42 protein-coding genes and 2 pseudogenes (1 of these 44 cut by a window edge) are annotated in these 57,671 nt (G+C 62.4%); 28 read left to right on the forward strand and 16 right to left on the reverse strand.

The genetic code is table 11. From position 1 onward, the window contains the following. Window positions 1-702 precede the first annotated feature (702 nt). The 3 genes and pseudogenes from BT173_RS15765 to BT173_RS15770 all read left to right on the forward strand — a co-directional run. Window positions 703-3,015, forward strand: coding sequence for an AAA family ATPase (locus BT173_RS15765; RefSeq protein ID WP_072429634.1), 2,313 nt, complete (start codon window positions 703-705; stop codon window positions 3,013-3,015). A gap of 995 nt (window positions 3,016-4,010) precedes the next feature. Continuing rightward, on the forward strand, window positions 4,011-4,394 hold the full coding sequence (locus tag BT173_RS19425; RefSeq protein ID WP_139256191.1) for a hypothetical protein: 384 nt from the start codon (window positions 4,011-4,013) through the stop codon (window positions 4,392-4,394). 253 nt (window positions 4,395-4,647) lie between these two features. Next, window positions 4,648-4,812 (forward strand): annotated as a pseudogene (locus tag BT173_RS15770) (23S rRNA (uracil(1939)-C(5))-methyltransferase RlmD); the annotation flags it as partial. Between the two features lie 86 nt (window positions 4,813-4,898). On the opposite strand, the gene folB reads toward BT173_RS15770, so the two are convergent. Next, window positions 4,899-5,258 (reverse strand): dihydroneopterin aldolase, encoded by a 360-nt coding sequence (folB, locus tag BT173_RS15775; RefSeq protein WP_072429635.1) that lies wholly within the window; start codon window positions 5,256-5,258, stop codon window positions 4,899-4,901. A gap of 95 nt (window positions 5,259-5,353) precedes the next feature. On the opposite strand from folB, the gene plsY reads away from it, so the two are divergent. Beyond that, complete coding sequence (gene plsY / locus BT173_RS15780; protein ID WP_072429636.1) at window positions 5,354-5,974, forward strand: glycerol-3-phosphate 1-O-acyltransferase PlsY; 621 nt, start codon at window positions 5,354-5,356, stop codon at window positions 5,972-5,974. A gap of 43 nt (window positions 5,975-6,017) precedes the next feature. Here the strand turns inward: plsY and BT173_RS15785 are convergent, their stop codons facing one another. Both BT173_RS15785 and BT173_RS15790 read right to left on the reverse strand, forming a co-directional pair. Further along, window positions 6,018-6,767, reverse strand: coding sequence for a LytR/AlgR family response regulator transcription factor (locus BT173_RS15785; RefSeq protein WP_072429637.1), 750 nt, complete (start codon window positions 6,765-6,767; stop codon window positions 6,018-6,020). 20 nt (window positions 6,768-6,787) lie between these two features. Then, window positions 6,788-8,020, reverse strand: coding sequence for a sensor histidine kinase (locus tag BT173_RS15790; RefSeq protein ID WP_072429638.1), 1,233 nt, complete (start codon window positions 8,018-8,020; stop codon window positions 6,788-6,790). A gap of 268 nt (window positions 8,021-8,288) precedes the next feature. Between BT173_RS15790 and clpB the strand changes: the two genes are divergently transcribed. After that, on the forward strand, window positions 8,289-10,871 hold the full coding sequence (gene clpB / locus BT173_RS15795) for an ATP-dependent chaperone ClpB (protein ID WP_072429639.1): 2,583 nt from the start codon (window positions 8,289-8,291) through the stop codon (window positions 10,869-10,871). Window positions 10,872-10,945: 74 nt separating this feature from the next. Here clpB and BT173_RS15800 read toward each other — a convergent pair whose 3' ends face one another. Then, window positions 10,946-11,836 (reverse strand): LysR family transcriptional regulator ArgP, encoded by an 891-nt coding sequence (locus BT173_RS15800; RefSeq protein ID WP_072429640.1) that lies wholly within the window; start codon window positions 11,834-11,836, stop codon window positions 10,946-10,948. 122 nt (window positions 11,837-11,958) lie between these two features. On the opposite strand from BT173_RS15800, the gene BT173_RS15805 reads away from it, so the two are divergent. The 6 genes from BT173_RS15805 (at window position 11,959) to BT173_RS15830 (ending at window position 18,507) form a co-directional block, all read left to right on the forward strand. Then, on the forward strand, window positions 11,959-12,567 hold the full coding sequence (locus BT173_RS15805; protein WP_072429641.1) for a LysE/ArgO family amino acid transporter: 609 nt from the start codon (window positions 11,959-11,961) through the stop codon (window positions 12,565-12,567). A 108-nt stretch (window positions 12,568-12,675) separates the two neighbouring features. Then, window positions 12,676-13,830, forward strand: coding sequence for a fatty acid desaturase family protein (locus BT173_RS15810; protein WP_084658722.1), 1,155 nt, complete (start codon window positions 12,676-12,678; stop codon window positions 13,828-13,830). Window positions 13,831-13,867: 37 nt separating this feature from the next. After that, window positions 13,868-14,851, forward strand: coding sequence for a proline dehydrogenase family protein (locus tag BT173_RS15815; protein WP_175545626.1), 984 nt, complete (start codon window positions 13,868-13,870; stop codon window positions 14,849-14,851). A 33-nt stretch (window positions 14,852-14,884) separates the two neighbouring features. Further along, entirely contained in the window at window positions 14,885-16,138 is a 1,254-nt protein-coding gene (locus BT173_RS15820) for an ATP-grasp domain-containing protein (RefSeq protein WP_072429643.1), read from the forward strand. Beyond that, a complete protein-coding gene (locus tag BT173_RS15825; RefSeq protein WP_072429644.1) occupies window positions 16,135-17,352 on the forward strand; it encodes an MFS transporter in 1,218 nt (405 codons plus the stop codon). Before BT173_RS15820 ends, BT173_RS15825 begins: the two co-directional genes overlap by 4 nt. Before the next feature lie 24 nt (window positions 17,353-17,376). Next, window positions 17,377-18,507, forward strand: a complete 1,131-nt coding sequence (locus tag BT173_RS15830; protein ID WP_072429645.1) for an aminotransferase class V-fold PLP-dependent enzyme — start codon at window positions 17,377-17,379, stop codon at window positions 18,505-18,507. A 169-nt stretch (window positions 18,508-18,676) separates the two neighbouring features. Here the strand turns inward: BT173_RS15830 and BT173_RS15835 are convergent, their stop codons facing one another. The 4 genes from BT173_RS15835 to BT173_RS15845 all read right to left on the reverse strand — a co-directional run bounded on the left by BT173_RS15835 (window position 18,677) and on the right by BT173_RS15845 (window position 21,468). Further along, window positions 18,677-19,207 (reverse strand): DUF7482 domain-containing protein, encoded by a 531-nt coding sequence (locus BT173_RS15835; protein ID WP_072429646.1) that lies wholly within the window; start codon window positions 19,205-19,207, stop codon window positions 18,677-18,679. Between the two features lie 130 nt (window positions 19,208-19,337). Then, window positions 19,338-19,481, reverse strand: coding sequence for a hypothetical protein (locus BT173_RS19695; RefSeq protein WP_175545627.1), 144 nt, complete (start codon window positions 19,479-19,481; stop codon window positions 19,338-19,340). A 71-nt stretch (window positions 19,482-19,552) separates the two neighbouring features. Beyond that, complete coding sequence (locus BT173_RS15840) at window positions 19,553-20,566, reverse strand: AraC family transcriptional regulator (protein ID WP_072429647.1); 1,014 nt, start codon at window positions 20,564-20,566, stop codon at window positions 19,553-19,555. Further along, a complete protein-coding gene (locus BT173_RS15845; protein WP_072429648.1) occupies window positions 20,566-21,468 on the reverse strand; it encodes a GGDEF domain-containing protein in 903 nt (300 codons plus the stop codon). The genes BT173_RS15840 and BT173_RS15845 overlap by 1 nt, the downstream gene beginning before the upstream one ends. Window positions 21,469-21,853: 385 nt before the next feature. Between BT173_RS15845 and BT173_RS15855 the strand changes: the two genes are divergently transcribed. Together BT173_RS15855 and BT173_RS15860 are read left to right on the forward strand one after the other, a co-directional pair. Continuing rightward, window positions 21,854-24,355 (forward strand): TonB-dependent receptor, encoded by a 2,502-nt coding sequence (locus BT173_RS15855; RefSeq protein ID WP_072429650.1) that lies wholly within the window; start codon window positions 21,854-21,856, stop codon window positions 24,353-24,355. A 53-nt stretch (window positions 24,356-24,408) separates the two neighbouring features. Beyond that, window positions 24,409-26,253 carry a phytase gene (locus BT173_RS15860; protein ID WP_072429651.1) on the forward strand — a complete coding sequence of 615 codons (1,845 nt, stop codon included), beginning with the start codon at window positions 24,409-24,411 and terminating at the stop codon, window positions 26,251-26,253. A 57-nt stretch (window positions 26,254-26,310) separates the two neighbouring features. Here BT173_RS15860 and BT173_RS15865 read toward each other — a convergent pair whose 3' ends face one another. Continuing rightward, the gene (locus BT173_RS15865) at window positions 26,311-26,697 is read right to left on the reverse strand and encodes a hypothetical protein (protein WP_072429652.1); all 387 of its coding nucleotides are present in this window, start codon (window positions 26,695-26,697) and stop codon (window positions 26,311-26,313) included. Between the two features lie 156 nt (window positions 26,698-26,853). Between BT173_RS15865 and BT173_RS15870 the strand changes: the two genes are divergently transcribed. The 9 genes from BT173_RS15870 to BT173_RS15910 all read left to right on the forward strand — a co-directional run bounded on the left by BT173_RS15870 (window position 26,854) and on the right by BT173_RS15910 (window position 37,596). Continuing rightward, a complete protein-coding gene (locus BT173_RS15870; RefSeq protein ID WP_072429653.1) occupies window positions 26,854-27,975 on the forward strand; it encodes a methyl-accepting chemotaxis protein in 1,122 nt (373 codons plus the stop codon). A gap of 103 nt (window positions 27,976-28,078) precedes the next feature. Further along, window positions 28,079-28,441 (forward strand): response regulator, encoded by a 363-nt coding sequence (locus tag BT173_RS15875; RefSeq protein WP_072429654.1) that lies wholly within the window; start codon window positions 28,079-28,081, stop codon window positions 28,439-28,441. A gap of 56 nt (window positions 28,442-28,497) precedes the next feature. Then, complete coding sequence (locus BT173_RS15880; protein ID WP_072429655.1) at window positions 28,498-30,708, forward strand: chemotaxis protein CheW; 2,211 nt, start codon at window positions 28,498-28,500, stop codon at window positions 30,706-30,708. A gap of 29 nt (window positions 30,709-30,737) precedes the next feature. Next, a complete protein-coding gene (locus BT173_RS15885) occupies window positions 30,738-31,223 on the forward strand; it encodes a chemotaxis protein CheW (protein ID WP_072429656.1) in 486 nt (161 codons plus the stop codon). Window positions 31,224-31,252: 29 nt separating this feature from the next. Further along, window positions 31,253-32,947, forward strand: coding sequence for a methyl-accepting chemotaxis protein (locus BT173_RS19965; RefSeq protein WP_072429657.1), 1,695 nt, complete (start codon window positions 31,253-31,255; stop codon window positions 32,945-32,947). A 4-nt stretch (window positions 32,948-32,951) separates the two neighbouring features. Then, window positions 32,952-33,836: a CheR family methyltransferase gene (locus BT173_RS15895; protein ID WP_217651492.1), complete on the forward strand. Its 885-nt coding sequence runs from the start codon at window positions 32,952-32,954 to the stop codon at window positions 33,834-33,836. Further along, entirely contained in the window at window positions 33,833-34,471 is a 639-nt protein-coding gene (gene cheD, locus BT173_RS15900; RefSeq protein WP_072429658.1) for a chemoreceptor glutamine deamidase CheD, read from the forward strand. The genes BT173_RS15895 and cheD overlap by 4 nt, the downstream gene beginning before the upstream one ends. Next, on the forward strand, window positions 34,468-35,532 hold the full coding sequence (locus BT173_RS15905; protein ID WP_072429659.1) for a protein-glutamate methylesterase/protein-glutamine glutaminase: 1,065 nt from the start codon (window positions 34,468-34,470) through the stop codon (window positions 35,530-35,532). The genes cheD and BT173_RS15905 overlap by 4 nt, the downstream gene beginning before the upstream one ends. Before the next feature lie 201 nt (window positions 35,533-35,733). Next, window positions 35,734-37,596: a M3 family oligoendopeptidase gene (locus BT173_RS15910; RefSeq protein WP_175545628.1), complete on the forward strand. Its 1,863-nt coding sequence runs from the start codon at window positions 35,734-35,736 to the stop codon at window positions 37,594-37,596. 70 nt (window positions 37,597-37,666) lie between these two features. Here the strand turns inward: BT173_RS15910 and BT173_RS15915 are convergent, their stop codons facing one another. Beyond that, window positions 37,667-38,914, reverse strand: coding sequence for a sugar MFS transporter (locus BT173_RS15915; RefSeq protein WP_072429660.1), 1,248 nt, complete (start codon window positions 38,912-38,914; stop codon window positions 37,667-37,669). Window positions 38,915-39,161: 247 nt separating this feature from the next. On the opposite strand from BT173_RS15915, the gene BT173_RS15920 reads away from it, so the two are divergent. Together BT173_RS15920 and BT173_RS15925 are read left to right on the forward strand one after the other, a co-directional pair. Continuing rightward, on the forward strand, window positions 39,162-39,617 hold the full coding sequence (locus BT173_RS15920) for a fasciclin domain-containing protein (protein WP_072429661.1): 456 nt from the start codon (window positions 39,162-39,164) through the stop codon (window positions 39,615-39,617). Between the two features lie 140 nt (window positions 39,618-39,757). Beyond that, window positions 39,758-40,615: a lysophospholipid acyltransferase family protein gene (locus BT173_RS15925; protein WP_072429662.1), complete on the forward strand. Its 858-nt coding sequence runs from the start codon at window positions 39,758-39,760 to the stop codon at window positions 40,613-40,615. Between the two features lie 39 nt (window positions 40,616-40,654). Here BT173_RS15925 and BT173_RS15930 read toward each other — a convergent pair whose 3' ends face one another. Continuing rightward, window positions 40,655-41,728 (reverse strand): RNA methyltransferase, encoded by a 1,074-nt coding sequence (locus BT173_RS15930; protein WP_072429663.1) that lies wholly within the window; start codon window positions 41,726-41,728, stop codon window positions 40,655-40,657. A 336-nt stretch (window positions 41,729-42,064) separates the two neighbouring features. Between BT173_RS15930 and BT173_RS15935 the strand changes: the two are divergent. The 4 genes and pseudogenes from BT173_RS15935 (at window position 42,065) to fdhD (ending at window position 46,933) form a co-directional block, all read left to right on the forward strand. Next, a pseudogene (locus BT173_RS15935) lies at window positions 42,065-43,501 on the forward strand (L-lactate MFS transporter). A gap of 125 nt (window positions 43,502-43,626) precedes the next feature. Continuing rightward, entirely contained in the window at window positions 43,627-45,906 is a 2,280-nt protein-coding gene (locus BT173_RS15940) for an FdhF/YdeP family oxidoreductase (protein WP_072429665.1), read from the forward strand. Next, the gene (locus tag BT173_RS15945; RefSeq protein ID WP_072429666.1) at window positions 45,906-46,142 is read left to right on the forward strand and encodes a hypothetical protein; all 237 of its coding nucleotides are present in this window, start codon (window positions 45,906-45,908) and stop codon (window positions 46,140-46,142) included. Before BT173_RS15940 ends, BT173_RS15945 begins: the two co-directional genes overlap by 1 nt. Beyond that, the gene (gene fdhD, locus BT173_RS15950; protein WP_072429667.1) at window positions 46,127-46,933 is read left to right on the forward strand and encodes a formate dehydrogenase accessory sulfurtransferase FdhD; all 807 of its coding nucleotides are present in this window, start codon (window positions 46,127-46,129) and stop codon (window positions 46,931-46,933) included. The genes BT173_RS15945 and fdhD overlap by 16 nt, the downstream gene beginning before the upstream one ends. Window positions 46,934-47,081: 148 nt before the next feature. On the opposite strand, the gene BT173_RS15955 is transcribed toward fdhD, so the two are convergent. The 5 genes from BT173_RS15955 to BT173_RS15975 form a co-directional block, all read right to left on the reverse strand. Beyond that, the gene (locus tag BT173_RS15955) at window positions 47,082-47,801 is read right to left on the reverse strand and encodes a J domain-containing protein (RefSeq protein ID WP_072429668.1); all 720 of its coding nucleotides are present in this window, start codon (window positions 47,799-47,801) and stop codon (window positions 47,082-47,084) included. A 219-nt stretch (window positions 47,802-48,020) separates the two neighbouring features. Beyond that, complete coding sequence (locus BT173_RS15960) at window positions 48,021-50,225, reverse strand: OsmC domain/YcaO domain-containing protein (RefSeq protein WP_072429669.1); 2,205 nt, start codon at window positions 50,223-50,225, stop codon at window positions 48,021-48,023. Window positions 50,226-51,990: 1,765 nt separating this feature from the next. Then, entirely contained in the window at window positions 51,991-53,868 is a 1,878-nt protein-coding gene (locus BT173_RS19435; RefSeq protein WP_072429670.1) for an ATP-binding protein, read from the reverse strand. A 53-nt stretch (window positions 53,869-53,921) separates the two neighbouring features. Beyond that, on the reverse strand, window positions 53,922-55,079 hold the full coding sequence (locus BT173_RS15970; RefSeq protein WP_072429671.1) for a ribonucleotide-diphosphate reductase subunit beta: 1,158 nt from the start codon (window positions 55,077-55,079) through the stop codon (window positions 53,922-53,924). Window positions 55,080-55,742: 663 nt separating this feature from the next. Then, window positions 55,743-57,671 carry the 3' portion of a ribonucleoside-diphosphate reductase subunit alpha gene (locus BT173_RS15975; RefSeq protein ID WP_072429672.1) on the reverse strand. Its footprint extends 981 nt past the window's final position, so 1,929 of the gene's 2,910 nt are visible here — the last part of the coding sequence; the start codon falls outside the window, past its right edge; it ends in the stop codon at window positions 55,743-55,745.

The following is a 57,671-nucleotide window of genomic DNA, read 5'->3' on the forward strand; positions in this document are numbered from 1 at the left end:
CTACTGTGAACACTCAGGAAGCAGGAACCCTTAGGCATTCCATAAACAACCTTATGGGATGCTTACTCTCTCTACGTACCCTGCCAGTGTTCCTTGCCTGTGTGGTTCAGCTTGTTGCTGCTGACGGTGAGGGTGAAGAAGATTGTCTTTTCTCCTACGTTTCCGGCCAGACAGTTTCAGCAGTAGTTGGCGGAGGTAAGACAAACAACCCAATTCCTCTACGTTTTCGGGAAAGGCTGAATCAGAGTGGGAAGGAATCATGGGGGTTCGTTCCATTAAGTAAGCACCCACAGCCAAGCGCCATGCCTTTGACCATTTAGCACCCCTACAACGCTTTAAAAGCACCACTCAGCAACTACCCACCTTCATGTGAGACAACGCGTCTTCCAAGAGCATTTCTGGGAAAAGCAGGGCTGGTCTGCAATCGATATAACGGCACCACTTCCCTACTCGTCTAGCAGCCAGATAGTGAGCTTCGCCGATATGTCAGCTACCGGCCAGAAGCGGGCTTAGCAAACGGCGCCTTTCAAGTCGGCCATTCTGATGAGGATGAAACCGCGGAGGAAATCCGAGACGCTCTTTGACCGGCTGCGACTTGTTCGTTAGCACATCGTTACTTCTGGCATATTGTGATGTCAGTGAAGTGGTCGGAACAGGCCACTCCTGACATCATCCAGATTCAGTCGGGAGGAACAAAGAACCATGCTCGAAAAAGTCATCTGCATCGACAATGTCGGCGTCCTTAAGAAAGGCTTGCAAAAGTCCGTAGACCTCCAAAAGCTCGCACTTATCTATGCCGACAATGCCCGTGGCAAATCGACTTTATCGTCCTTGCTTCTGGCATGCTCGGGTGCGAACGTCCAAGATGTCGTCAGCCGCAAAACAGTTGGTGCAACTACGGCGCAGAAAGTCGTTCTGCGCTTCAATGCACCAGGCGGAGCATTCAACTCAGAGTTCGATGGCGTAGCATGGACAGGGGCCAAGCCGAATCTGCATGTCTTCAACCACGCCTTTGTCGAGCGCAATGTCTTCGCAAGCACAGGTGTATTGCCAGAGCAGCGTGAAGCGCTGTTGACTTTAGCGCTAGGTGATGCGGCTGTCGCTGAGCGAGCCAAGTTTGAGCAACAAGCTGCATTGCAAAAAGAATGTGCAAGCAAAGTAACCGCAGCCGAAGGTGCCCTTGTCGGATTTCGTGGCAACCATACGGTCGACCAGTTCATCGCATTGACACCACTTGAAGATGTTGACCAGCAGCTCGCGGATATCGATAAGCAAATTGGCGAAGCACGTGCCGTCGACCAGATTGCAAACCGCCCAGAGTTCAAGACAGTCGCGGTCCCCACATTCGACTTTGGTGGGCTTACAGAGGTCGTTGCAAGTTCATTTGAGAGTTTGGCCATCAAGGCTGAGGAATTAGCCAAAGCTCACTTCGCGAAGCACAACGGCCAAAGCACCGAGCATTGGGTGGCTGAAGGGTTGAAGCACGAACCCGACCAAGAGTGCCCTTTCTGTGGTCAGAGTACGAGAGACCTGGACCTGCTTAAGGCGTATAAGGCGTACTTTGACAACTCCTACTCCGACCACCTGAATCGAATCTCCGGCCTCCGAGCAGGCGTGCTCAATTGCCTTGAGGATAGGCAGTTGGCTTCTTGGGAAGTCAATTCCGAATTCAACCAAGGTCTGCGCAGTGTGTGGGTAGAGAGCCTCGGAATCAAAGATGTTCCCACCCTCGACGTTGCCAAAGCGGCAGAGGTGCTGAAAGCGGTCAAGGCAGAGTTGCTAATTCTGGTGGAGGCAAAGGAACGTAATCCTCTAGCCGCATTGGACCCCTCACCTTTCTCACATGCCCTGGCTGAGCTCAATGCAGTCGTTTGCATGGCGCAGAACTACAACGCTGAAATAACGAAGCTCAACGTGGAAGCTGCTGCCTACAAGGCAAAATTCGCTAAGTCCGATGTAGCCGCCTTGACCACCAAACGTGGTCAGTTGGTGATTCGCCAGAGTCGCTATGACGCTAAGACCATTTCCCTAATCGATGCGGTCAAGAGCACACGTGCTGCCTACAAGACAGCAGAGACGGCCAAGGATACAGCTCGTGCAGCGCTAGACACGCTTATGGCCGAAACACTGGCAAAATTTCAGCTGGCTATCAACGATTGGTTGGTTAAGTTTGCAGCCCCCTTCCAGATTGACCAACTCGCCCCGACATACAAGGGTGGTGGGTTGCGCTCCGAGTACGTCTTGAAGGTTCGCGGCGCGACGGTAAACGTTGGCCCAGGGGGTGGCGGAGAGCTTTCCTTTCATTCGGCCTTGAGCGAGGGCGACAAACGAACCCTGGCCTTTGCGTTCTTTCTTGCCAAACTGTTCGCGGACCCGAACAAGGCCAACGCTGCCGTGGTTTTGGATGACGTTTTCACTAGCCTGGACAAGCATCGCAGGCACAACACCATTGATGCTGTACTTAAGATGGTAGCTGAGTGCGCACAGGTCATTTGTCTAGGGCATGACGCACACTTCCTTCGCGAGCTGAAGAAACGAGTAAGCAAGAAAAAGCTTGGCACGGCCGTGGAACTGGCGTTGCATCGCGACGCCCATGATTACAGTTTTCTAGGCGACTTCGACTTGGACGAATACTGCTCCTCGGATTACTACAAGCACTACGTTATGGTCGAGCGGTTTGTGAATGCCGAACCGTGCGGTAACCTGCTGGAGGTCGCGAAATCATTGCGGCTTCTTGTTGAAGGGCACTTACATCGATGTTTTCCGAAGAAGTTCAAGGAAGGGCAGACGGTTGGCGACATGCTGGACCTTGTCAAGAATGCAACTGCACCGAACTCTCTGGTAAGGCTACAGCCGCTTCTTGCCGAGCTTGTGAGTTTCAACGACTTTGCCGCAGCGTTTCACCATGACACGTCAGGCGGATACCCGCGTATCGAAGTGAACGAAGCTGAGTTACTTACCTTCGCGAAAGGAGCACTTGGCTTCATACAGATTCGTAACTTCAAGCTGCACTAATAAGTTGTTATGAGAGTCTGCTTCGAGTAGTGCAGAGGTGCTTTCTCGAAGTTCCGTTATGGGTCGATAGCTGACGTTCCAGCCTAGTGCAGCCAAGGTCCGTTTTGGACGAGAAGCTGCCGCGGTCACAACCATGTATACAGGCGGTACAAACGCTTTCACGCCTTAACCAGTCACATCCGGGGAAGGACACCACTTTCATCCTCGATTTCGTGAACGATGTCCTTCACTGTGCAGTGAAACGGGGCTAGTTCCCGTTTCACTCAGCACCACACGCCGCGCAGCACAGTTAGCGGGGAACACTTGGACGTCGCAACCGGATTTTCAGTCAGAGTCATGTCCGCTGGATTCATGGCAGGCATTCATTTACCTCCCACCAATTTACCTCCTACCCACGCCCAGACCACCCTCTATCTACCTGCTGATTAGGTCCTATTTCCCTCCTTTTTACCTCTCTGTTTCCGCACTTTGACGGCCAGCCCAGGACCCGTGACCGCAGAGAGAGCCTCACAGTAACCTCCCCCCACATTCGCCATATTGTCCAAGAGGCGATAGCGTTACGCAGGCGCACTTGCAGCGCCCATTGTCACTCACTGATTATTTACTATGTTATTGATTTTAATGGATTTTTTAGGGTAACACCGGGGTCGCGGTAAGTCAAAATTTGCAATATGTTCGGCACTCTCCGTTGACTCCAGAATGAGGCTAAACGTGTCGAACACTCCTACGCCAGATACACCTTGCAAGCCCCTGAAGGTTCCATTCGACTCGGAGGGGGCGCGTTCATGGCACATCACGTTACGTTGATTGAGTTGGTTGTCCCGCCTGAACACGAAGCACATGCCATCTCGCATGGAGCCATGCGTGTAGAAGGAACACAGGTTTGGTTTGCTCGGATGCCTATTTCACCCGAACTCAACTCGTACGTCGCACCCAGGCATCAATCCCTAACTACGCAAGCTCATAGACCAAGGTGTGTGAACTGCGGAATACCAATGACCAAGCGCATTGGGGGTGCGCGTATGCGACTTTTTTGGGGCTGTCCCAACTACCCAAGATGCAACTTCACAAAGGCATGGGACAAATTTACCGAAAGTATCAACATCAACGGGCTCTCTCCCTCGGATGTAATGAGAAGGCTCCTAGCCAATCCAACAACAGGCCTACAAGTCATCGACTTTTTCATGTATGCCATAGATAAGTTCTCAAATCCGAGCGATGCTTGGCTCTGGCTGACAACTGAAAACCCGCTAACCGGGAATATCCAACCGATAAAGCTGCTTATCGATACGGGAACCTATGAGCAAGTACTTAACATTGTCGTTTGTATGGACTTTGCTTCTTCAACGAAGCTGACTCGTAGCTCCTCTAGGCGATGAGTTCTCATGCAGCGTCTGCTGTTCAGCCGTGCTCATCCGACTTGAACCTAATAACAGGTGCATATTCGACCTCAATATGCACCCGTTATGCACCTAATGAGAATAGCTCCCATCCGTAGACAGCCACGTAAGGTGCATGGACAGTCTGAATCGACTATCCTGATGTACGAGAGAAGGCGGCTACGGCATCTGGTCGCACCGAGATGATTTCTCGGTAACTCATTGAATATGCAAGTCCATCGACCCCGAGCACGGCCCCAAGCGCATCGTCTATGTGAGCTGCAACCCGGCCACGCTGGCGCGCGACGCGAATGTGCTGGTCAATGTGAAGGGCTACAAGATGAAGACGGCTGGCGTGGTGAATATGTTTCCGCACACCGGCCATGTGGAATCGATGGCCTGGTTCGAGAAGGAATAAGCAGGTCCAGGGCTAGCAAGCCCAGCATGAAAAAAGCGACTGTCTGCACAGTCGCTTTTTATCTGTCGCGCCAGGCTTGGCACGGCTTAGCCTCCGCGGTGACCGCGTTCCACCGTCACACCAACGCGCCCCACCTCGTGCAGGATGCCCAGCTTGGTGACCGACACGCGTATCCACGGCGTGGAGAAAGCCCCCATCAGATCCTGGGCGATATACTCGGCCAGCCGCTCCAGGAGCAGGAAGTGCTGCTCGGCCAGCACGGCGCGCAGGCGGTCCACCACGTCGGCATAGTTGATGGTGTCGGCCAGATCGTCGGTCTGGCAGGCGCGTGCGCTGGGAATACCCAGCTCCAAATCAATCTCGACCACCTGGGGGGCGACGCGCTCCCAGTCGTAAACGCCGATCAGCGTTCTGGCCTTCACGCCGTGCAAATAAATAATGTCCATGATGGGTGCGGAGGCTGCTCCAGCGCTTGCTTGCTACCGCTGAGAGCCGCAACCGGCTTAGAATCCGGGGCGCCCATTGTAGAGGAAATCGCTTGATGTCGCCCGCCGTGCCCCCAGTGCTGTTTGTCATCGCCGCCTACCTGATCGGCTCCATCTCATTTGCCATCGTGGTCAGCCGTGCCATGAAGATGTCCGACCCGCGCAGTTATGGCTCGGGCAACCCCGGTGCCACCAATGTGCTGCGCTCGGGCAAGAAGCTGGCCGCCGTGCTGACCCTGCTTGGCGATGCGCTGAAAGGCATGCTGATCGTACTGGCGGCCAAGCTGGCCGGGCTGGACGATACCTGGGTGGCCGCGGTGGCGATTGCGGTCACGGTGGGCCATATGTGGCCGATCTTCTTCCGCTTCCAGGGCGGCAAGGGCGTGGCCACCGCGGCCGGTGTGCTGCTGACCCTGGACTGGCGGCTTGGCCTCGCGGCATTGGCGGTGTGGATAGCGGTGGCGGCGCTGACCAAGCTGTCCTCGCTGGCAGCCATCCTGACCGCCGTGGCGGCCCCACTGCTCTGCCACTGGCTGGTACCGAATCGGCCGGCTATCTTCGGCGCCGTGCTGGCGATTGCCGCACTGCTGGTACAGCGCCATAAGCGCAATCTGCTCAATCTACTGGCTGGCACCGAGGGCAAGATCGGCCAGAAGGCCAAGACCGACGCCAACTAGGCCGGCCAGCGCCAAACAGAAGCCCCGCAGTGCGGGGCTTTTTTCATTCGCGGAACAGATGGGTGAAGCTGCGGCTGACCGGCAGCTTTTCGCTACAGCCCTTGACCAATACCTGCATGCGCTCGGCATCGATACGCTCGGCGGCGGCAATCGCGTGCACATTCACCATGGTGCCGCGGTGAATCTGCCAGAAGCGCTCGGGGTCGAGCCCACCGAGCAGATCCTTCAAGGGGGTGCGGATCAGCGCTTCGGAATCAGCCAGCACCACGCGCGTGTACTTGGTGTCGGACTGGAAAAACAGCACATCGTCCACGTTGATCAGCTTGATCTGTTTGCCCACCGAGGCCTTGATCCATTTCAGCCTTTCCTGCGCCTGTGCAGGCACAGCGGCTTTCAGCTGGCTGAGGATGGCCGCCAGATCGCTCGGTGGCTGGGCAAGCTTGGCGCGGATACGCTCAATCGCCTTGGTCAATCGGCCGGCGTCTACCGGCTTAAGCAGATAATCGACCGCCCCGGCCTCGAAGGCATCCACCGCGTACTGGTCGTAGGCGGTAACGAATACCACATGCGCGGCCATGCCGATGCGCGCGGCCACCTCCAGCCCCGACATACCGGGCATGCGGATATCGAGGAACACCACCTCGGGCTCATGGGCCAGGAAATCATCCCAGGCATCGTTGCCGTTCTCGGCCACGGCCACCAGCTCGGCCTGCGGCCAGTGCTCGTGCAAGAGGCCCTGCAGACGCTCGCGCATCAGTGGCTCGTCCTCGGCAATCAGCACACGTGTTTTCATCGCTTTCCTCCCCGGCTGGCTCAGACCGCTGCCGGCAATTGCAGGCGCGCGGTGGCGCCGCCGCTGTCGTTATTGAATAAGTGCAGCTCGGCCGCTTCACCAAAAGCCAAGCGCAGGCGCTCGCGGATGTTCTGCAGGCCCACGCCGCTTGCGCCGAGCGACTCACCCAGGCCCTGTCCACTATCGGCCACATCGATGCACAGCTGGCCAGCGCTGGTGGCAACCGATACTTGAACACTGCCGCCGCGCAGTGCAGGTTCGATACCGTGCTTGATGGCATTTTCCACCAGGGTCAGCAACATCATGGCCGGCACGCGCTGCTGGGCCAGGTCGGCCGGCAGCTGCAGGGAGAACTGCAGGCGTGCGGCGAGGCGTACCTGCATCACCTGCAGATAGGCCTCGATCAGCTGGAAATCCTCGCCCAGCGTGACGGTTTCCGCGCGCATCTGCGCGAGGCTGCCACGCAGGAACTGGATCAGGTGCGCGGTCAGGGTGGCGGCGCGCGGTGCGCCCTGCTCGGCCAGCTGCTGCACCGCACCCAGGGTGTTGAACAGGAAGTGCGGCTCGATCTGCGCTTCCAACAGACGCAGGCGCGCCTCGCTCAACTGGCGGGCCAGCCGCTCGCGTTCGGCATCGGCCTGGGCCTGGCGTAGCAGTTCGTCGTGCTCGCGCTGGCGGTAGCGTGAAATCACATAGTGGGGCAGCCAGAGCAGCAGAAAGCCGATGCCCAGCGCGGCCAACAGCAGCGGTGCCCGTTCACGGAAATGAAGCAACCAAGGCTCCAGGCCGCGCTCGTACACGGCAAAGGCGCTGGCCAGCAAGGCACCGCAGGCCAGGCCCGCAGCCAGGCTACGCCCCATGCTCAGGCGGCCCAGCCAACCACGCCCGCGCCGCACCGTCTGGCGGCTCTCGTAGCGATAGCCGAACCAGGCACCCAGCACCATCCAGCTCAGGCCCCAGATGATGGCGACACCCAGGTAGATCGAGCTGGCCATACCCCAGCTGGGTGTAAACAGGGTATGGGCAAGTGCACCCAGTAGCATGCCCAGCGGCAAGGGCAGCAGGAAGAGCGCTGCGGCGCGCCAGCCATACCAGCGCGCATAGAAATCCAGCCACTGGCGGCGCTCAACCGGGCTCATATCGCGCGTGTAGCGCAAATACCACTCGGGCAGGCCGGCATCCACGGCCGGATCACGGATCGGTGCATACCAGCGCGCCTCCCAGGCCAGATAGCGTTGATACAGATTGCGCATGCCACTCCCTTCTTGAACCGTGCCGGCCGCCTTGGGCCGACTGGCAAGCACTTGTTTAGATCGACCCAGGCAAATTACCCATTTATGCGCCTGCGGGCAGCGCTGGCGCGACCAAGCCCCAAAGCGGTGGGACCAGCGACGAAAAATGCGCCACTGGGCAAAACTTGTCGTGGATCAAATCCCCTGCTTGGCGCAGGGCTTTTCGCTTGAAAAGCGTGCGGACTCGCCCAACCTGAGGAGCAAGTCAACCACTTCTGGGGAACGCACTATGCGCTACGACAAACTCACCACCAAGTTCCAGCAAGCCCTGGGTGATGCCCAGTCGCTGGCGCTGGCCAATGACAACGCCTTTATCGCGCCCGAGCACACGCTGGCTGCCCTGCTCAATGATGCCGAATCGGGGGCAGGATCGCTGCTGGCGCGCGCCGGCGTGAATGTAAACCGCCTGCGTACCGGCCTGGAGCAAGCCATCAAGCGTCTGCCGCAGGTCAGCGGCACGGGCGGCGAAATCACCATATCGAAGGAACTGGCCAATCTGCTCAACCTGACCGACAAGGCAGCGATGAAGCGCAACGACCAGTTCATTTCGTCCGACCTGTTCCTGTTGGCCCTGATGGACGACAAGGGCGAAACCGGCCGTCTGCTGAAAGAATATGGCGGCAAGAAGGAGGCGATTGCCGCGGCCATCGATGCCGTGCGTGGCGGCGAGAGCGTGAACAGCGCCGATGCCGAGGAAAAACGCGAGGCCTTGAGCAAGTACACGCTGGACCTGACCGAACGCGCCCGCCAGGGCAAGCTCGACCCGGTGATCGGCCGCGACGACGAGATCCGCCGCGCGATCCAGGTGCTGCAGCGCCGCACCAAGAACAACCCGGTACTGATTGGCGAGCCAGGCGTGGGCAAGACCGCCATTGTGGAAGGCCTCGCGCAGCGCATCGTCAACGGTGAGGTGCCGGAATCGCTCAAGCACAAGAAGCTCTTGGTGCTTGACCTCGCCTCGCTCTTGGCCGGGGCCAAGTATCGCGGCGACTTCGAGGAGCGCCTGAAGGCGGTGCTTAACGAGCTGGCCAAGGATGAGGGCAATACCATCATCTTCATCGACGAGCTGCACACCCTGGTCGGGGCCGGCAAGGCCGATGGCGCGATGGATGCCGGCAATATGCTCAAGCCGGCGCTGGCGCGCGGCGAGCTGCATTGCCTGGGCGCCACCACGCTGGACGAATACCGCAAATACATCGAGAAGGATGCCGCACTCGAGCGGCGCTTCCAGAAGGTGCTGGTGGATGAGCCCTCGGTGGAGGCCACCATCGCCATCCTGCGCGGTCTGCAGGAAAAGTACGAAATCCACCACGGCGTGGAGATCACCGACCCGGCCATCGTGGCGGCGGCCGAGCTATCGCACCGCTATATCACCGACCGCTTCCTGCCCGATAAGGCGATCGACCTGATCGACGAGGCGGCCAGCCGCATCAAGATGGAGATCGACTCCAAGCCCGAGGTGATGGACAAGCTTGAGCGACGCACCATCCAGCTCAAGATCGAGCGCGAGGCGGTACGGCGCGAGAAGGACGAAGCCTCGATCAAGCGTTTTGCCCTGATCGAGGAAGAGATCGCGCGTCTGGAAAAGGAATACTCAGACCTCGAGGAAGTGTGGAAGGCCGAGAAGGCTGCCGTGCTCGGCTCGCAACATATCCGCGAGGAAGTCGAGCAGATCAAGCAGGCGATGGAAGAAGCGCGCCGCAAAGGCGACTGGCAGAAGATGAGCGAGCTGCAGTACGGCAAGCTGCCGGAGCTCGAGGCCAAGCTCAAGGTGGCCGAGGCAAGCGAGAGCGGCCCCAAGCAGAACCAGCTTTTGCGCACCCAAGTGGGCGCCGAGGAAATCGCCGAGGTGGTCAGCCGTGCTACCGGCATTCCGGTGTCCAAGATGATGGAGGGCGAGCGCGACAAGCTATTGCAGATGGAAGACGCGCTGCACCGCCGCGTGGTGGGTCAGGACGAGGCCGTCACCCTGGTGGCCGATGCGATCCGCCGCTCGCGCTCTGGCCTTGCCGACCCGAACCGACCCTATGGCTCCTTCCTGTTTCTGGGCCCGACCGGGGTGGGCAAGACCGAGCTGTGCAAGGCGCTGGCCACCTTCCTGTTCGATACCGATGAGCACATCGTGCGCATCGATATGAGCGAGTTCATGGAGAAGCATTCGGTCAGCCGCCTGATCGGCGCCCCACCCGGCTATGTCGGCTACGAGGAAGGCGGCACGCTGACCGAGGCGGTGCGGCGCAAGCCTTACTCGGTGGTGCTGCTCGATGAGGTGGAGAAGGCTCACCCCGATGTATTCAATGTGCTCTTGCAGGTGCTGGATGATGGCCGCCTGACCGATGGCCAGGGCCGCACCGTGGACTTCAAGAACACCGTGATCGTGATGACCAGCAACCTTGGCAGCCAGCACATCCAGGCCATGGCCACCGATGATTACCAGCTGGTCAAGCTGGCGGTGATGGGCGAGGTGAAGACCCACTTCCGCCCCGAGTTCCTGAACCGTATCGACGAGCTGGTGGTGTTCCATAGCCTCGGTGAGGCGCAGATCGCCGGCATTGCCAAGATCCAGCTGCAGCGCCTGGAAAGCCGTCTGGCGGCCATGGAGATGGGCTTGCAGGTGTCGGACGCGGCACTCGCTCACATTGCCCAGGCCGGCTTCGACCCCGTGTATGGCGCGCGGCCGCTCAAGCGCGCGATCCAGAGCGAGATCGAGAACCCGTTGGCCAAGGCGATCCTGGCCGGGCAGTTCGCGGCCAAGGACCGCATCGCGGTCGAGGTGGTGGACGGCAAGCTGCGTTTCCGCAAAGCGGCCTGATCCACCAGCGTACTTGCAAGCCAACGGCCCCGTGTCTGCCTGACATGGGGCCGTTGGCGTTTCTGGCTGGCCGCCTAGCGCTGGCGCAAGGCCAGGCGCGCGCCGCCGATGATGCGGCGGAAGATATTCTCCACCCCCGGCGCCTGTATCTGCCAGGCATGAAGATACAGGGGCACGCTGGCCGGATGCGATGGGTTCAGGTCGATCAAGGCACCGCTCTTGAGTTCCTTGGCGATCGCCAACTCGGGCACCAGCGCATAGCCAAAATGCAGGCGCGCCATGTCCACGAAGCCCTGCGAGGACGGAATGATGTGGTAGGGATAGTGGTCGTCGCCAATGCCGAAATGGCGCGCTAGGTATTCGGCGTGCAGATCGTCCTTGCGGTTGTAGACCAGGGCCGGCGCCTGCTCGAGCGCAGCGCGGCTGAGCCCATTGGCAAAGTGGCGGCGCGCGAACAGCGGCGTGGCCACGCATAGATAGCGCATGACGCCGAGCGCTTCGGCTGTACAGCCCTGCATGGCCTTGGCGCGGGTGGAGATGCAGGCCAGCACTTCGCCGCGCGCCAGCAGCTCATGCGTGTAGTCCTGGTCCTCGACATGCAGCTCGGCTAGATAGGGCGATTTATCGAAGGCATCGGCCAGCACCTGGGGCAGCCAGGCATGCAGGCTGTCGGCATTGCAGGCCAGCGCCAGGCGCGATGGGCCGACCGGGTCGCCGCCCAGATCACGCAGGGCCTCGTCCTCCAGCAGGCGGATACGTTCCAGATAACGCGACAGGCGCTGCCCGGCCGGCGTGGGCATACATGGCCGCCCGCGCGTGAGCAAGGTGTGACCGAGGCTGGCTTCCAGCGCACGCACGCGCTGCGACACGGCCGACTGGGTCAGGCCGAGCAGCGCAGCGGCGCGCTCGAAGCTGCCTTCGCGGCAGACGGTCAGATAGGCTTCCAGTTGCTTGCCGTCGAACATATGTATTAGAGAAATTTAAGTATTGAAAATTATATTAATAATAATCGCGGAAAGCCGCCCCGGCCAGCTAGTCTGCGCACTTCTTGAATGGCAGCGGCCCAGCAGGCCGGAAAGTGCAGCGGATGAATCCTCTTTACTGGCAGGGCCTGGGGCTGGGCAGCAGCCTGATTGTGGCGATTGGTGCGCAGAATGCCCATGTGCTGCGCATGGGGCTGTTACGTCGCTATGCCTGGCAGACCGCCGCTATCTGTGCCCTGTGCGATTCGATCCTGATCACCATTGGCCTGCTTGGCATGGGCGCCCTGCTGGCCAGCTCGCCAGCCCTGCTGGCCGTGGCGCGCTACGGCGGCGCGGCCTATCTGGCCTGGTATGCGCTGCGCGCACTGCGCGCCGCCACCGAAAGCCACGCGCTGGACAGCGAGCCCAATAGCACGGTCAGCAGCTGGCGCTCCGCCCTGCTCACCGCGCTCGGCTTCAGCCTGCTCAACCCGCATGTCTACCTCGACACCGTACTGCTGCTGGGCAGCATAGGCGGGCGCAACCCCTGGCCCGAACGCATGAACTTCGGCCTCGGCGCGATCACCGCCTCGGTCGTGTGGTTCTTCTGCCTGGCAGGGCTGGCCAGCCTGCTGGCGCCCTGGTTGCGCCGCCCCATCATCTGGCGCGCCATCGACCTGCTGACGGCCTTTGTCATGGGCAGCCTGGCCATCAGCCTGCTGGTATTCGGCTAGTTCCGTGTGCGCGCGGGCTGCACGCGCGCCCATCGTTTGGCTATTGCAGGGCGGTCAATCAGTCGCAGCGCCATTAACAAGAAATACATCGTTTCCAAGGGGAAAAGCATGCAAGCCAGTCCGGGGCGGGAAAACCCGCTCGATCTGCAGGTATCGTCAGCGGTATTAAGGCAGCTCGAGCCATTATGCAAGAAGGATAATTATCACTGCCTGCTGGCACTGGCTTTTGATTACACGATGATTGCCATCGCGATTGCCTGTTGCCTAGGCGTTTCCTTCTGGTTTTATCCGCTCGCACTGATTCTGATCGGTTCCACCCAGCGCGCCTTTGTTAATCTATTGCATGAATCGACCCATACCACGCTGGCCAAAAACCCTCGCCTGAATCTGGCTGGCGGCACGATATTTTCCGGCTATCTGGTATTTCATTTATTCAATCCCTACAAGAATTCCCATATCGGCCAGCACCACCGCCATCTGGGTGATCCAGAGCTGGATCCCGACTATAACTTTCATCTGAAATGCGGTTTATATAACGATGAGGAAAGTACCAGCAGCTTCTTTTTGAAGAATATGCTGTTTGCCATCGTCGGCTTTCGCTCCTTCGATTACATCCGCTATGTGGTCAAGGACCGGGTGTTATTCAAGCAAGCCAGCCTGATCGTCAATAGCCCAATCACCATGACCACCGAGCGGCTGGTATTAGTCGTGCAATGGAGCGTGATTATTGGCGTATGTGCATATTTTGGCTGGCTGCTGTATTTGCTGTTGTTCTGGATCGTGCCTTTATTCACCACCGCCATTGCGGTGGGCTGGCTGACTGAATTGGCCGAGCATTATCCCTTGCCGCAATCCGAGCAGAAAACCCTGCTATTGACGCGTAATCGGCATGGCTGGTGGATAGAGCGCTTTTTGCTGGGCCGCCACGATGACAACTACCACCTGGTCCACCACCTGCGCGCCGCGATTCCCTTTTTCAATATGAAGAAGGCGCACGCGATCTTATTGCAGGACCCGGCCTACCGGACCTGGGATGCGCTGTGGGGCGGCGTGCTGAGCAAGAACAAGGCGAGCGAGGAAACGCTGCTCAGCTATCTGGCCAAGTACCGCCACTGGCGGCGCAGCAAGGCCGCCCCAAGCGAGCTGTCCTTTGCCGAGCAGGTGCTGCTGGCCGGCATGCCGCTGTCTGCCCCACCCGCCCCGACCGCCACGCCAGCGACCAGCCCCACGCTGCTCGCCCTCACGCCGCAGACACAGAACTAGCCCTTCCCACCCCGCCAACGAGATCGGAGCCTATTACATGCATATGGATATTTCCCTGCCGCTGGATTTACTGCACGCCAGTACCGCAGGTTTGAAGCGCCTGGCGCTGGACACCCGTTGCCGCGAGGCCTTCCTGCAATCGCCGCTGCTGGCCGAGGTGCTGGCCGGGCCGGCCAGCCGCTACATCCTGGCCGACCGGCAGGCCGAGCTGGCCGACAAGCTCAACATCCTGGCCGACAAGGGCTATCTGCTCGGGCTGGAATATGTGGGTGAGGAAGTGAGCGCGCCGGACGAGGTCGAGGCCATCGTGGCCGAATACCTGCAGCTGATCGAAGGTGCCGAGGCTTTCAGCCTGTGGCGGCCGGTGCAGCTGGGTTTCGACCTCAGCAATGTCGGCCTGCTGATCTCGCGCGAGCTGGCAGTGCAAAACGCCGCGCGCATCCTGAAGGCCGCGGCCGCCAAAGAGATCCGCGTGGTGCTGAGCATGGAGCGCTCTTCCATGGTGGACAGCATCCTGTCCATCTTCTTCGAGCTGGCACCTCAACACGCCAATCTGGGCATCACGCTGCAGGCCCATCTGCATCGCACCGCGGTCGATCTGGAACGCGTGCTGCCCTTCGGCCGCAAGATCCGCCTCGTCAAGGGCGTGTACCGCGAGCCGGCCGATGTGGCGCTGCCGCGCGGCGCCGAGCTCGATGAGCGCTATCTGGGCCTGCTGGAACGCATCCTCAGCAGCGGCACCGAGGTGGCGGTGGCCACTCAGGATGGCGGGCTGATCCAGCGCATCCGCGCCAGTGGCCTGGCACGCGGGGTGACTGAGTTCGAAATGCTGCACGGCGTGCAGCCCGAGGTGCTCAAGTCGCTCAAGGAAGCCGGCCTGCCCTGCCGGATTGCCGCTGTCTATGGGGTGAACTGGTATCTGCACTTCCTGCACCGCCTGGCCGAGTACCCGCCCAATCTCTTCGTGGCCCTGGCCGACCTGCACCAGCCCGAGCGCATTCGTTTTGCCGCTGCTTATTGATCGTTGATCGCTGCCCCAAGAGGAAACCACGTCATGACTGAAACGCAATTCATCGGGGTCGCCGTCGATGCCTATTCGACCGGCAACTTCCTGCCCGCCGCCTTCGCCCGCCACGGCGCCAAGCTCATCCATGTGCAGAGCACGCCGGCACTGATGCCCAGCATGCTGGCACCGAATATGAATGAGTACCTGGAGAACATCGTCTTTGATAATGAGGCGAACACCGTGCAGCGCCTGGGCCGCCACCAGCCGGTGTGCGTGATTGCCGGCCAGGAACCGGGTGTGCCGCTGGCCGACCGCCTGAGCGAGCTGCTCGGCCTGCCCAGCAATGGCTCGGCGCTGTCGCCGGCACGGCGCAATAAGTACGAGATGATCGAAACCCTGCGCGCCAACGATATCCGCTGCGCCGAGCAGTTCAAGGCCGACAATGCCGAGGAGATCCTGGCATGGGTGCGCGAAACGCACTGCCTGCCCTGCGTGGTCAAGCCGCTCAGCTCGGCCTCCACCGACGGGGTGGTGATCTGCCACAACGAGGACGAGGTGCTGGCCGCAGCGCGCCAGGTGCTCGCCTCGCGCGATATCTTCGGCCTCGCCAACCGCGAAGTGCTCGTGCAGTCCTATCTGGATGGGGTCGAGTACATCGTCGATACCGTGAGCGCCTATGGGCGCCACTATGTGTGCGGCATCTGGCGCTATGAAAAACGCCTGATCAGCGGCGGCAAGAATATCTACGACAAAGACATCCTGATTGCCGAGGACGCACCGGAAGTCGCCCCGCTCATCCACTACATCCACAGCGTGCTGGATGCACTGGGCATCGAGTTCGGCCCTTGCCACGCCGAGGTGATGCTGACCCAGGCCGGCCCGGCCCTGGTTGAAGTGGGCGCGCGCCTGAACGGCAATATGCACCCGGACTTCCACAATGGCTGCCTTGGCCATAACCAGGCCGATCTGATCGCCCAGTCCTATGTCACGCCTGGCCTGTTCGCCGAGCGCTTTGGCGGCCGCCACTACCGCAAGCGCCAGGAAGCCATCGTGTTCAATGTGGCCACCAATATTGAAGGCACGGTGGTCGGCCTGAGCGAGCAGGTGGTCGCGCAGATCAATGCGCTGCCCAGCGTCTTCCTGGCCAGTTACAAGGTCAAGCCGGGCCAGCAGCTGCGTCCAACCCAGGACCTGCTCAGCAGCCCGATCCGGGTGTTCATGCGCGCCGATAATTACGAGGACATCCTGCGCGATTACGACGTGATCAACCGCCTCAAGCACGAGGTCTATGTGCTGCGATGATCACAACCGTGCTCAAGACCCTGGCCAGCCTGAACCCGCAGCTGCGCGCCCAGTTCATCACCACCCTGCTGTTCCGCTCCGGCACCATGGCCTTCCCCTTCCTGGCAGCCTATCTGCTTGGGCAGGGGCGCTATGATGCGGCCGCGATCGGCCTCGTGGTGGCGGCCTTCGGCGCCGGCGCCCTGCTGGCCGATCTGAGTGCCGGCCCGCTCCTGCAGCGGGTGCCGGCGCGCACGGTGATGCTGGGCGCGCTGACGCTGAATGCGTCCGTCCTCGTCGTGGCACCGGCCGTCAGCGATATCTGGCTGCTGCTGGCGCTCACCTTCTTCTGGGGCGTGTGTTACGAGGCCTATACGCCGGCCAACTACATGGCCACCGTTACGCATTCGAGCGAGGCCGAGCGCAAGATCGCCTTCTCCTGCAACCGGCTGGCCATCAATATCGGCATGGGCATCGGTCCAGCCCTGGGCGGTCTGCTGTTTGCCTGGACACCGAGCGCGTTGTTCTATCTGAATGCGGCCATGGTGCTGGCGGCGGCGCTGTTCTATGCACTGGCCACCCGCCATGCCGGCCGAGCGCAGGCCAACAAGCCGGCACCGACCGCAGTGCCAGCGACACCGGCAGGTGCCAGCGCGCCAGCGGGCGATGGGCGCTTCTGGGCCGTGTTCGGCCTGGCCCTGCCCATCCACCTCGCCTATGCGCTGCCGCCCACCTTGCTCGGCGCCTATGTGATCAACCAGCTTGGCCTGCCCAGCTGGTGGGCTGGGCTGTTGTTCAGCGCGAATGCCTTTTGCGTGGTGCTGTTCGAGCTGCCGCTCAATGTGGCCATGCAAAAGCTCTCGCATGCGCGCTCGCTAACCATAGGCTATAGCCTCGCCGCCGCCGGCTTCATGCTGATGGGGGTATCGGCCAATCCCTTCATGCTGCTGGCCGGCACGCTGCTGTGGACGCTGGGCGAGATGATCGTCTTCCCCAGCCTGCTCTACTACGTGAGCGAGGTGTCGGCGCCGCAGCAGATGGGCCGCAATATGGGGCTCTACTCGGCCGGGGTGAATATCGGCCTGATGGCGGCACCGCAGCTCGCGCTGGCCCTCGGCCCACACACGGGCGCACAGGCCTGGTGGCTGTCGGGTGCGCTGGTGGCGGCCGCCCTGCTGCTGATCCTGGCCATACGCCGCCAGCCGCGCCTGTGGCTGGTCGAGCAGCGCGCTTAATCTCTTCCCGAACAAGGACAATACATGGAAGCGCCGATCCACCTGAATACGGCAGGCGCGGGCCTGCCCGCCGATGTCGTCAGCCGCAGCATGTGCCACTACCTGCAGCAGGAAGCGCAGCGCGGCGCCTATGAAACTGAGCTGGCCCACGCCGAGATCCTTGAGCATGGCGTGTACCAGAGCATTGCCCAGCTGATCGGTGCGCAGGCCAGTGATATCGCGCTGTTCGATTCGGCCACGCGCGCCTGGCATGGCCTGCTGCGCCTGTGCCGCTTTGGGCCTGCCGATCGGGTCTGGGTCACCCCGTATGAGTACGCCGGTAATCTGATCGCCCTGATCAACTGGCAGCGCCAGTATGGCTTCCAGCTTGAGGTGATTCCGCTCGATCCGCATGGCGATATCGACCTGGCCTGGATGCGCCGCCATCTCGATGATGCGGTGGCGCTGATCTCGGTCGTACATGTGCCCTCGGGTTGCGGCACGGTCAGCCCACTGCACGAGATTGCCACGCTGGTTGCCGGACGGCGTTGCTGGTTCGTGGTCGATGCCTGCCAGTCGGTCGGGCAGATACCCATCGATATCCGCAGCCTGGGCTGCGATGTGCTGACCGCGGCCGGGCGCAAATTCCTGCGCGGCCCGCGCGGCACCGCTTTCGCCTATCTGTCGCCGCGCTTTCGCGCCGCCGTACCGCCCGATTTCTGTGATCTGCATGTGGCCCAGGTGCAGGGCCTGCATGGCTACCGGGTTGCGCCGCACAGCGCGCGCATCTACGAGCTGGCCGAGCGCAATATGGCGGCGGTGGTCGGCCTGCATGCGGCCGTGCAGTACCACCTGGGGCGCGATACGCGCAATGCCGAGGCGGTGTTCGCCCAGCTGATGCAGGGCCTGGCCAAGGTGCCCGACACCCGCCTGATCGCGCCGGGCACACGCCAGCAGGGCATCATCAGCTTCCAGCACCGCAAACGCCCGGCCGGCGAAATCGTCGACCGCCTGCGCGCACGCGGCTTCAATAGCTGGGTGATGACCGGCCACCACACGCCCATCCTGATGGAGGCCTTGGGGGTGGACACGGCCGTGCGCCTGTCGGTGCATTACTACAACAGCAGCGAGCAGATCGAGCAGCTCCTGCGCGTGATACCCGAGGTGCTGGCCTAGGCACTGACGGCCCGCCACACCATGGCCGCGGTGGTGCTGCTCAATAAGGTGGAGAAGGCCCAACCGGACGTATTATCGCGATGGACGGCGGGTGTTCTCCAAGACAGGCTGAAAGGTGGCATGACCACGGCCGGCGCAGAGGCTGCGCCGGCCGCTGTCATGGCAGACATCAGGGCAGGCTTACCCCCGGCAGGAACTGTTTGCCCAGACCGATGACTGGGCAATTCACGATGATGGGCAGCGCCTCCAGGCGGATATCGCCGGCATCCTCTGCCGTCAGCACGTCCTGTTCCGATTTCAGCACCCGCACCTGCTTACCGGTCTGCCAGTGGACCATCACCACCTGCCACAGCGGGCTGTAAGCGCGCTGTTGATTGTCGCCCCCCAAGGGTTGCGGCGCTGATGGCAGCACGCTGCCCTGCTCGCCCGCGGCAAATTTGTAGACCCGATCCAGGGCAGAACGATAGCCGGGCTGCGACGTCGGGCCTGGCAGCACGTTGGCCAGCCGTGACACCCAGTTCGCGCCGGCCATGCGTGCCATGGCCCGATCTGAAATATCGGTCGTCACATAGTGCACCGGCTCACCCTGGAACCAGCCGGTTTGCAAAGGCAACACAATGCCTGCCTGCTTGGCGACCGGCGCGTGGCCGGCACAAGCGCCGACCAGCAACAAGAGCGGCATCGCCGCCACGGTACGCATTGCAAGACCTAACCTTAGCAGCAACATGACGCCCCCCTTCTCATGACCAAGGACACCGGATGGCGTCCCTCGCTTGGTCGTACAGTCTGGCTGACCCTGACAGCTTGAGCGGTGAAATGTCCCGGCAACTTCATTTGTCCGCCTGGGCCAGGCGGCGCAGCGATTCAGCCAGCTTCTCCACCCGCTCGCGGGTTTCCAGCACCAGGCGGCCAATCTGCTCGGCCGAGCTGTGAATGCCGAACAGGCTGAGCAGCATGCTAAGGGGACTGGCCATGACGATTTCCTCCGGGCAGCTTTTTTATGGGCTTGTTCCGATACCGCAGAAAACGTTATAGGCAAGATTGGCTAGGCCAGCTGCGGCCCAAGCAGCGCCGCCTGCAGCCCGGTCCAGCGGCTGAAGGAGCGGCGGAAATTGCGCGCATCGTGAAAGCCAAAGTGCGCGGCCAGCGCAGCATGGTCATAGCCGTGGAATTGCAGCAGGAAGAGCGCCTCATGCGTGCGCACCTGGTCGAGCATGGCCTGAAAATGCGTGCCGTGGCGCGCCAGGTGGCGCTTGAGCGTGGCCGGGCTGGTGGCAAAGGCTGCCGCGCTGTGTTCAAGGCTGGGCGGCGCATGCAGGCTGGCGCGCAGCTGATCGTAGAGCGCCTGCAAGAGGCTGCGCGGCGTAGCCAGCGGCTCGAGCTGGCGCAGCGACAAGCTCACGCCAGCCGCCTGGCCACGCGGCCAGGGCCGCTGCAGCCAGTGCGCGTCGACCACCATCGCGTCGAACTGCGCGCCGAAATGCAGGGCGCTGCCCAGGTGCACCGCATGCTGGGCCAGCTCACGCGGGCGGGTGCGGTTGAAGTAATAGCGCCAGGGCAAGGGCTCGCCGCCCAGCCAGCGCACCATGCCGGTCAGCGCGGCCATATGCAGCTCGACCAAGGCCGGCAGCAAGGGGCCGGCGCCCACGCTATCGGTCCAGTAGACGATGGCCAGCTCACCCTCGATGCGCAGGCGCGGCCCCAGCAGCGGGCAGAAGCGCGCCTGCTCGGCCTCCAATATCTGCAGCGCCTGAGCGAGGTCCACCGCCTGGGCGAGCGCCAGGCTGGCCGCCCCATAGTGGCCAGGCAACCATTGCTGGCCGAGCTGGAAGCTGGCCCCGCGCTCATCGGCCGCGCATAGCAGCTGGCCCAGCAGCTGCAAGAGCTGGGCCGGGCTCAGTCGCTGGCGCCCATCCAGCAAGCCAGCCTCGCTGAGCCCGCTGCCCTTGAGTAGCCCAGCCAGCGGCAGATCGCGGCTGCGCGCGAACTCCAGCAGCAGCGCGGGCTGGTGCTGGCTGGCAATCAGCGCGGTATCGGCGCTGTAGCAGTGCGCGAGCATCAGGCCGGCTGGGGATGGTGAAAGTGCATCGGTGCCGGCTCCAGCGCGGCATTCAGCGCGGCCAGCAGCGCATCGGGTGCGCTATCGGCCAGCGCGCACACTACGCGCGCCGACAGCGGCAGGCGCGCGCCACCGCGGCGCGGGTAGTAGGCAAGCTGGGCCACGCTGGCACGCAACTGCTCGGCCATGGCCTGCGCCTCGGCCGCGCTGGTTTCCGGCAGCAGAATCGCATAGCGGTCGGCCGCGTAACGGCAGAGCAGATCGTCATTACGCAGATTGAGCAGCAGCAGATGGCCGAGCGCCTGCAGGAGCCGGTCGCCCTCGGCCGCGCCCAGCTCGCGGTTGATGGCATGGAAGCGGTCGATATCGAGCAGCACCAGCGCGCAGGGCTGGCCCGGACAGCGCGCCTGCTCGAGGCGGATCTGCTCGCGCAGATAGCCGGCATCGGCCAGCTGGGTCAGCCGGTCGAAGGCGCGGTGCTCGCGGAACAGGCGCTCGCGCCGGTGCAGCTGCTCGCTCAGGCTGAACTGCTCCTCGCGCCAGAAATACAGGCCGGCCGTGAGCATCAGCATGCCAAGCGGGCTCAAGGTCGATTCCAGCCAGTTGTCCCACAGGCTGGCCTCGGGCAGGCGGTAGAACTCGTCCAGGCAGTCGGCCCAGCTGCCTAGCATCAGCCCACCCAGGCCCAGGGCCAGCAACATGGTCACCCGCCCGCGTGGGCGGCTGCTCAATATCTGCCCCAGCCACACCGCCGCCATCAGCGCGGTACCGCCTTCGCCGGCGATATCCATCCACTGCCAGTGCGCGGCGGGCTTGGGCAGGCCCTGGGTCTGGAATAGGCATAGCAGGGCCAGGAGGCTGAGGCCGAGCAGACATAGTGGGGTGCGATGTAAATGCAGCATGGCGGTACAAACTTGGTAAGAACAAAGGACGCCAGACTAAGGCGCCAAGATGGCAGGCAGATGGCAAGGTGGCCGGCGCGGCAATTCAGCTCAGCCGCTGCGCAAAGTGCTGCCTCGGCCCGTACGCACGGCCCGACCAAGCCAGTGCACCAGCGACTGAAAACCTCTTTTAGATCAGTGCGTTGGCATCCATTCCAACCCAATCCCCAGCGCCCCTGCCGCACTGGCAAAACAGCTCAACCGCCCACCAAAACCACGCCAAGTCACTGATTTTTCGAAACAAGTCCTCAGCACTGTCACGAAACCGCAAAGCCCACCCCCTAGCTTGCAGCCCCGACGCCACCGCCCTTTGCCGCGGTCGCCACATCAGCTTGAGGGAGCTTTCATGTCATATCCACGCATCACAGCGGCACGCCATGGCCAGCGCTACAGCGTACTGGCCCTGTGCCTGGCCAGCCTGGCGCAAGGCGCGCTGGCCAATGAACACAGCAGCGAGACGATTCTGGTGATCGGCCAGGCCGCGCGCATCAAGAGCGCACTGGACGCGCAACAGCAGGCCGACAGCATCGTCAGCGTCGTGCACGCCGACGGCATCGGCGCGCTGCCCGACACCAATGCGGCCGAAGCGCTGCAGCGCGTGCCCGGGGTATCGGTCGAGCGTGACCAGGGCGAGGGCCGTTATATCCGGGTACGCGGCCTGGGGCCCGATCTGAACAGCGTGACGGTGAATGGCAGCCTGCTGCCCTCGCCCGAGAGCGAGCGGCGCGCCGTGATGCTGGATGTGATTCCGGCCGGCCTGATCCGCGCGCTGGAAGTGCACAAGACGCTACTGCCCGAGCAGGATGCGAACTCACTGGGCGGCACCGTCGAGGTGAAGACCCTGTCTGCCTTCGACCAGCCCGGCCAGCTGGCCACGCTGGAGGTGGAAGCCGGCCGTGACCAGAACACCGGCCAGACCAGCCCCAAGCTGGCGGGCAGCTGGGCCAATCGCTTTGCCGATGGCCGCCTGGGCCTGGCGGCCGGCCTGAGCTGGGAGAAGCGTAAATTCGGCTCGGACAATGTGGAGACCGGCGGCAAGTGGGAGGAAGAGGACGGCGAAGCAAGGCTGGCCGAATTCGAGCGGCGCGACTACCTGATCACGCGCGAGCGACTCGGTGCGGCTTTCAATCTCGACTTCAAGCCGCAGGCCGGCAGCCACTTCTTCGCCCGCAGCCTGCTCAGCCGCTACAGCGATAGCGAGGTGCGCCAGGCGCATCTGATCGAATTTGCCGATGCACAAGCCGAGGGTGTGGCCGGCGATGCCGAAGCCAAGCGCGAGCTGAAGGACCGCAAGGAAACCCAGCAGCTGCGCTCGCTGGTGCTGGGCACCGGCCAGCAGCTTGGGGTATGGAAGCTGGATGCGCTACTGGGCCTCGGCTACGCAAGCGAGAAAGAGCCGCAGCATATCGCCGGTGCGAGCTTCAAGGGCGAAGACGATTTCAGCGCGATCGGCTTTCACAATGGCCGCCAGCCCGCCCTGTTCGGCCCGGCCAGCTTGAACGAGGCCAGCCAGTACAGCCTGGACGAGGTGGAGCTGGCGCAAACGCGCAGCACCGACCGCGAACGCAATCTGCGCCTGGACCTCGCGCGCAGCTTTAGCCTGGGTGAGGCCGATCTGCGCGTGAAGTTCGGCGCCAAGACCAGCCGGCGCGATAAGCGCAGCGATGCCGAAGTCTGGCTGTACGAGGACTTGGGCGACGCTGGATTCAGCGATGCACAGCTCAATCTGCGCGCCTTCAGCGCCGGGCGCGTCGATTATGCGCTGGGCGACTTCGGCCCGGCCCTGTCGGGCAGCGCGATCCGCCAGCTGCTGGGCGGCCTTGCGGCAGCCGACTACCGCGATGAGGAAGAGTCGCGCGTGAACGACTTCGAGATCCGCGAGGACATTCGCGCCGCCTATCTGCAAGGCACGCTCAGCCAGGGCGCTTCGCGCCTATTGGCCGGCCTGCGCTACGAGGGTACCCGCCTGCGCGCCAGCGGCACCGGGCTGGAGAACGGCGACTTCGTGGCCAGCCAGCAGCAACACGACTACCACCAGTGGCTGCCCGCCCTGCACCTGCGCCACGATCTGAGCGAGGCCACCAGCCTGCGCGCCGCCTGGACCCAGGCCGTGGTGCGCCCCACCTTCGGCCAGCTGGCGCCCGGTTTCGTGATCGACGACAACGAGGCGAGCTTCGGCAACCCCCAACTCAAGCCGCTGCGCGCACGCAATCTGGACCTCGGCATTGAACAACGCCTGGGCCGCGCTGGCAGCGTGTCGGCCTACCTGTTCCATAAGCGCATCAAGGACTTCATCTACCAGACCGACCTCGCCGGCAGCGGCGAGTGGGCCGATTTCGATGAGGCGATCAGCTTTGCCAACGGCGATGCGGCGCGCGTGCGCGGCCTGGAACTGAGTTTTACCCAGCATTTCCAGAACGGCTTGCTGCTGGCCAGCAATGCCACCCTGTCGCGCTCCAAGGCGCAGATTACTCAGCGCGATGCGGATAGCGGCCAGCTGCGCGCGCGCCAGATCAGCCTGCCCAGCCAGTCCGACCGCACGCTGAATCTGAGCATTGGCTATGAAAAAGGCCCGCTCAGCCTGCGCCTAGCCGGTAACTACAAATCGGCCTATCTGCTGGAAGTGGGCGATGTGCTAGACGCCAACCAGGACCTGCAGGTGGCTGCGCAGACCCAGTACGACTTCTCGGCGCACTGGCAGCTGAGCAAGCGCACCCAGCTGAGCTTCGAAGCGCTGAACCTACGCGACGAGCCCTACTACGTGTATGCGGGCCGGGCCGAGCGCAATGCGCAGTACGAGCAATATGGACGCAGCTACAAGCTGGGCCTGAAGTTCGCGCTGTATTGAAAAAACACTGGAGCCAGCCGACGAATCGGCTGACCCACCAAGGAAAGCACCGTATGCACTTCACCAAAACCTGTGCCCTGCTGCTGGGCACGCTGCTCGGGCCGGGCGCCATGCTCAGCCCGGCCCAGGCCGCCCTGCCCCAGCCGCTCAAGGCCGACAAGCTCGTCGCGCTGCCCGAGGGCGGCTGGCTGCTGCAAAGCAAGACCATGCTGCGCAGCATCGATGCGCAAGGCCGGCCCAGCGCCGAGCTCGCGCTGGCCAGCGAAAAACTCGATGTACGCCGCGATGGTGCGCGCACCTTGGCCGTCCTGGTCGAGCGCAGCCAGCAACGCGTACAGGGCCTGTATCTGCAAGCCGGCCAGTTCCGCCCGGCCTTCACCCTGCCCGCACTCGGCTTTCCCATTGAAAGCCTGTGTCTGTACCGCGACCCGCAGCAATTGCTGCATGGCTTCTTCATTGGCGAGGAAGGCCGCGGCCAGCAATGGCTGCTCAGCGGCCCGGCACCGCGCCTGCTGCGCGAGCTGGCCCTGCCCACCGGTGTGGTCGACTGCCAGGTCGACGATGCGCGCGGCGAGCTGCTGCTGGCCGAGGCCGATTTCGGCGTGTGGTCCTACCCGGCCGATGCCGAGCGCAAGCTACGCCGCACGCCGGTGCTGCTCAAGCAACCCTATGGCCCGCTGCAGCAAGGTGCACTCAGCCTGGCGCGCTTACCGGGCGGCCTGGCGGTGCTGGACGGCAAGGGTGAGCGCGCACATCTGCTCGCGCAGACCAGCGCGGGCTGGCAGGCACGCAGCAGCCTGCGCCTGCCCGCCGGCAGCGCGCAGCTGGCCATCGACGCGCGCGCCAGCCAGCTATGGCGCCAGGACGAAGACAGCGAGCAATGGCAGGCGCAGGCGCTGCGCTGGTCGGTACCCAAGCTACCCGTCGCGGCCGCGCTGCCCATCGTGCTACCGAGCGGCCAGACCGAGCCGGTGGCGCGCCTGGGTGACGCGGCCGACGATCCAGCCATCTGGATCAACCCGCGCGATGCCGCGCAAAGCCGCGTGCTCGGCACTAATAAGAAGCAGGGCCTGCTCGTATATGACCTAGCCGGTAAAGAGACTCAGCTTTTGGCAGTGGGCCGCCTGAACAATGTCGACCTGCGCCAGCAGGTGCGCCTGGGCGGCCAGACGCTGGACCTGGCGGTGGCCACCCACCGCGATGCGCTGGCCCTGGTGCTGTTCGGCATCGATGCGGATGGCCAGGTCAGCGAGCGCGCGCGTATTCCCACCGGCCTGCCCGATATCTACGGCGTGTGCCTTTACCAGCCGCCCGCTGGCGGGCTGGAGGCCTTTGTGAACGATAAGGATGGGCGCTTCCAGCACTACCGGATTGAATACCAGGACGGCCAGTTCAGCGGTCGCAAGCTGCGCGAATTCCGCCTGCCCAGCCAGCCCGAGGGCTGCGTGGCCAACGATCAAGACGGCGTGCTGTTCATGGGTGAGGAGGACCGCGGCATCTGGACCATATCGGCACGCGCCGAGCTGGGCGCTAAGCCACGCCTGCTCATGCCGGTGGGCGCGCAGCTGCACGCCGATGTGGAAGGCATGGCGCTCTACCACGGCAGCGCAGCCAGCTATCTAGTAGTGTCCAGCCAGGGCAATGACAGCTATCTAGTGCTGGATGCCAAGCCGCCGTTTGCCGTGCGCGGTGCGTTCCGGGTCGGCATCCAGGCCGAGCTGGGCATAGACGGTGCCTCGGAAACCGATGGGTTGGAAGTGACGTCCGCCAATCTGGGCGGCGTGTATGGCCAGGGCATGCTGGTGGTGCAGGATGGTCACAAGCGCCTGCCCGATGGTGCGCAGAACTTCAAATACATTGCCTGGCAGGATATCGCCCGCGCGCTGGCCCTGCCCTGAAGCAAGCGCAAACAACAAGCCCGCCAGCTGGCGGGCTTGTTCCATCGCGGTGGGCGCTCAGCTGACCGTCGGCTCGCTCGGTCCGGCCACTTCCAGGCTGATGCCCAGCTCACGGCACACGGTATCCGGGTCGCGCGTGGCAAACACCAGGGTCTGGCGCATAAAGCCCTGGCGCAGATTCACGCCGATCGACTTGGTGATCTTGTCGTAACGCGCGGTATAGCCCTGATCTTCCTGATTATTCTCAGCCAGCATGGTGCCGGGCTTCTGGTAGATCTTGCCAAAGGACACACGCTGACAGGCCTCGACCTTATCGGCCAGCTTGCACAACTCGACCAGGTCGAGGTCGCGCACCTGCAGCGCCAACACGGCCCGCCCTTCCAGCTTCAGGCCCTTGCAGGTCACGGTCTGAAACGGGTCCTTCTTCTTGCCCAGGCCAAACATCGTTCTATCCTCGTCGCGCCGCGCAGGCACATGGCTAGTGAGCTTTGATTGTAGCCCCGCTGGCGCCACGCACGCAGCCCGGCTTGCAATCAGGCCCGCCAGCGCGAATAAAGAACAGCGCGCCCCGCGCTAGCGCGATTTGCGAAGGATGCTGCCTTGCCCAAGATTGCCCTGCTCTTGCTTGCCCTGGTGCTGAGTGCCGTGCTGCTCGCCCTGCCCGTGCCGATCTGGTTGCTGCCGCTGCCCGCCCTGGCGGCGCTCGCTTACGCGCAGTACTTCCCGGCGCCCCAGGCCCAGTTGGCCGAGCAGGAATCCCGCCCCGCCAGCGTGGACGTGCTGCCGGCCGGCCAGGAGTTGGAGGCCCTGCTCAAGCGCCAGACCCGCGCCGCACATGAGGAGGTCGAACGTGTGCAGGGCATCCTGAACGAGGCCATCGTCAGCCTGACCAGCAACTTCACCCTGATCGCCAATGCCGCGCGCCAGCAGCAGGAAATCGCCCTGCAGACCCTGGGCGGTGACGCCGGCCGTGGCGCCGACCACCTGATCAACGAAACCGGCGAGACCCTGCAGGCCATCGGTGGGCTGATGCTGGAAAACCATGCGACCGCGCAAAGGTTGACCGAGGAAATGATGGGCATGGGCCTGCGCGTGAACGACATGATGGGCGAGCTGGGTGGCCTTGACGATATCGCCAAGAAGATTCACTTCCTGTCCCTAAACGCCAATATCGAGGCCGCGCGCGCAGGCGAAGCAGGCCGCGGCTTCGTGGTGGTGGCCGAGGAGGTGCACAAGCTGGCCCAGTACACGCGCGACTTCAGCGAGCGCATCCGCAAGAGCATGGGCGAGGTGCGCAATAGCATCAGCAGCATGGAGAACGCGGCAGGTGAGCTGAGCAGTCGCCAGGGCGTCGAAACCGAGAAGGTGCGCCACCATGTGGACGAGACCCTGGTCGATCTGCGCAAGCTGAACGAGGGGCAGAGCCAGGCGCTCAATGCGCTAAGCAGCATGGCCCAACAAACCGAGCAGGGCATCGCCAGCGCGACCACCGCGCTGCAGTTCCAGGACATGGTCAACCAGCTGCTCGCCCATGCGCGCCGACGCATCGATGCGCTGCAGGCTGCCATGGAAAGCACGCGGCTGTGCCAGCAGCAGCTGCAAAGCGGTGAGGCCGAGGCGCTGACCCGGCTGCGCAGTGCGCTAAGCGCGCAGGAAGCGGCGCTCGCGCACAACCCGGTCGCCCAGCGCAGCATAGGCCAGGGCGATATCGAGCTGTTCTAGCGCTTTTGACAAAGCCTGCTAGAAACATCATGAAACGCTGATTTCTGCACCATCCAGTCCATCAACCCGCCATCCGTCGCCCGCACGGCACACCGAGGACGCAATGAAGACGATTCTGACTGTTGATGACTCCCCCTCCATCCGCCAAATGGTCAGCTTCACCTTGAAGAACGCCGGCTATGAAGTGCTGGAAGCCGGCGACGGCAATGCCGGCCTAAGCCAGGCCAAGAGCAAGCCCTGCCAGCTCATCATCACCGATCAGAACATGCCCGGCATGGACGGACTGACCATGATCAAGGCGCTACGTGCGCTGCCGGCCTACAAAGCCACCCCCATCCTGATGCTGACCACCGAGTCCAGCGACGCCATGAAGCAGCAGGGGCGCGCCGCCGGCGCCACGGGCTGGATCGTCAAGCCCTTCAATCCGCAGACCTTGATCGACGTGGTGCGCAAGCTGATCGGCTAGCCGAGCGCCCCCGCCCCGTGCAGCACCCCGACGGATAAGAACAAAGGACGGCAGGGATGGAGATCGACCTCTCAAAATTCTTCGGTGCCTTTTTCGAGGAGGCGGAAGAGCATCTGGCCAATTTCGAGACCCTGCTGCTGGGGCTGGAACTGGACGCGCCCGATCCGGAAGAACTGAATGCCATCTTCCGCGCCGCCCATTCGATCAAGGGCGGGGCCGGCACCTTTGGCTTCAACGATGTGGCCGCCCTCACCCATATCCTGGAAAACCTGCTCGACCAGATCCGCAAGGGCCAGCGTCGCCTGGAAGCGGAGATGGTCGACACCTTCCTGCAGGCCGGTGATGTGCTGGCCGGCATGATTGCCGTGCATCGAGATGGCGCGGCGCCCGACCCGGCCGCAGTCGCCCAGGCCACCTCGGCGCTGCAGGCGCTGGAAGCGGGCGAAGCGAAGCCGGCAGCGGTGCCGACCAGCGCCAGCCCCGCCCAGGATGGCGGGCCGTATCGCTGGCGCCTCAAGCTGCGCCTGGATGAGGGTGCGCCGGTCGAGGAATTGCTGGCTTCGCTGTATGCATTTGGCGAGGTGGAAGAGCTGGCACGCCGGTATGAGCAGGGCCTGCTGCTGCTTGAGCTAGCTATCCTCAGCCAGGAAAGCGCGAGCGAAATCAACGATTCGCTGGCCTTTGTGCTGCCGGCCGACCGCTTCGAGCTGCAAGCCGGTGAGCCCGCGCCTGCCGAACCCCTGGCCGGCGAAGGCGAGAGCTTCGGCTTTTTTGCGGATGAAACGCCGGCCGCGCTGCTCGAGGACGCGCCCGCCAGCGAGGCGTTTGGCTTCTTCGATGCGGAGCCGGAAGCCGCGCCAACCGCCAATAAGGAAGCATCAACGCCCGATGCTGCCGGCAGCGATTACGGCTTTTTCGAACCTTTGCCCGCCGTGGCACCCGGCGCCCCGCCCGGACGTGAAGGCGTGGCCTACGGTTTTCTCGACCAGCAAGCAGTGGCCAAGGCCCAGCAGCAGCGTGCCGAGGAAGCGCGCCAGCAGGCCGCCCAGCCCGCCAGCCCGAGCCCGGCTGCGCGCGCGGCCAAACCAGCTGCCGACAAGAGCGAGGCCGCCACCATCCGGGTCGATGTCAGCAAGGTCGATCAGCTGCTCAACTTCGTTGGCGAGCTGGTGATCACCCAATCCATGCTGGCGCAAAGCGCGGCCGACCTCGACCCGCTCCAGCATGCGCGCCTATTGGCCGGCATCGAGCAGCTGCAGCGCAACACGCGCGAATTGCAGGAGTCAGTGATGTCGATCCGCATGATTCCCATGTCCACCGTGTTCAGTCGCTTTCCGCGCGTGGTGCGCGACCTGGCGGCCAAGCTGGGCAAGAAGGTGGAACTGCGCCTGGTGGGCGAACAGACCGAGCTCGACAAGGGCTTCGTGGAAAAACTCGTCGACCCACTCACCCATCTGGTGCGCAACAGCCTCGACCACGGCATCGAATCAACCGAGGCGCGCCGCGAACGCGGCAAGCCCGAGACCGGCATGCTGACCCTGGCGGCCTTCCAGCAAGGCGGCAATGTGGTGATCGAGGTGCGCGACGACGGCGCCGGCCTGAACCGCGAGCGCATTCTGGCCAAGGCGCGCGAGAACGGCCTGGCTGTGGGCGAGGCGATGAGCGACCAGGATGTGTGGATGCTGATCTTCGAGGCCGGCTTTTCCACCGCGGCCGAAGTGACCGATGTCTCGGGGCGCGGTGTGGGCATGGATGTGGTGCGCAAGAACATCCAGTCCATGGGCGGCAGCGTGGACATCGAATCCATGGCCGGCATCGGCTCCACCATGCGCATCCGCCTGCCGCTCACCCTGGCCATTCTGGACGGCATGCTGGTGGGCAGCGGTGGCGAAACCTACATCCTGCCGCTCAATGCAATCCGCGAATCGCTGCAGCCGACGGCCGAGCAGTGCAAGAGTGTGACCGGGCGCGGCCGAGTCGTGCAGGTACGCGATGAATACCTGCCGCTGGTGGCCCTGCACGAGGTGGTCGGCAGCCAGCCGCATTCACAGGACCCGACCAGCGGCATCGTGATGCTGATCGAGGCCGGCAACCAGCAGCTGGCGCTCTGGGTAGATGAGCTGCTCGGCCAGCAGCAGGTAGTGGTGAAAAACCTGGAATCGAACTACCGGCGCGTGCCCGGCATCTCGGGCGCCACCATTCTGGGCGATGGCCGGGTCGCCCTGATCGTGGACGTGAGCGTGCTGGGACGCGCACGCGGTACTTAGCGCCGCCCCGGGCGGCACAAGGAGCAGGCATGGAATTCAATACCAGCAGCAATATCGCCAGCCGCGAACACCTGGTGTTCACACTGGGCAGCGAGGAATACGCGATCGATATCCTCAAGGTGCAGGAGATCCGCGGCTTCGAGCAGCCGACCCGCATCGCCAATACACCGCCCTTCCTGCTCGGGGTCATCAATCTGCGTGGCGCCATCGTGCCGATTGTCGACCTGCGGGTGAAGTTCCAGATCGGCGAGGCGCGTTACGACGAGTTCACCGTGGTGGTGATCCTCAACCTCGCCGGGCGGATTACCGGCGCGGTGGTGGATGGGGTGTCGGACGTGATCGCGCTGACCGACAACATCATCAAACCAACGCCCGAGTTCGGCGCCGCCGTCGACACGGCTTATATCGTCGGCCTGGCGCCGGTGGACGAACGCATGCTGATCCTGGTGGATATCGAGAAGCTGATGGGCAGCCGCGACATGGAACTGATTGCCGATGCGGCCAGTGCCGCTTAAGCCTGTAAAACCAGCAGAAGGGGACGGAAATGAAAAATTGGAAAATCGGCGTGCGGCTCGGGCTCGGTTTCGGGGTTGTGCTTATTCTCTTGATCGGCATGACGGTGCTGAGCCTGAGCCGCATGTCGGCCATGGCCGACAATCTGGACGAGATCGGCAATGAGCGGGCCACCCAGTTGCGCATGGCCAATGACATCATCGACGCGGTCAATCTCCGTGTGATCAGCCTGCGCGACATCATCCTGCGCACCGATGAGGCCGGCATCAATCAGGCCAAGGCGCTGAACGCTAAGGGACGCCAGGCTTTCGATGACAACTACAAGCATCTGCGTGATCGTGTACGCAGCGAGGAAGCCAAGCAATACATGGCTCAGATCGGGCAGGCAGATGAGGCGTTACGTGCCGGTGCCGGACGCCTGATTGAATTGGCCAGCAAGAACGAGAACGATGCGGCCACCCAGATTCTCTACAACGAGCTCGGCCCCCTGCAGGAAAAACTGACCAAGGTGGTCAACGAGTTCATCGTGCTGCAGAACGAGCGCAATAAGAGTACCTACGAGGGCGCAGTCGCCAGCTATGAATCGGCGCGCAATATGATGCTGGTGATGGCCGTGGTGGCCATCCTGATCGGTGTGTCGGCCGGCTGGCTGATCACCCAGTCGGTGGTGGTGCCGGTGCGCCAGGCCGTGCAGCTGGCCGAAACGGTAGCGGCCGGCGACCTGACCCAGAGGATCGAGACCGACCGCAATGACGAGACTGGCCAGCTGATCAAGGCATTGAAGAGCATGAATGACGGGCTGTTGCAGATCGTCGGCGATATCCGCACCAGTGTGGAGACCATCAATACCGCCTCGCAGGAGATTGCCGCCGGCAATATCGACCTGTCGCAGCGTACCGAGGAGCAGGCCGCCAGCCTGGAGGAAACCGCTGCCAGCATGGAGGAGCTGACCTCCACCGTGAAGCAGAATGCCGAGAATGCGCGTGAAGCGAACCGGGTGGCCGAGAGCGCCAGTCATATCGCCCAGAAAGGCGGCGAGGCGGTCGGCGCCGTGGTCACCACAATGGCCGAGATCAACGAGTCGTCGAAGAAGATCGTCGACATCATCGGCGTAATCGACGGCATAGCCTTCCAGACCAATATCCTGGCCCTGAATGCCGCGGTGGAAGCCGCGCGCGCCGGCGAGCAGGGGCGCGGCTTTGCCGTGGTAGCCGGCGAGGTGCGCAGCCTCGCGCAGCGCTCGGCCGCGGCGGCCAAGGAGATCAAGGCGCTGATCGGCGATTCGGTGGAGCGGGTGACCGTGGGTACCGCCCAGGTCGACAAGGCCGGCGTGACCATGGAGGAAGTGGTGGCCAGCATCCGCAAGGTGACCGGCATCATGGGCGATATCTCGAACGCCTCGGCCGAGCAAAGCTCGGGCATCGAACAGGTAAATACCGCCGTGACCCAGATGGACGAGGTGACCCAGCAGAATGCCGCACTGGTGGAGGAAGCGGCCGCCGCGGCCGGCTCGCTGCAGGACCAGGCGCATATGCTGATGGAGGCAGTCAACCGCTTCAAGCTGGACAGCGCCGGCCAGCGGCGCAGCCCGCCGCCTGCCGCGCGCCAGGTGCCACGCGTGGCCAGCAAGCCCGCCGGCAAACCGGCTAGCAAGCCGGCAGCCCACCCAGTGGTCGCTGCCAAGCCAGCCAACAAGGGCGATGATGACGACTGGTCGGAGTTCTGAGCCCGTGCGCCGCCTGCGCAAGCAGGAGGCCGAGGACGACACCCCGCGCATCGTCAACACCGCCCGCGACTTTGCCTACACCGGTACCGACTTCCAGCTCGCCCGCGAGATGATACGTGAGCGGGCTGGGGTGGCCCTGGCCGACTGCAAGCAGCATATGGTGTACAACCGGCTGTCCAAGCGCGTGCGCGCGCTCGGCCTGCCCAGCATCACTGCCTATCTGACCCTGCTGCGCAAGGATGCCACCCACCCGGAGTGGGAGGACTTCACCAGCGCGCTGACCACCCATCTGACCGCCTTCTACCGCGAGCCGCACCATTTCGCGCTGTTACAGGAACAGCTGCAGGCGCGCGATGCACGCGAACCGGTGCGCATCTGGTGCGCGGCCGCCTCCACCGGCGAGGAACCCTATACGCTGGCCATGACCGTGGTGGAGAGCTATGGCCGCTACGATGCACCGGTCGAGATCATCGCCACCGATATCGATACACGTGCACTCGCCCATGCCCAGCAAGGTATCTACTCGCTCGAGCGGGTAGCCAAGCTGCCGGTCGAGCGCCTGCATGCCTACTTCCAGCGCGGCACCGGCAAGCGCCATGGCTATGTACGCGTGCGCAAGGAGCTGCAGCAGCTGCTGCACTTCCTGCCCTGCAATCTGCTGGAGCCGCGCTGGCCGGTGGCCGGGCATTTCGACTTCATCTTCTGCCGCAATGTGCTGATCTACTTCAAGCGCGAAGACCAGTACGCGCTGACCCGCCGCCTGCTCGATCAACTCAAGCCCGGCGGCATCCTGTTTCTTGGCCACTCGGAAAACCCACAGGGCAGCGGCCTGCAGCTGGAGGTGGTCGGCAAGACCGCCTACCGGCGTGCCGCCGGGGGGCGGCCGTGAACACCAGCCGGCATGAAAAACCCGCACCCAACCGCTATTACGACAAGCACTTCCAGCGCGAGGCGGCCAAGATCCTGCCTGGCGAGTATTACGCGAGCGGGCGCGGTATCCTGATGGTGACGGTGCTCGGCTCCTGCGTGGCGGTCTGCCTGCGCGATGCGGTGAATGGCGTGGCCGGCATCAATCACTTCATGCTGCCCGATGGGCGCGCCGATTCAGCCCACCCACTACTCGGCCTGCCCACCCGCTATGGCGCGTTTGCCATGGAGGCGCTGCTCAACGATATGCTTAAACTCGGCGCCGAACGCCGCTATGTAGAGGCCAAGGTGTTCGGCGGCGGCGATGTGCTGCATGGGCTGGGCGCGGTCAATGTCGGCCTGCGCAATGCCGAATTCATCGGCCGCTATCTGCACGAGGAAGGCATTCCTATCCAAGCAGAGGACCTACGCGGCAGCTTGCCACGCAAGGTGTATTTCTTCACCGATAGCGGCACGGTCAAGGTCAAGCGCCTGCATACCCTGCACAACGACACCATCCTGCAGCGCGAACTCGCCTACCGCGCCCATCTGACGCGCGACAATATCGAGGGCAGTGTCGAGCTGTTCCAGACCGGCCCGGCGGAGGACAAGCGATGAAACAGCTGATACGCATCGTGGTGGTGGACGACTCGGCGCTGATGCGCAAGCTGCTCACCGACATCATCAACCGCGAACCGGATATGGAAGTGGTGGGCGCAGCGCCCGACCCCTATGCGGCGCGCGAGTTGATCCGTGCGCTGTCGCCCGATGCGATCACACTGGATATCGAGATGCCGAAGATGAATGGGCTCGACTTCCTCGACAAGTTGATGCGCCTCAAACCCACGCCGGTGATCATGATCTCCACGCTGACCGCAGCCGGCTCGGACACCGCGCTGCGCGCGATGGAACTGGGTGCCGTGGATTGCGTGGCCAAGCCCAAGCTCGATCTGCAGCGCGGTCTGCGCGAGGCCGGCGAGGAGATCGTGGAAAAGCTGCGCATGGCGGCCGGTGCGCGCCTGCGCCAGCCGCGCGCCAAGCCGACCAGCACGGCGCCACGCCACCCGGCCACACCCGCTGCGCCGCGCGCACCCAGCAGCAATATCCAGCACAACCGCCTGATCGCCATCGGCGCATCCACCGGCGGCACCCAGGCGCTGCAGACCGTGCTGCTCGGCCTGCCAGCCGAAATGCCGCCCATCGTGGTGGTCCAGCATATGCCGCCCGCCTTTACCGAACCATTTGCCCGGCGCCTGAATGGCATCTGTGCGCTGACGGTGAAGGAGGCCGAGCAGGGCGAGCGCCTGCGCCCTGGCCATGTGTATATCGCGCCGGGCGACCAGCACCTGGCCCTGGTGCGCGAAACCGGCCATCTGCACTGCCAGCTCCAGAGCAGCGAGCGGGTGAACCGCCATCGCCCAGCCGTGGATGTGTTGTTTGATTCAATTGCCCAACTGGCCGCCAAGCGCACGCTGGGCGTGATGCTGACCGGCATGGGTGCCGATGGCGCGCAGGGCATGCTGGCCATGAAGCAGGCCGGCGCCTACAACCTGGCCCAGGACGAGGACAGCTGCGTGGTGTTCGGCATGCCCAAGGAGGCGATACGCGCCGGCGCGGTGGACGAGGTGCTGCCGCTGGACGAGATCGCTGCCGCCATCCTGCGCCAGCTGGCTGACTGAAGCACAGGTCCTAGCCACCCGTACCTGGTTCTCCGGCCGCCCTGCACCCGGCCTGTCGCATCCTGGCACCATTCAGCCCACCTCCCGCCCGTTTATCGCAGCTGCTGCGGATATATAAGCAAAAGCCGTTTAGCATGCGCCATGCCTGCCCGGCTGCGATCCAGCCAGGCCCGGCATCCATCACCAATCGGGGAGATTTCCATGAGCCGTGCGCTTGCCGCGCTGACGGCGTGTCTGCTGGCGACCACTGTGGTCGCCGCCACGCCAGCTACGCTGAGTACCGAACTGCCGTCCACCTGGCAGCTGAACGAGATGTTTGCCGACCCGGCCGCCTGGGAAGCCGAGCGGCAGGCGATTGCCGCCGCCCTGCCCGGCCTCGCCAAGCTCAAGGGCACGCTCGGGCAAAGCCCGGCCGCGCTGCGCAAGGTGCTGGATACCGAGTCGGACCTGCGCCGCCGCCTGGCCAAGCTTGGCTCCTATGCCGGTCTGCTGGCCGATGAGGATATGCGCGCCACCGACAACCAGGCACGCCGCCAGCTCGCGCGCAATCTGAGCAATGACCTGCAGGAAACCGCCGCCTTTATCGATGTGGAAGTGATTGCGCTGGGCAAGACCAAGCTGGCCGCCTTCCTCAAGCGCGAACCGGCGCTGGCCAAGTACCGCTACCCGCTGGAGAACACGCTGCGCCTGGCGCCGCATACGCTGAGCCAGCGCGAGGAAGCGCTGCTGGCCGCCGCGAGCAAGCCGCTGGATGCCGCACAGACCACCTATGGCACGCTGGCCAATGCCGACATTCCCTGGCCCACCGTGCAGATTCGCGGCAAGGACGTGCTGCTTGACCAGGCCGGCTATGTTGCCCACCGCGACGATCAGGACCCGGCCGTGCGCAAGCTGGTGTTCGAGACCTTCTGGTCGGTATTCAAAACCTATGAACGCACCTTTGGCAGCACCTATGTTGGCAATCTGCAAGCCACCGTGTTCAATGCCAAGGCACGTCAGCACACCAGCTCATTAAGCGCCGCGCTGGCCCCGTTCAATACCCCGGAATCGGTCTACCGCACCCTGGTGGCCGAGGCGAATGCCGGCCTGCCCACCCTGCACCGCTACTTCAAGCTGAGCAAACGCGTGCTGGGCGTACCGACCCTGCAGTACTCGGATATGTATGTGCCGCTGGCCAAGCCACCGCGCAGCTACACGCTGACCGAGGGGGCCCAGCTGATGCTGGACGCACTGCAGCCGATGGGCAGCGATTATCTGGCCGACCTGAGCCGCGCGGTGCAAAGCCCATGGACCCATGCCACCGTGCAGCGCGGCAAGCGCTCGGGTGCCTATATGAATGGCTCGGTCTACGATCTGCACCCCTATGTGCTGATGAGCTTCAATGGCAGCTACGACAGCGTATCGACCTATGCGCACGAGTGGGGCCATGGCATGCACACCATCCTGGCCAACCGCGCCCAGCCCTACCCGACCGCACGCTACTCGCTGCTGGTGGCGGAAATTCCGTCCACCGCGCATGAGCTGCTGCTGGCCGACCACGCGATCCGCCTGGCCAAGACGCGCGAGGAAAAGATCTTTGCCCTGAGCCAGGCCATCGATCAGCTGCGCGGCACCTTCTTCCGCCAGACCATGTTCGCCGAGTTCGAGCTGGCCACGCACGAGGCGATCGAGCGTGGTGAGGCGCTGACCGGCGAGAAGCTGAGCCAGCTCTATCTGAATCTGCTGCGCCGCTACCACGGCCACGATGCGGGCGTGATGGAGATCGATGCACGCTACGGGCGCGAGTGGGCGTACATCCCGCACTTCTATAACGACTTCTATGTGTTCCAGTACGCGACCTCGATTAGCGCGGCCGCCTACTTCGCCGAGGGCATAGGCCGTGGCGACAGCGCCGTGCGCACGCAGTTCGTGAAGATGCTGGAGGCTGGCGGTTCGAACGACCCTTACCTGATCGTAAAGGCGGCTGGCCTCGATCTGGCGACCCCGGCTCCCTACCGCGCGCTGATCAAGCGCATGGACGGGCTGCTCGACCAGCTGGAAGCCGTGCTGAACAGCCCGGTCTGATTGCTGGCGAGAGCGCATGAAAAAAGGCGGGAGCAAGCTCCCGCCTTTTTCTTTACCCGTGCGATTCGGATCAGGCCGGCTGCGCGATAGCGTCTGTTTTTGCCCGCGGCAGGCCAACCGCCTGTGGCTTGTGCCCGCGCAGGCCGTAGTAGGCGATGAACAGATAGCACAGCAGCGGCACCACGAAGGAGAACAGCAGGCTCAGATGGTCGGCCAGGCCCGCCTGCAAGAGCGGCACGATGGCGCCGCCGACAATGGCCATGCACAGCACGCCCGAACCCTTGCTGGTCAGTGCACCCAGGCCTTCCAGGGCCAGCGAGAACAGCGTGGGGAACATGATCGAGTTGAACAGACCGGTCAGCAGCAAGGCCCACATGGCGGCCGGGCCGCCGACGCTGATCGCCATGCCGATCAGCAAGGCATTGATGACGGCCGCACCGGCCAGCACCACGCTGGCGCGCAGCTTCTGCATCAGCGCGCTGCCGATAAAGCGCCCCACCATGGCCGCGCCCCAGTACAGGGCCAGGTATTTGCCGGCCGCCGCATGGCTGAGGCCGGCAATGGGCGGGGCGCTCATCAGGCTGACCAGGAAGCTGCCGGTCGATACCTCGGCGCCCACATAGCAGAAGATGCCGACCGCCCCGAGCACCAGATGGCGTACCGACCAGATGCTGCCCTCGGCCTGGGCCGCGCTGGCTGCGCCCTGCCCGCTACGCACATCGGGCAGGCGGAACAGCGCCACCGCGCCCGCCAGCACGAACAAGAGTGCGGCCAGCACCAAGTAAGGGCCTTGCACGCTGCTCGCATCGCTGACGGCGGCCGCCGCATGGTCGGCCGCACCCAGGATGGTTACCGCCCCGACCAGCGGGCCAAGCGTGGCGCCCAGCGAGTTGAAGGCCTGGGTCAGGTTCAGACGGCTGGAGGCAGTTTCCGGCTTGCCCAGCAGCGTGACATAGGGATTGGCCGCCACCTGCAGCAGCGTGATACCGGCCGCCAGCACGAATAGCGCGCCAAGGAAGAAGGGATAAGCGCGCAAGCTGGCCGCCGGGTAGAACAGCAGGCAACCGACACCCACCGTGCACAGGCCAATGATCAGGCCACGCTGGTAGCCGATCTTCTGCATCAACCAGCCCGCCGGCAGCGACACGAAGAAATAAGCGGTAAAGAAGCAGAACTGCACCAGCATGGCCTGCACATAGCTGAGCGAGAACATGGCTTTCAGGTGGGGCACCAGGATGTCGTTCAGCGAGGTGATCAAACCCCACATGAAGAACAGCGAGGTCAGTACGGCCAGGGGGCGGGCATGGGGAGTACGCATCCGGGATTGCCTTTAACTTACGCAAAACTTACGAAAGTCGCGATGCTAACCAAGCCGGGCCGACAAAGCACGCGGGTTTTCCACTATCGCCACGGTCATCAAGCGAACTGGCTACTCACTCGCCAGGTGCTACAAAACAGAAATTTTCTCAATTTGTTCACAACAAATAGTGAACTTTAAGCACTAGGCGCGCTCTTTGTCGTATCGCGACTGCGATAGCTCACTCACCTCTGTTTTGGAGACCACGATGAAAAAGCACGTTTCTGCCCTGCTACTGAGTCTGTCCCTGTCTGCCCCGGCCTTTGCCGCGGACATCGTCGATACCGCCGTGTCGGCGGGCTCCTTCAACACCCTGGTCACCGCGGTGAAAGCCGCAGGGCTGGTGGACACCCTGAAGGGCAAAGGCCCGTTCACGGTATTTGCCCCTACCGATGAAGCCTTCGCCAAGATTCCCAAGGCCCAGCTCGATGCACTGCTCAAGGACAAGGCCAAGCTGAGCGCAGTACTGACCTACCATGTCGTGCCCGGCGCGGTGATGGCCAAGGATGTGAAGGCGGGTAGCGTGAAGACGGTGCAAGGCAGCGCCCTGACCGTGAAGACCGACGGTGGCGTGATGGTGGATAGCGCCAAGGTGATGAAGACCGATATCAAGGCCGATAACGGTGTGATCCATGTGATCGACAGCGTGATCATGCCCAAGTAAGCCGGGATAAGTGTCAAGCCAAGGCCCCGCATGCGGGGCCTTTTCTTTTCCTGCCGATGCGTGCGGGCTGCAATATGTTTGTCTTACGACGGGGCTAGTGTGGTCTTCCTTGGCACATACAAGGCACGGAGACCATTGCTATGAGCGACACGATTTCGGTGCAGGCCCTGCTGCATACCCGTTTCCCCGGCTTCAGCCGCAAGCCCTGGCTGCTGCGTAAAGCCATCGTGCTGACCTTGTCCGGCCTGCTGCGCGAGAAGCGCATCAATGCGCTGATGCAGTACAGCACCGGGCGGCTGGGGCTGGGGTTCAACGATGCGCTGCTCGACTATCTGGAACTCGGCTATAGCGCGACGGGGGCCGAGCAGATTCCGGCCAGCGGGCCGCTGGTGGTGGTGGCTAACCATCCGCTCGGTGCGCTGGATGGCGCGGCGCTGATCCAGCTGGTCAGCCGGGTACGCCCCGATGTGCGCATGGTGGTCAGCGACATCCTGCTGCAGTTCCGCCCGGCGCGCGACATCCTGCTGCCGGTGGACAATCTGAGCGGGCGTAATAACCGCAGCAATGTCGATGGTATCGATGCCGCGCTGGCACGCGGCGAGGCGGTCATCATCTTCCCCAGTGGCGAGGTATCGCGCGCCAGCCCCAAGGGCATACGCGATGGCTTGTGGCGTACCGGCTTTCTGCGCGTGGCCAAGCGTGCCGGCGCGCCCATCCTGCCAGTGCATATCAGCGGGCGGAATTCCTTGGGGTTCTATGCCTGGTCGATGCTCTACAAGCCGCTGGCCATGCTGCTGCTCGCGCGCGAGGTGTTCGCCAAACAGGGCGGGAAGATCCAGATCAGCATCGGCGCACCGATTGCCTGGCCGACGCTGGAAGCCATGCAGCTGAGCCTGCCCGAGGCGGCCGCCCATCTGCGCGAACATATCTATACGCTACGCCCCAAGCCAGCGCACAAGCTGGCCTGGCGGCGCAAGAAGGCGCTAGCCAAGCATTAAGCGGCTTGGCGGGCGCGGCGCTGGCGCGAGACCCGCGGCTCAGTCCGCGCTGCTTGGGTCGGCCACCGCAGTCTTGCGGCTGGCGCGGCGCAGGCGGCTGGTGTCCACCAGCTGCACGGCGCGGGCACGCAGCTGGCCGCAGCCGCCATCGATATCCTGGCCGGCCGAGTTGCGCACCTTGGTCAGCACGCCGCGGCTATGCAGATAGCGGGTCATGTACTGGATGCGCTCGGCGTCCGGGCGCTGGAATTCGTCCGACTCGAGGCTGTTGTAGGGAATCAGGTTCAGCACCGCGAACTTGCCCTTGAACAGGCGCAGGATGGCGTCCATCTCATCCTGCCCGTCATTGATGCCGCGCAACAGCGTCCACTGGTACTGGATCGGGTAGCCGGTGCTGCGCGCATAGTCCTCGCCCAGCGCCATCAGCGCTTCGGGATCGATGCGCGGCGCGCGCGGCAGAAGCTGGGCGCGCAGCTCGGCCTTGCTGGTGTGCAGCGACAAGGCCAGCGCCGGTTTCACCACCTGCTGCGGCAGGCGCTCGAACACGCGCAGATCACCCACGGTGGAGAACACCAGGTTCTTGTGGCCGATATTGCCTTCGCGGCCCAGGAGGTCAATCGCCTCCAGCACATTGTCGAGATTATGGGCAGGCTCGCCCATGCCCATGAACACCACCTTCTTCACCGGCCGGAAACGCCGTGCCAGCGCCACCTGGGCGACGATTTCGGCGCTGCCGACCTGGCGCAGCAGCCCGCTCTTGCCGGTCTGGCAGAACACGCAGCCGACCGCGCAACCGACCTGGGTGGACACACATAGCCCATCGCGCGGCAAAAGCACGCTTTCCACCATCTGCCCATCGGCCAGCTCGACCAGGAGGCGCGCCGAGCCATCGGCCGCCGGGTGCTCGGACTTCAGTCGCACCAGACCATCGATCTGGCGCTGGATGGCCGGCAGGCCGTCGCGCACCGGCAGGGGCAGATAGTCCTCGGTCCGGCGGTACTTGGTGCCGGTATCAAGCGGCAGGCCGCGCAGCCAGGCGCGGCTGATGCGGCCGATATGGCAGGGCTTGGCGCCGAGTTCGGCCAGGGCGTGGTGCAGGTCGTGGATGCGCATGGGGCGCGCATCCTATCACTGGCCCGCAGCGCTGTGGCGGGCAGGGGATGGTCGGAGCACCGCACACGGCCAGGCCGCCCAGGCCCTTGTCAGCCAGTGTCTTGCCGACGCGCATACATAAAGCATCACTAATATATTGATGCCAGCGCGCTGAAAAGAGCGTTTAGAAATCAGGACATTAGCATCAAGCCGCTGCCAGCAAGGCTTTCAGAGTGGCTTACAAATACCTGACAGTACTGGCAATCATTCCCATTTATGCCTTAGCCTGCCCGCGCTGGCTGTACTCAGCACCGCCCTGCCCGGCTGGGCGGCCAAATAAATCCAATGGGGAAAACGATGAGCTTGCTTGCATCGCTGGACAAGAGTCACAGCATCGCCGATGCCAACTTCAACCGCTGGCTGATTCCGCCCGCGGCGCTGGCCATACACCTGTGCATAGGCCAGGCCTACGCCTTCTCGGTGTTCAATTCGCCGCTCAACCAGGCTTATGGCTGGAGCATTCCGGCCCTCGGTTGGATCTTCTCGCTGGCCATCGTCTTCCTCGGTCTGTCGGCCGCGTTTGGCGGCAAATGGCTCGAGCGGGTCGGCCCGCGCGCCACCATGTTCACCTCGGCGCTGTGCTTTGGCGGCGGCTTCCTGATCTCGGCGCTGGGCATCCACCTCAAGCAGCTATGGTTGCTGTATCTCGGTTACGGCGTGGTCGGTGGCATCGGCCTCGGTCTTGGCTATGTGTCGCCGGTGTCCACGCTGATCAAGTGGTTTCCGGATCGGCGCGGCATGGCCACCGGCATGGCCATCATGGGCTTTGGTGGCGGCGCGATGATAGGTGCGCCGCTGGCCGTCATGCTGATGGAACACTTCAAGACCGACGCTACGGCCGGCATCACCGAAACCTTCGTGGTGATGGGGGTGATCTACACCATCTCGATGCTGGTCGGCGCCTTTACCGTGCGCCTGCCCGCGCCGGGCTGGAAGCCCGAAGGCTATGTGGAGAAGGCCAGCGCGGACAAGCTGTCGGGCGATGCCTTCGTGCATGTGGATCAGGCACATAGCGCGCCGCAGTTCTGGCTGCTATGGGTCGTGCTGTGCATGAATGTAACCGCCGGCATCGGCGTGCTCGGCCAGGCCTCGCTGATGATCCAGGAAGTGTTCAAGGACACGGTCACCGCCGCAGCGGCTGCCGGCTTCGTCGGCCTTCTGTCGCTGTTCAATATGGGTGGGCGTTTCTTCTGGTCCAGCGTGTCCGACCTGATCGGCCGCAAGCTCACCTATGTGGTGTTCTTCCTCTTGGGCGCCGTGCTGTACGCGCTGATCCCTTCAGCCGGCGCGGCGGGCAATGTGCTGCTCTTCGTTGGCCTGTATGCGTTGATTCTGTCCATGTATGGCGGCGGCTTTGCCACCATCCCGGCCTATCTGTCCGATATGTTCGGCACCCGCTTCGTCGGTGCCATCCATGGCCGCCTGCTCACCGCCTGGGCGGTCGCTGGCGTGCTCGGTCCGATCATCGTCAACTATATGCGCGAGTACCAGATTGCCCAGGGTGTGGCCAAGGCGCAGGCCTACAACACCACCATGTACGTGATGGCCGCCTTGCTGATTGTCGGCCTGATCGCCAACATCCTGGTCAAGCCGGTCGATACCCGTTTCGTCACCAAGGAAGCCTAAGCCATGAATGCCAAGACCAAGGGCCTGATCCTGTGGGCCTATGTTTCCCTGCCACTGGCCTGGGGCGTCTACCAGACCATCAAGAAGACCCTGGCACTGTTTGCCTGAGTCTGCGGCCGAAACGGGTGTAGCCTGCCCGTTCCGGCCACCCCGCCTGCGCGCAAGCCCAGGCGGCTGACACCAGCGGCCTGGCCACAGGCCGCTGGTGTCAGCCCGAGCAAGGAGCAAGGCCCATGAGCAAACAGGCGATCAAGTTATACAGCAAGCCAGCCGGCGGCTGGGGTGCGCTGCGCAGCGTGTTCAAGCATATCCACGCGCAGGGCATCGTCGGCCGCGGGGTCAGCACGCTGTTGCGCGCCAACCAGCCCGATGGCTTCGACTGCCCGGGCTGTGCCTGGCCGGACAAGAACCACCACTCCACCTTTGAGTTCTGCGAAAACGGCGCCAAGGCCGTGGCGGCGGAAGCCACCGAGCGACGCGCCGACCGCGCGCTGTTCGAGAGCCATACCGTGGCCCAGCTGGCCGCGCATGATGACTACTGGCTGGAAGGCCAGGGCCGGCTGACCGAACCGATGCGCTACGACGCCGCGCAGGACCGCTACGTCCCCACCAGCTGGGATGACGCATTCGCCCTGATGGCCCGTCATCTGCAAGCCCTACCCGACCCGAACCAGGCGCTGTTCTATACCTCGGGGCGCACCTCGAACGAGGCCGCCTTCCTCTACCAGCTGTTCATCCGCGAATACGGCACCAATAACCTGCCCGACTGCTCGAATATGTGCCACGAACCCTCGGGCACGGCGATGAAGGAGCAGATCGGCATTGGTAAGGGCACGGTCACGCTGGACGACTTCGACGCCGCCGAGGCGATCTTCATCTTCGGCCAGAACCCCGGCACCAATCACCCGCGCATGCTGGGCACCCTGCGCGAAGCCGCCAAGCGCGGTTGCCGCATCGTGGTATTCAACCCGCTGCGCGAACGCGGCCTCGAACGCTTTGCCGACCCACAAAGCCCCGCCGATATGCTGTCCAGCCAGGGCAGCGCGATTGCCAGCAGCTATTACCAAGTGCGCATCGGCGGCGACTTGGCCGTGGCCAAGGGCATGGCCAAGGCGGTGCTGGAAGCGGGCGATATCGACGCCGACTTCATCGCCGCGCATACCGATGGCTTTGACGCCTTTCGCGCCGATGTGGCGGCGGAAAGCTGGGCCACCATCGAAGCCGAATCGGGCCTGACTGAAGCGCAGATTCGCGCCGCGGCCGATATCTATCGCCAAAGCAGCGCCAGCATCTGCACCTGGGGCATGGGCATCACCCAGCACAAGCATTCGGTGGCCACCATCCAGGCCATCGTCAATCTGCTCTTGCTGAAGGGCAATATCGGCAAGCCCGGCGCCGGTGCCTGTCCGGTACGCGGTCACTCGAATGTGCAGGGCGACCGCACCATGGGCATTTACGAACGCCCCAGCCCGGCCTTTCTAAACAAGCTTGGCAAAGCGTTCGACTTCACCCCGCCAGCAGCGCACGGCCATGATGTGGTCAGCGCGATTGAAGCCATGCTGGCCGGCGAAGCCAAGGTATTCATCGCGCTGGGCGGCAATTTCGCGGTGGCCACGCCGGATGCCGACCGCACCCAGGAAGCACTGCGGCAGTGCGCGCTGACCGTGCATATCACCACCAAGCTCAACCGCTCGCATCTTGTGCATGGCCAGGACGCGTTGATCCTGCCTTGCCTTGGGCGCACCGAAATCGATATCCAGGCCAGCGGCCCACAGGGGGTGACGGTGGAAGACTCGATGAGCATGGTGCATATCTCGGCCGGCATGAATGCGCCGGCGTCCGCCCAGCTGCTGTCGGAACCCGCCATCGTGGCGCGTCTGGCCCAGGCCACCCTGCCGCACAGCAAAACGCCCTGGGCCTGGCTGATCGAAGACTATGACCGCATCCGCGCCAAGATCGCCGAGGTGATCGATGGCTTCGAGGATTTCAATGCACGCGTGCATGTGCCGGGCGGCTTTTACCTCGGTAACTCGGCGCGCGAACGCAACTGGCAGACCGCCACCGGCAAGGCGCGTTTCCTGGCCCATGCCGTGCCGCAGGACCTGCCCATCGCCACCCTGCGCGCGCAGCACCCGACCCAGACCGTGTTTAATCTGATGACCGTGCGCAGCCACGACCAGTACAACACCACTATCTATGGCCTCGACGACCGCTATCGCGGCGTGTTCGGCCACCGCCGCGTGTGCTTCATCAACCCCGCCGATCTCAGCGCACTGGGCTTCAAGGCCGGTCAGTGGGTCGATATGCGCTCGGTCTGGCATGACGGCCACGAGCGCGTGGCCCGCCGCTTCCTGCTGGTCGAGTACGATATTCCGGCCGGCAATCTCGCCAGCTATTACCCGGAAACCAATAATCTGGTGCCACTGAGCAGCATGGCCGACCGCGCACGTACGCCGGCTTCCAAATCGGTGCCGGTCACGCTGATCCTGAGCCAAGAACAGGACGCCGCCTAGTGGATGAACAAGCACTGCTGAATATCGTGGTGGCGGTGGCCGAGGCCGAGGGCCAGTCCGACCACCGGCTGGCCAAGCAGCTGGGCCTCGGTATGAGCCAGCTCAATCGCGCGCTAGCCTTGCTGGCCGGCCCGGCCGAGCAAGGCGGTCTGGACCTGATCGCCACGCGCCAGGACGGCAAGCGCCGCACGCTGTGGCTAAGCGAGAAGGGACGCGCGCTATGTCAGACCCGCTGACCCCGCCGCCTGGCAGCCTGGCGGTGCATGCGCTACGCATCGCCGCCGGCCAGACCACGCCACGCCGCGAGCTGCTGGCCGAAGAGACCGCCATTGCCTTCAGCTACAACGGCATCAGCCAGGCGGTGATGATGGCCAGCCCGCAGGACCTCGAGGACTTCGCGCTCGGCTTTTCGCTCAGCGAGGGCATCCTCACCCGGCCGGGCGAGTTGCTTGATCTGGAAATCCAGCCGCAGGCCGAGGGCATTGTGCTGGAGATGCAGATCAGCGCCGCCCGCTTCGCCGCCCTGAAAAACCGTCGCCGTAGCCTGACCGGCAATAGCGGCTGTGGCCTGTGCGGCCACGATAGCCTGGCCAGCGCCATTCGCGCCCTGCCCGCGTTGCATACCGAGCAATACAGTACGGCCGCGCAGGTGCATGCGGCCATGCAGGCACTGGCCGCGCAGCAGGCACTGAATGCGGCCACCGGCGCCGTGCACGCAGCCGGGCGCTGGCAGTATGGCCAGCTGTTGCTGCGCGAGGACGTGGGCCGCCACAACGCGCTCGACAAGCTGATCGGCGCCTGCGCACGCCAGCCCGAGCCGCATGGCCTGCTGGTGATCAGCTCGCGTGCCTCCTACGAAATGGTGCACAAGGCGGCCAGCGCCGGCTTCGCCATCCTGGCCGCCATCTCCGCCCCCACCGCCCTGGCCGTGCAGCTGGCCGAAGAGACCGGCCTATGCCTGATCGGCTTCGCGCGCGAGCAAAGGCTGACCGTATACAGCCATCCGGAACGTTTGCGGGCATCCTGAGGCGAGCGTCACACCGCGCCATCCAGCCGCTACCTCATACAGTCTTGCCAAGAAAGCGCAGAGCGTGCCGCACCTGCTATCGTCGGTGCGGCAAGCACGCTCGTTGGGCAGCACTAGCCCTATCGCCATAGCGAAGGCCGTACCGCACTCATTCGCTCGGCGGGGTGTATTCCTTTGCCGGTGCCAGCTCACCTTTGGCGGCCATGGGAAGTTCGACATGGTCTATCTCCTCCAGGCGTGCCTTCAACCACGCGATCTCATGTTCCAGCGCGGCGCGCTTACGCTCCACATAGTCAATGCTGGCTTGGTCGGCATCGGGCGGCAGGCGCTGACCGTCCATCATCATCACCGCCAGCTCTGTACCAAGCTGTGACTTACGATTTTCCAAACGGGTACGTTCAGACCATTTTTGCTGTGCCAGGCCATTGCGCCTTGTCTCAATCGAGGCATTCGCTTCGGCGATCTCATCGGGCGTGGCGGCGACGCCATCCACCACGATGGCGGGCTCAGTGGCGGCGGGTAGTGCAGGCTTGGGGGCGGATTTGGGGCGTTGGCTGAGCCAGAACAGGCCGGCACCCAGCAGGGCGACGCCGGCCAGCACCAGCAGCCAGCGCTGGCCAGCACCTTCGCGGCGGGCCACTGGCTCGGGTGGCGGGGTCATGCCCTGGTCCTGATTGCGCAGGCTGGCGTCGTAGACCGCGCGGCGTATTGGGTCGGCTAGCACGGCATGGGCCTTGCGCACCGCCTCCAGCTGCACGCTGCCCGAGCCGGCCAGCTGCTGCATGCGCACATCGTAGGCGCGGCGGATCTCGGCCTCGTCGGCCGTGGGGCTGATGCCCAGCAACTGGTAATGGGTTTTGGTCTGCATGGGCTTAGACGTAAAAAAAAGCGTCAGTCTGCCCAAAGCCGCCCGCCCCCACCACCTTGGCAGGCCGGCGGATGGCAGCGGCGCAACGGCGCTGTGGTCAGCCAGCCTCAGCGTGCATGCCGGCCGGCTCAGCTAGCTCACTGGTGGCGCTCATCGGTGCCGAGCAGCCGCAGGTAGCCGCCTACCACCACGCAGCCGCCCTGCCCGGCCGGGGCCGCGCTAGCTGGCGCGCGCCGCAAACTTTGCGCGGGCGGCGTGCAGCTTCTTGTAGCTGTCGAGCAGGCGTTGGTGGCGGTCCAGCCCTTCCAGCTGCAGGCTGGTGGGCGTCAGGCCGTAGAAGCGCACGCTGCCATCCACCGAGCCGAGCACCGCATCCATGCGCGCATCGCCAAACATGCGCCGGAAGTTGTGCTCGTAATCGGCCAGCGCCAGCTCATCATCGAGCACCACCGACAGCACCGCATTCAAGGCCTGGTAGAACAGGCCGCGCTCCAGCGTGTTGTCGTTGTATTGCAGGAAGGCGCCGACCAGATCGTGCGCATCCTCGAACTGCTTCAAAGCCAGATGCACAAGCAGCTTCAGTTCCAGCACGGTCAGCTGGCCCCAGGGCGTGTTCTCGTCGAACTCGATGCCGATCAGGGTGGCGATATCGCCGTATTCATCCAGCTCGTTATTGTTCAGACGCTTGAGCAGCGCTTTCAGGGCCTTGTCGTCCAGGCGGTGCAGATTCAGGATGTCGGCGCGGAACAGCAGCGCCTTATTGGTGTTGTCCCAGACCAGGTCCTCGACCGGATAGACCTCGGAATAACCGGGCACCAGAATCCGGCAGGCCGCCGCGCCCAGCTGGTTGTATTCGGCCACGTACACCTCTTTGCCCAGCTCGGCCAGGATGCCGAACAGGGTGGCGGCCTCCTCGGCATTGGCGTGTTCGCCCTGGCTGGTGAAGTCCCATTCCACGAAGTCGTAATCGGCGCGGGCGCTGAAGAAGCGCCAGGACACGATGCCGCTCGAATCGATGAAGTGCTCGACGAAGTTATTCGGCTCGGTGACCGCCTCGCTGGCAAAGGTGGGCGGCGGCAGATCATTCAGGCCCTCAAAGCTGCGGCCCTGCAGCAACTCGGTCAGGCTGCGCTCCAGCGCCACTTCAAAGCTCGGGTGCGCGCCAAACGAGGCAAACACGCCGCCGGTGCGCGGGTTCATCAGCGTTACGCACATCACCGGGTAGGCGCCGCCCAGCGAGGCATCCTTCACCAGCACCGGAAAGCCCTGCTCTTCCAGGCCGCGTATGCCGGCCACCACGCCCGGGTATTTGGCCAGCACTTCTGCCGGCACATCGGGCAGGGCGATTTCGCCTTCCAGAATCTCGCGCTTCACCGCGCGTTCAAAGATTTCCGACAGGCACTGCACCTGCGCCTCGGCCAGGGTATTGCCGGCGCTCATGCCATTGCTGGCATACAGGTTCTCGACCAGATTGGACGGGAAATACACGACCTCGCCATCGGACTGACGCACGAAAGGCAGGGAACAGATACCACGCGCGGTATTGCCCGAATTGGTGTCATACAGGTGCGAGCCACGCAGTTCGCCATCAGGGTTGTAAATGGCCAGGCAGTATTCATCCAGGATTTCCTTGGGCAGTGCATCCTTGGGGCCGGGCTTGAACCAGCGCTCATTCGGGTAATGCACGAAGTCCGCATTGGCGATCTCCTCGCCCCAGAACGAACCCGCGTAAAAATGGTTATTGCTGATGCGCTCGATATATTCACCCAGCGCCGAGGCGAGCGCGCTTTCCTTGCTGGCCCCCTTGCCATTGGTGAAGCACATGGGCGAATGCGCATCGCGAATATGCAGCGACCACACATTCGGCACGATATTGCGCCAGGAAGCGATTTCGATCTTGATGCCCAGCTCAGCCAGCAGCTTGGACATATTGGCAATGGTCTGCTCCAGCGGCAGGTCCTTGCCCACGATATAGGTGGCCGCATCCTGGGATGGGCTCAGGGTCAGCAGCGCCTGGGCATCGGCATCCAGGTTCTCCACCTCTTCAATCACAAACTCCGGCCCGGCCTGCACCACCTTCTTCACCGTGCAGCGGTCGATGGAACGCAGAATGCCTTCACGGTCCTTGGCCGAGATATCGGCCGGCAATTCCACCTGAATCTTGAAGATCTGCTGATAGCGGTTTTCCGGGTCGACAATATTGTTCTGCGACAGGCGGATATTCTCGGTGGGGATATTGCGCGTACTGCAGTACAGCTTCACGAAGTAAGCCGCGCACAAGGCCGAGGAGGCGAGGAAGTAATCAAACGGGCCAGGCGCCGAGCCATCGCCCTTGTAGCGTATCGGCTGGTCGGCCACCACGGTGAAATCATCGAACTTGGCTTCGAGGCGAAGCTTGTCGAGAAAGTTGACCTTAATTTCCATGAGAGCACTCCCAATAGCGCTAAAGATGATGGATGCCGCGATGTGCTAGCACACCGGGCTTAAGCGCTACTTGGCGCTGCTCGAATTCCAGGCGGCCAGGGGGTGCCCTGGCCGAAGGCGGCGATGATGCGGGTAAAACCCAAGCGAATCAAACGCTGCGGGCATGCATTCGACTAGCGGGGATGTTAAGCCCCTCTCCTCCTGGGAGAGGGATTGGGGTGAGGGAGCGCAGGAGGAGCAAACACCTCTGCCAGCCACAGCGTGGATAGCCAAGTAGGGTGGGCAACTTTGCCCACCGGGTTTGTCGGTTTAGCGGCTGACGCCGCGAGGCCCGCGCTGCGTGCGGTTCGGGGCGGGGGTGCTTGCTCTGCATGGCCAGTTCTAAGCTCGCTGCGCTCACTAAGAACTTGGCGCACCGCAGCCGCCTTACTTTCTTTGTCTTGCCAATACCCCGTTGGGGCACAAGAGAAAGTCAGCAAAGAAAGGCGCGCCCGCGGTCTCGCCGGCCTTCGGCCGGTCCCCTGCGCTGCGCGAAGCCCGCGGCCGGGGCAAGAACTCACCCGCTACGCGGGCTCAAACAGCTTGCCCCGGAAAGCCCCGCGCGCTTCTGTGCTGCTCGGCGAGTACCGAGGGCATTGGGTGCTCCGTAGTACCAGCAGCGATGGCGTGCGCATCGCAAAACCGTAGGGCGCCATGAGCGCAGCGAATCGCGCCGAATGATGCTCACACCGCAGCACCCGAACCAAGACATATGGCGCGATTCAGCCTTCGGCTTCATGGCGCCCTACGAGTACGGGGTACGGCCGTACGAGTGCGGGGTACGGCAGTAGTAGGGTGAATTAGCGCTTGCGAGATGTCTTGCATACCAAGGCTTCCACTTGGTCTGGTTCGAGACCCGCCAATTTGCCTTGGCAACTCATATTGCACATCTTCTGAAATCCGGCCTCATTGAAACCTCGCTTTTCTGAGACATGAACCCAATGGCTGCGTGACGTTGAGTTCAAGAGGGATGGATCTGCATCGAAACAGTCTGGTTTGAGCTCACTACATGCATCCACGACGCCCAACGCCATCTCGCAGTCGGCAGCCGACAGTTCGCGCAGTCGCGTGTTTCCAACGGCCTGTGCGGCCAACGCAATCGATAACGTAAGAAGTAGTAAAGAAGCTCTGATCATATTCACTCCAACTGCTATTCAAATTACCGCCACCAGCTTGGTGTGTTGTCGCGGCTAACGCTGCGAATTTCGTGCTGCGCACTGCCGTATTAGCCCCTCTCCCCCACGGGAGAGGGGTTGGGGTGAGGGAGCTCAGGCAAAACCATCACCGCCGCCAACCACAATGCGCCCCAGTCCCGTCGAAACCGCCGAGCACCGTAGGCCGGCACGGGGCAGTCCGGGACCGTCTGTTTGAGCCCGCGCAGCGGGCGAGTTCGGGCCCGGCCGTGGCGGCCGGAGGCGCGCAGGGCACCCCGCGCAGCGGGGCGGTTTCGTCGGGTCGCCTTTTCTTTGGGTACTTTCTTTTGGCGAAGCAAAAGAAAGTACCCCGGCCGCGGGACGGCGCCCCGCTCAAAATTACTCGCGCCGCTGGCGCAGAAAAGACAACACCGATGGCACGTGTTCGCGGCATCGGTGTTTTGATTCAGGTGATACGGCCATCAGTGTTGGGCTTCATTTCATTCAGCCCAACCTACCGAGCTTGGATGCCGTTTCAGGAGGGAGGAGTCCATCCCATTGCCCTACGAGCCACAAAGGCGCAATAAGACAGTTCATGGTTTTACATAGTTAATACCGAATGTCTCTTTAATCAGATCCCGCAAGCATATCACCTTAACTGTGTTCTTATACACTCCACCCTCATCGCTTTCTATATTAAATATCTCCCATTCGAAATTTACATTTGGAATAGGCCGAATACTTCCAAAACAGGTGTACGTATCCTTTGCTAAAGAATTCACATCCACGTCGACCTCCCACGCAATTATATAGTCAACAATTGCCAATGCGTGATTAAAAGGCCCTGTATTAGAAAATTGATACTTATACTCAATGGTTGCAATGTTCTCTTTAGCCAAAGGAGAAGGGGAACTCTCTTGCTTCAAACCAAGACTATCAATCCCTTGAGTTGAGAAGGTAATCACCTTCTTCCAATAGTCAACCTGTGGATTTTCCGCACTCACCCATTGCCCAAGCGTGGCATATAGCACCCCCACCCAATATTCCTCACCTGGCATCGGGGACAAAAAGAGACGAGACTCTCCACTAGGTGCATCCACCCGGAATCGCTCCCTGCTCTTTAGCAAAGAGATAGATGAGTCCAATATCTCCATCTGCTCATTGAGTTTATTCTCTGTACTCTCTCTTCTCAATCGAGAAAGAAGCTCCGAAAACACCGCATCACCCTTCTTGACATTGTCAAGAAATTTCTTTATTTCACGCAAAAAATCGGGGTCTGACAGCGTATCAAATGCCTTCTTACTAAGAGAATTTCGATTAGTTACGAGATCAAACTCCCCATCAACTATGAGAGTGTAATGCATTGGACTCTCACCTTCAGCCAAGACGTGATACTCATCCAAAGAACTCAAAAGATCAGGATATCTACAGATTTTTATCCCGTTGACTGAAATGAACAGTCCTCGCTGCTCACTAAGTCTAATACCAGATTTCGCCTTGCCTTTTCTATCAAGATTTGGATATTCCTCATGTGCTCGACGATTTCCATCAATCGCAAGCATTACCGAATAACTCCCACCAGATATGTTGAAACTTTTAGCCGCCCGGGTAAAAAATCGGCCGTCACGCAGACGAGCCACAGCGGATGGTGATTTTATATCCGAATCGGCAGATTTGGTTTCTAGGTATGGAAATCCATATGGAATATCCACAGCCTTCCTCGCACCATAGAAGGTGAACTTTGCCGGCTCAATTTTTGCCGATATTTGAGATATATGATTAGCTGAAAAACCTTGAGCCTTATCAATCCACTTGGTATCACCATGTCTAGTATAGAATCTCACATAATTATAAACATAAGATTCTTCAATCTTCTTACTGAAAGTGAAATGACGGCCAAAATTCTCCACATCCAGCTTTTCAATATAGATAAGCGTACCGGTCTTGCTATCACTATTAGCAACCAACTTCAGCAAGCTATCGATCGCCTGCTGATTTTCCGCGGATGGCGAGTTAACAAATTCCGTCAATATGGAACTCAAATCAGAATTGATTTTTGGCGTAATATCAAATCCCGTATCTAGATTTTTCCTTGGATTATCAATTATCTTATAACTCCAACCGGAATCTTTGCCAGAAGATTTTGATGCCACAAGAATTCTTCCACAAGCAAAGCACAGCTTAGAGCCTTGGCATTTATACCCAATTGCATCCCCTTTTTTCTTTGTCGATTTTCCAATTGAAAAAAATGCCTCGTAAGGAGTGATGCCATTGACTTTCTTTTGCGTATCTAACCCATGCCCATCATCAAAGAAGATAAATCCATCTTCGGACTTTATCGGGGCATAAAATATCTGCTTAGCGGAAGCATCGTAGGAATTTGATATCAGCTCACGCAATACCTCACAAGGGTCATTCCTATTAACAGACAGTTCACCAAGCACATGTCGAAATTCAATTTGCGGCTTCATCGGATCTTCCAAAAAAAATCCGCAACTAGTGCGGATTGGAATGTTCAGAAAAGTTAATCCCAGCTCAAAGCCCCACCGCTCTGATACTCAATCACCCGCGTCTCGAAGAAGTTCTTCTCCTTCTTCAAGTCGATCATCTCGCTCATCCACGGGAAGGGGTTGGTCGCGCCCGGGAACATCGGCTCCAAACCGATCTGCTGCATGCGGCGGTTACAGATGAAACGCAGGTAGTCCTTGAACATCGAGGCGTTCAGGCCCAGCACGCCGCGCGGCATGGTGTCTTCGGCGTAGGCGTATTCCAGGTCCACGGCCTTCTGGAACAGGCCGGTCAGCTCAGCCTTGAATGCCTCGGTCCACAGATGGGGGTTTTCCATCTTGATGGTGTTGATCAGGTCGATGCCGAAGTTACAGTGCATCGACTCGTCGCGCAGGATGTACTGGTACTGCTCGGCGGCGCCGGTCATCTTGTTCTGGCGGCCCAGGGCCAGAATCTGCACGAAGCCCACATAGAAGAACATGCCTTCCATGATGCAGGCGAACACGATCAGGCTCTTCAAGAGCTGCTGGTCCGCAGCCGGGGTGCCGGTCTTGAAGTTCGGGTTGGTCAGCGCGTCGATGAAGGGGATGAGGAAATCGTCCTTGTCGCGGATCGACTTGATCTCGTGATAGGCGTTGAAGATTTCGGCTTCATCCAGACCCAGGCTTTCCACGATGTACTGGTAGGCGTGGGTGTGGATCGCTTCTTCGAAGGCCTGGCGCAGCAGGAACTGGCGGCATTCCGGCGCGGTGATGTGGCGGTAGGTGCCCAGCACGATGTTGTTGGCGGCCAGCGAGTCGGCCGTGACGAAGAAACCGAGGTTGCGCTTGACCAGACGGCGCTCGTCTTCGGACAGGCCGTTCGGGTTCTTCCACAGCTCGATATCGCGCTGCATATTGATTTCCTGCGGCATCCAGTGGTTGGCGCAGGTGGCCAGGTATTTCTCCCAGGCCCATTTGTACTTGAACGGCACCAGCTGGTTCACATCGGTGCCGCCATTGATGATGCGCTTGTCCACGGCGCTGATGCGGCCGGTGCTGGGGGCCTGCACGCTGGCCGTGTTGTAGTCGGCAGCAGCCGGCGCGGCTTCGAAGCTGTATTGCGGCTGAGCCGGGGCCTGTGGCGCGGCCGGCTTGGCGGCGGGTTGTGCGGGGGTATCGTCCCAAGACAGCATGTCGTTTTCTCCCGATCTCTATCTGAATAAGTGTTGCAGTTTCATGCTTCGACCGATCTTTCACCTTGATCGATCACAAATTTATCTACGGAGTGCCCAGCTCCCGTCGGTGTCGCCGAGCAGCGCAGACTGGCGTGGGGCAGTCCGTGGCCGCCTGTCTGAGTCCGGCTGCAAGCCGGGCGAGTTCGGCCACGGCCACGACAGTCGAGCAGCGCAGGGAACCCGGCGCAGCCGGGCGACACCGTCGGGTCGCCTTTCTTTGCTTACTTTCTTTGGCGAAGCAAAGAAAGTAAGGCGGCTGCGGGACGCACTCCCGCTGAAAACATTCGCGGCGTAGCCGCTTAATACTTCCTACTAAGCAAGCCCACCGGACTTGCTTAGTAGGAAGGGCTCCGAGGAGCCCATTCCTGCTTACTGCATTACCACTTGGGCCAGGCGGCCCGCCAAGCCTTGAGCCGGCCTGGCGGTGTGGGCATCTGCTGGGCGGCGCGAGCGGCTGCCAGCACCTCGCCCAGCGTCAGCTCGGCTTTCGCCGAGCCTGCCACTACGTCACTAGCAAGCTTCGCACTGCCCGCTTCGCGGGCGACAGCTTCGCCTAGGGCGAATCCGTCCGGGGTTGTGGCTGCGCCGCTTTCCCTCGCGCTCAGCTTGCCCGTGACTGCGTCACTGGCAAGCTTCGCACTCGGGGTTGTCGATGCTGCAAAACTTGGCCGACTCAGCGGCGCCCTCCCCTGCGGCATAGCTGGCCACCGGCGCGGCTGCCGGGGCGGCGGCGATCTGGCCACCACCCACCGGCACCGAGTTCAGCTCGCCACCACGGCCGGTCGACTTCTCGGCGCTGGAGGCGGACAGGGTGCGCAGGTAGTAGGTGGTCTTCAGACCGCGTACCCAGGCCAGCTTGTACAGATCGTCCATCTTCTTGCCCGATGCACCGGCCATATAGATGTTCAGGCTCTGCGCCTGGTCGATCCACTTCTGGCGACGCGAGGCGCATTCGACCAGCCAGTTTGCTTCCACTTCGAAGGCGGTGGCGTAGATGGCCTTCAGGTCTTGCGGCACGCGGTCGATGCGGGTCAGCGAGCCATCGAAGTACTTGATGTCGCCAATCATCACGTCATCCCACAGGCCACGTTCCTTCAGGTCGTGCACCAGGTGTTCATTGATGACGGTGAATTCGCCCGACAGGTTCGATTTCACGAAGATGTTCTGGTAGTTCGGCTCGATGGAGGCGGACACACCGACGATGTTGGCGATGGTCGCGGTCGGGGCGATGGCCAGGCAGTTGCTGTTGCGCATGCCGTAGGTGGCGATGCGCGCACGCAGCTCGCTCCAGTCCAGCTGGCTGCTGCGATCCATTTCCAGGTAGCCGCCGCGGGCTTCCATCAAGAGGTCGATGCTGTCCTGCGGCAGGATGCCCTTGGACCACAGGCTGCCAGCGTAGCTTGGGTACTTGCCGCGCTCTTCGGCCAGCTCGGTGCTGGCGTAGTAGGCGTGGTAGGCCACCACTTCCATCGAACGGTCGGCGAATTCCACCGCGGCGTCCGAGGCGTACGGGGTGCGCAACAGGTGCAGGCAGTCTTGGAAGCCCATGATGCCCATGCCGACCGGACGGTGACGCAGGTTGGAATTGCGCGCCTTCTTCACCGGGTAGAAGTTGATGTCGACCACGTTATCCAGCATGCGCATGGCAGTCTTGGTGGTGCGACGAATCTTGTCGGCGTCCAGCGTGTACTGACCATCGGCGCCCAGCACCATATGGTTGACCAGGTTGACCGAACCCAGATTACACACGGCGATTTCGTTGTCGTTGGTGTTCAGGGTGATTTCGGTACACAGATTGGAGCTGTGCACCACGCCCACGTGCTGCTGCGGGCTGCGGATATTGCACGGGTCCTTGAAGGTGAACCAGGGGTGGCCGGTTTCAAACAGCATGGTCAGCATCTTGCGCCACAGCTGCAGGGCCGGAATCTTCTTGTACACGCGCATTTCGCCGCGCTCGGCCTTGGCTTCGTACTTGGTGTAAGCCTCGGCAAAGGCCTTGCCGTACAGGTCGTGCAGGTCCGGGGTTTCGCTCGGGCTGAACAGGCTCCAGTCGCCGCCTTCCATCACGCGCTGCATGAACAGGTCGGGAATCCAGTTGGCAGTGTTCATGTCGTGGGTACGACGGCGGTCATCACCGGTGTTCTTACGCAGTTCGAGGAATTCCTCGATGTCGGCGTGCCAGGTTTCCAGATAGGCACACACGGCGCCCTTGCGCTTGCCGCCCTGGTTCACCGCCACGGCGGTGTCGTTCACCACCTTCAGGAAGGGGACGATGCCTTGCGATTTGCCATTGGTGCCCTTGATATGGCTGCCCAGCGCACGCACCGGGGTCCAGTCATTACCCAGGCCGCCGGCGAACTTGCTCAGCAGGGCGTTTTCCTTCAGACCTTCGTAGATGCCATCGAGGTCATCGGCGATGGTGGTCAGGTAGCAGGACGACAGCTGCGAGCGCAGGGTGCCCGAGTTGAACAGGGTCGGGGTCGAGGACATGAAGTCGAAGGTCGACAGCACGTTGTAGAACTCGATGGCGCGTGCTTCGCGGTCGATTTC

The organism is Chitinimonas taiwanensis DSM 18899 (assembly GCF_900119825.1).
Taxonomy (GTDB): Bacteria; Pseudomonadota; Gammaproteobacteria; order Burkholderiales; family Chitinimonadaceae; genus Chitinimonas; species Chitinimonas taiwanensis.

What these genes read in the sequence shown, in the direction of transcription:
- BT173_RS15765 (WP_072429634.1), top strand. Translation starts at nt 703, where the DNA reads ATGCTCGAAAAAGTCATCTGCATCGACAATGTCGGCGTCCTTAAGAAA.
- BT173_RS19425 (WP_139256191.1), top strand. Translation starts at nt 4,011, where the DNA reads ATGACCAAGCGCATTGGGGGTGCGCGTATGCGACTTTTTTGGGGCTGT.
- folB (WP_072429635.1), bottom strand. Translation starts at nt 5,258, where the DNA reads ATGGACATTATTTATTTGCACGGCGTGAAGGCCAGAACGCTGATCGGC.
- plsY (WP_072429636.1), top strand. Translation starts at nt 5,354, where the DNA reads ATGTCGCCCGCCGTGCCCCCAGTGCTGTTTGTCATCGCCGCCTACCTG.
- BT173_RS15785 (WP_072429637.1), bottom strand. Translation starts at nt 6,767, where the DNA reads ATGAAAACACGTGTGCTGATTGCCGAGGACGAGCCACTGATGCGCGAG.
- BT173_RS15790 (WP_072429638.1), bottom strand. Translation starts at nt 8,020, where the DNA reads ATGCGCAATCTGTATCAACGCTATCTGGCCTGGGAGGCGCGCTGGTAT.
- clpB (WP_072429639.1), top strand. Translation starts at nt 8,289, where the DNA reads ATGCGCTACGACAAACTCACCACCAAGTTCCAGCAAGCCCTGGGTGAT.
- BT173_RS15800 (WP_072429640.1), bottom strand. Translation starts at nt 11,836, where the DNA reads ATGTTCGACGGCAAGCAACTGGAAGCCTATCTGACCGTCTGCCGCGAA.
- BT173_RS15805 (WP_072429641.1), top strand. Translation starts at nt 11,959, where the DNA reads ATGAATCCTCTTTACTGGCAGGGCCTGGGGCTGGGCAGCAGCCTGATT.
- BT173_RS15810 (WP_084658722.1), top strand. Translation starts at nt 12,676, where the DNA reads ATGCAAGCCAGTCCGGGGCGGGAAAACCCGCTCGATCTGCAGGTATCG.
- BT173_RS15815 (WP_175545626.1), top strand. Translation starts at nt 13,868, where the DNA reads ATGCATATGGATATTTCCCTGCCGCTGGATTTACTGCACGCCAGTACC.
- BT173_RS15820 (WP_072429643.1), top strand. Translation starts at nt 14,885, where the DNA reads ATGACTGAAACGCAATTCATCGGGGTCGCCGTCGATGCCTATTCGACC.
- BT173_RS15825 (WP_072429644.1), top strand. Translation starts at nt 16,135, where the DNA reads ATGATCACAACCGTGCTCAAGACCCTGGCCAGCCTGAACCCGCAGCTG.
- BT173_RS15830 (WP_072429645.1), top strand. Translation starts at nt 17,377, where the DNA reads ATGGAAGCGCCGATCCACCTGAATACGGCAGGCGCGGGCCTGCCCGCC.
- BT173_RS15835 (WP_072429646.1), bottom strand. Translation starts at nt 19,207, where the DNA reads ATGCGTACCGTGGCGGCGATGCCGCTCTTGTTGCTGGTCGGCGCTTGT.
- BT173_RS19695 (WP_175545627.1), bottom strand. Translation starts at nt 19,481, where the DNA reads ATGGCCAGTCCCCTTAGCATGCTGCTCAGCCTGTTCGGCATTCACAGC.
- BT173_RS15840 (WP_072429647.1), bottom strand. Translation starts at nt 20,566, where the DNA reads ATGCTCGCGCACTGCTACAGCGCCGATACCGCGCTGATTGCCAGCCAG.
- BT173_RS15845 (WP_072429648.1), bottom strand. Translation starts at nt 21,468, where the DNA reads ATGCTGCATTTACATCGCACCCCACTATGTCTGCTCGGCCTCAGCCTC.
- BT173_RS15855 (WP_072429650.1), top strand. Translation starts at nt 21,854, where the DNA reads ATGTCATATCCACGCATCACAGCGGCACGCCATGGCCAGCGCTACAGC.
- BT173_RS15860 (WP_072429651.1), top strand. Translation starts at nt 24,409, where the DNA reads ATGCACTTCACCAAAACCTGTGCCCTGCTGCTGGGCACGCTGCTCGGG.
- BT173_RS15865 (WP_072429652.1), bottom strand. Translation starts at nt 26,697, where the DNA reads ATGTTTGGCCTGGGCAAGAAGAAGGACCCGTTTCAGACCGTGACCTGC.
- BT173_RS15875 (WP_072429654.1), top strand. Translation starts at nt 28,079, where the DNA reads ATGAAGACGATTCTGACTGTTGATGACTCCCCCTCCATCCGCCAAATG.
- BT173_RS15880 (WP_072429655.1), top strand. Translation starts at nt 28,498, where the DNA reads ATGGAGATCGACCTCTCAAAATTCTTCGGTGCCTTTTTCGAGGAGGCG.
- BT173_RS15885 (WP_072429656.1), top strand. Translation starts at nt 30,738, where the DNA reads ATGGAATTCAATACCAGCAGCAATATCGCCAGCCGCGAACACCTGGTG.
- BT173_RS19965 (WP_072429657.1), top strand. Translation starts at nt 31,253, where the DNA reads ATGAAAAATTGGAAAATCGGCGTGCGGCTCGGGCTCGGTTTCGGGGTT.
- BT173_RS15905 (WP_072429659.1), top strand. Translation starts at nt 34,468, where the DNA reads ATGAAACAGCTGATACGCATCGTGGTGGTGGACGACTCGGCGCTGATG.
- BT173_RS15910 (WP_175545628.1), top strand. Translation starts at nt 35,734, where the DNA reads ATGAGCCGTGCGCTTGCCGCGCTGACGGCGTGTCTGCTGGCGACCACT.
- BT173_RS15915 (WP_072429660.1), bottom strand. Translation starts at nt 38,914, where the DNA reads ATGCGTACTCCCCATGCCCGCCCCCTGGCCGTACTGACCTCGCTGTTC.
- BT173_RS15920 (WP_072429661.1), top strand. Translation starts at nt 39,162, where the DNA reads ATGAAAAAGCACGTTTCTGCCCTGCTACTGAGTCTGTCCCTGTCTGCC.
- BT173_RS15925 (WP_072429662.1), top strand. Translation starts at nt 39,758, where the DNA reads ATGAGCGACACGATTTCGGTGCAGGCCCTGCTGCATACCCGTTTCCCC.
- BT173_RS15930 (WP_072429663.1), bottom strand. Translation starts at nt 41,728, where the DNA reads ATGCGCATCCACGACCTGCACCACGCCCTGGCCGAACTCGGCGCCAAG.
- BT173_RS15940 (WP_072429665.1), top strand. Translation starts at nt 43,627, where the DNA reads ATGAGCAAACAGGCGATCAAGTTATACAGCAAGCCAGCCGGCGGCTGG.
- fdhD (WP_072429667.1), top strand. Translation starts at nt 46,127, where the DNA reads ATGTCAGACCCGCTGACCCCGCCGCCTGGCAGCCTGGCGGTGCATGCG.
- BT173_RS15955 (WP_072429668.1), bottom strand. Translation starts at nt 47,801, where the DNA reads ATGCAGACCAAAACCCATTACCAGTTGCTGGGCATCAGCCCCACGGCC.
- BT173_RS15960 (WP_072429669.1), bottom strand. Translation starts at nt 50,225, where the DNA reads ATGGAAATTAAGGTCAACTTTCTCGACAAGCTTCGCCTCGAAGCCAAG.
- BT173_RS19435 (WP_072429670.1), bottom strand. Translation starts at nt 53,868, where the DNA reads ATGAAGCCGCAAATTGAATTTCGACATGTGCTTGGTGAACTGTCTGTT.
- BT173_RS15970 (WP_072429671.1), bottom strand. Translation starts at nt 55,079, where the DNA reads ATGCTGTCTTGGGACGATACCCCCGCACAACCCGCCGCCAAGCCGGCC.